Annotated in this window: 56 protein-coding genes, 1 tRNA gene, 1 other RNA gene and 2 pseudogenes (1 of these 60 only partly in view); 41 read left to right on the forward strand and 19 right to left on the reverse strand. The window is 63.4% G+C overall.

Going from position 1 to position 54,759, the window contains the following annotated elements:
* Positions 1-454: 454 nt before the first annotated feature.
* Positions 455-544, reverse strand: a tRNA-Ser gene (locus AC0L2K_RS29825).
* Between the two features lie 321 nt (positions 545-865).
* Between AC0L2K_RS29825 and AC0L2K_RS29830 the strand changes: the two genes are divergently transcribed.
* From AC0L2K_RS29830 to AC0L2K_RS29840, 3 genes are all read left to right on the forward strand, one after another.
* Positions 866-1,561 (forward strand): 50S ribosomal protein L21, encoded by a 696-nt coding sequence (locus AC0L2K_RS29830; protein ID WP_128168569.1) that lies wholly within the window; start codon positions 866-868, stop codon positions 1,559-1,561.
* Between the two features lie 99 nt (positions 1,562-1,660).
* Positions 1,661-1,930, forward strand: a complete 270-nt coding sequence (gene rpmA, locus AC0L2K_RS29835; RefSeq protein WP_023678077.1) for a 50S ribosomal protein L27 — start codon at positions 1,661-1,663, stop codon at positions 1,928-1,930.
* Between the two features lie 116 nt (positions 1,931-2,046).
* Complete coding sequence (locus tag AC0L2K_RS29840; protein ID WP_473533090.1) at positions 2,047-2,634, forward strand: GNAT family N-acetyltransferase; 588 nt, start codon at positions 2,047-2,049, stop codon at positions 2,632-2,634.
* Positions 2,635-2,644: 10 nt separating this feature from the next.
* Here the strand turns inward: AC0L2K_RS29840 and AC0L2K_RS29845 are convergent, their stop codons facing one another.
* Positions 2,645-3,514, reverse strand: coding sequence for an endonuclease/exonuclease/phosphatase family protein (locus AC0L2K_RS29845; protein ID WP_473533091.1), 870 nt, complete (start codon positions 3,512-3,514; stop codon positions 2,645-2,647).
* Positions 3,515-3,661: 147 nt separating this feature from the next.
* Between AC0L2K_RS29845 and obgE the strand changes: the two genes are divergently transcribed.
* The 5 genes from obgE (at position 3,662) to AC0L2K_RS29870 (ending at position 9,491) form a co-directional block, all read left to right on the forward strand.
* Positions 3,662-4,690 carry a GTPase ObgE gene (gene obgE, locus AC0L2K_RS29850; protein ID WP_128168566.1) on the forward strand — a complete coding sequence of 343 codons (1,029 nt, stop codon included), beginning with the start codon at positions 3,662-3,664 and terminating at the stop codon, positions 4,688-4,690.
* 2 nt (positions 4,691-4,692) lie between these two features.
* Positions 4,693-5,889 (forward strand): glutamate 5-kinase, encoded by a 1,197-nt coding sequence (gene proB / locus AC0L2K_RS29855; RefSeq protein ID WP_128245913.1) that lies wholly within the window; start codon positions 4,693-4,695, stop codon positions 5,887-5,889.
* A gap of 3 nt (positions 5,890-5,892) precedes the next feature.
* Complete coding sequence (locus tag AC0L2K_RS29860; protein ID WP_419695103.1) at positions 5,893-7,179, forward strand: glutamate-5-semialdehyde dehydrogenase; 1,287 nt, start codon at positions 5,893-5,895, stop codon at positions 7,177-7,179.
* 265 nt (positions 7,180-7,444) lie between these two features.
* A complete protein-coding gene (locus AC0L2K_RS29865; protein ID WP_027152843.1) occupies positions 7,445-8,032 on the forward strand; it encodes a nicotinate-nucleotide adenylyltransferase in 588 nt (195 codons plus the stop codon).
* A gap of 160 nt (positions 8,033-8,192) precedes the next feature.
* Positions 8,193-9,491 (forward strand): MFS transporter, encoded by a 1,299-nt coding sequence (locus AC0L2K_RS29870; RefSeq protein WP_473533092.1) that lies wholly within the window; start codon positions 8,193-8,195, stop codon positions 9,489-9,491.
* A gap of 164 nt (positions 9,492-9,655) precedes the next feature.
* On the opposite strand, the pseudogene AC0L2K_RS29875 reads toward AC0L2K_RS29870, so the two are convergent.
* Both AC0L2K_RS29875 and AC0L2K_RS29880 read right to left on the reverse strand, forming a co-directional pair.
* Positions 9,656-9,883: pseudogene (locus tag AC0L2K_RS29875) on the reverse strand (sigma factor-like helix-turn-helix DNA-binding protein); the annotation flags it as partial.
* 7 nt (positions 9,884-9,890) lie between these two features.
* Positions 9,891-10,748 carry a mechanosensitive ion channel family protein gene (locus AC0L2K_RS29880; protein WP_473533093.1) on the reverse strand — a complete coding sequence of 286 codons (858 nt, stop codon included), beginning with the start codon at positions 10,746-10,748 and terminating at the stop codon, positions 9,891-9,893.
* A 240-nt stretch (positions 10,749-10,988) separates the two neighbouring features.
* Here AC0L2K_RS29880 and rsfS point away from each other — a divergent pair, with 240 nt between their 5' ends.
* The 8 genes from rsfS (at position 10,989) to AC0L2K_RS29920 (ending at position 19,318) form a co-directional block, all read left to right on the forward strand.
* Positions 10,989-11,366, forward strand: coding sequence for a ribosome silencing factor (gene rsfS / locus AC0L2K_RS29885; protein WP_023800052.1), 378 nt, complete (start codon positions 10,989-10,991; stop codon positions 11,364-11,366).
* A gap of 79 nt (positions 11,367-11,445) precedes the next feature.
* Complete coding sequence (gene rlmH / locus AC0L2K_RS29890; RefSeq protein ID WP_023800051.1) at positions 11,446-11,928, forward strand: 23S rRNA (pseudouridine(1915)-N(3))-methyltransferase RlmH; 483 nt, start codon at positions 11,446-11,448, stop codon at positions 11,926-11,928.
* A gap of 146 nt (positions 11,929-12,074) precedes the next feature.
* The gene (locus AC0L2K_RS29895; RefSeq protein ID WP_287260517.1) at positions 12,075-13,481 is read left to right on the forward strand and encodes a murein hydrolase activator EnvC family protein; all 1,407 of its coding nucleotides are present in this window, start codon (positions 12,075-12,077) and stop codon (positions 13,479-13,481) included.
* 1 nt (position 13,482) lies between these two features.
* Positions 13,483-14,808, forward strand: a complete 1,326-nt coding sequence (locus tag AC0L2K_RS29900) for a S41 family peptidase (RefSeq protein ID WP_023800050.1) — start codon at positions 13,483-13,485, stop codon at positions 14,806-14,808.
* 130 nt (positions 14,809-14,938) lie between these two features.
* Complete coding sequence (locus AC0L2K_RS29905) at positions 14,939-16,150, forward strand: divergent polysaccharide deacetylase family protein (RefSeq protein WP_023800049.1); 1,212 nt, start codon at positions 14,939-14,941, stop codon at positions 16,148-16,150.
* 2 nt (positions 16,151-16,152) lie between these two features.
* Positions 16,153-16,674, forward strand: a complete 522-nt coding sequence (locus tag AC0L2K_RS29910) for an RNA pyrophosphohydrolase (RefSeq protein WP_023800048.1) — start codon at positions 16,153-16,155, stop codon at positions 16,672-16,674.
* Positions 16,675-16,764: 90 nt separating this feature from the next.
* Positions 16,765-17,913 (forward strand): alanine racemase, encoded by a 1,149-nt coding sequence (alr, locus tag AC0L2K_RS29915; protein ID WP_128245921.1) that lies wholly within the window; start codon positions 16,765-16,767, stop codon positions 17,911-17,913.
* A gap of 148 nt (positions 17,914-18,061) precedes the next feature.
* On the forward strand, positions 18,062-19,318 hold the full coding sequence (locus AC0L2K_RS29920) for a D-amino acid dehydrogenase (protein ID WP_023800046.1): 1,257 nt from the start codon (positions 18,062-18,064) through the stop codon (positions 19,316-19,318).
* 95 nt (positions 19,319-19,413) lie between these two features.
* On the opposite strand, the gene AC0L2K_RS29925 is transcribed toward AC0L2K_RS29920, so the two are convergent.
* Positions 19,414-20,295: a LysR family transcriptional regulator gene (locus tag AC0L2K_RS29925; protein ID WP_473533094.1), complete on the reverse strand. Its 882-nt coding sequence runs from the start codon at positions 20,293-20,295 to the stop codon at positions 19,414-19,416.
* Positions 20,296-20,682: 387 nt separating this feature from the next.
* On the opposite strand from AC0L2K_RS29925, the gene AC0L2K_RS29930 reads away from it, so the two are divergent.
* From AC0L2K_RS29930 to AC0L2K_RS29940, 3 genes are all read left to right on the forward strand, one after another.
* Positions 20,683-22,179: a CoA-acylating methylmalonate-semialdehyde dehydrogenase gene (locus tag AC0L2K_RS29930; protein WP_473533095.1), complete on the forward strand. Its 1,497-nt coding sequence runs from the start codon at positions 20,683-20,685 to the stop codon at positions 22,177-22,179.
* A 330-nt stretch (positions 22,180-22,509) separates the two neighbouring features.
* Positions 22,510-22,809, forward strand: coding sequence for a hypothetical protein (locus AC0L2K_RS29935; protein WP_473533096.1), 300 nt, complete (start codon positions 22,510-22,512; stop codon positions 22,807-22,809).
* A gap of 293 nt (positions 22,810-23,102) precedes the next feature.
* Complete coding sequence (locus tag AC0L2K_RS29940) at positions 23,103-23,417, forward strand: hypothetical protein (RefSeq protein WP_287224949.1); 315 nt, start codon at positions 23,103-23,105, stop codon at positions 23,415-23,417.
* A gap of 67 nt (positions 23,418-23,484) precedes the next feature.
* Here the strand turns inward: AC0L2K_RS29940 and AC0L2K_RS29945 are convergent, their stop codons facing one another.
* Positions 23,485-24,177: a GntR family transcriptional regulator gene (locus tag AC0L2K_RS29945; protein ID WP_473533097.1), complete on the reverse strand. Its 693-nt coding sequence runs from the start codon at positions 24,175-24,177 to the stop codon at positions 23,485-23,487.
* Positions 24,178-24,246: 69 nt separating this feature from the next.
* On the opposite strand from AC0L2K_RS29945, the gene AC0L2K_RS29950 reads away from it, so the two are divergent.
* The 12 genes and pseudogenes from AC0L2K_RS29950 to AC0L2K_RS30005 all read left to right on the forward strand — a co-directional run bounded on the left by AC0L2K_RS29950 (position 24,247) and on the right by AC0L2K_RS30005 (position 38,704).
* Positions 24,247-25,140 (forward strand): dihydrodipicolinate synthase family protein, encoded by an 894-nt coding sequence (locus tag AC0L2K_RS29950; RefSeq protein WP_027152859.1) that lies wholly within the window; start codon positions 24,247-24,249, stop codon positions 25,138-25,140.
* Between the two features lie 59 nt (positions 25,141-25,199).
* A complete protein-coding gene (locus AC0L2K_RS29955) occupies positions 25,200-26,519 on the forward strand; it encodes an NAD(P)/FAD-dependent oxidoreductase (protein ID WP_473533098.1) in 1,320 nt (439 codons plus the stop codon).
* A gap of 12 nt (positions 26,520-26,531) precedes the next feature.
* Positions 26,532-27,533, forward strand: coding sequence for a 4-hydroxyproline epimerase (locus AC0L2K_RS29960; protein WP_128170679.1), 1,002 nt, complete (start codon positions 26,532-26,534; stop codon positions 27,531-27,533).
* A 337-nt stretch (positions 27,534-27,870) separates the two neighbouring features.
* On the forward strand, positions 27,871-28,773 hold the full coding sequence (locus AC0L2K_RS29965) for a branched-chain amino acid ABC transporter permease (RefSeq protein ID WP_023800038.1): 903 nt from the start codon (positions 27,871-27,873) through the stop codon (positions 28,771-28,773).
* A gap of 106 nt (positions 28,774-28,879) precedes the next feature.
* A pseudogene (gene livM, locus AC0L2K_RS29970) lies at positions 28,880-30,373 on the forward strand (high-affinity branched-chain amino acid ABC transporter permease LivM); the annotation flags it as partial.
* Positions 30,373-31,521 carry an ABC transporter ATP-binding protein gene (locus AC0L2K_RS29975; protein ID WP_287260525.1) on the forward strand — a complete coding sequence of 383 codons (1,149 nt, stop codon included), beginning with the start codon at positions 30,373-30,375 and terminating at the stop codon, positions 31,519-31,521. The pseudogene livM and the gene AC0L2K_RS29975, both read left to right, overlap by 1 nt.
* Positions 31,521-32,249, forward strand: coding sequence for an ABC transporter ATP-binding protein (locus AC0L2K_RS29980; protein WP_023800035.1), 729 nt, complete (start codon positions 31,521-31,523; stop codon positions 32,247-32,249). The genes AC0L2K_RS29975 and AC0L2K_RS29980 overlap by 1 nt, the downstream gene beginning before the upstream one ends.
* Positions 32,250-32,266: 17 nt before the next feature.
* On the forward strand, positions 32,267-32,614 hold the full coding sequence (locus AC0L2K_RS29985; protein WP_027152865.1) for a DUF6867 family protein: 348 nt from the start codon (positions 32,267-32,269) through the stop codon (positions 32,612-32,614).
* Between the two features lie 139 nt (positions 32,615-32,753).
* Complete coding sequence (locus tag AC0L2K_RS29990) at positions 32,754-33,872, forward strand: branched-chain amino acid ABC transporter substrate-binding protein (protein WP_023800033.1); 1,119 nt, start codon at positions 32,754-32,756, stop codon at positions 33,870-33,872.
* A 239-nt stretch (positions 33,873-34,111) separates the two neighbouring features.
* Entirely contained in the window at positions 34,112-37,570 is a 3,459-nt protein-coding gene (gene pyc / locus AC0L2K_RS29995) for a pyruvate carboxylase (RefSeq protein WP_473533099.1), read from the forward strand.
* Between the two features lie 369 nt (positions 37,571-37,939).
* Positions 37,940-38,200 (forward strand): DUF2312 domain-containing protein, encoded by a 261-nt coding sequence (locus AC0L2K_RS30000; RefSeq protein WP_023800031.1) that lies wholly within the window; start codon positions 37,940-37,942, stop codon positions 38,198-38,200.
* A gap of 48 nt (positions 38,201-38,248) precedes the next feature.
* Complete coding sequence (locus tag AC0L2K_RS30005; protein ID WP_473533100.1) at positions 38,249-38,704, forward strand: hypothetical protein; 456 nt, start codon at positions 38,249-38,251, stop codon at positions 38,702-38,704.
* Between the two features lie 22 nt (positions 38,705-38,726).
* Here the strand turns inward: AC0L2K_RS30005 and AC0L2K_RS30010 are convergent, their stop codons facing one another.
* Positions 38,727-39,236, reverse strand: a complete 510-nt coding sequence (locus AC0L2K_RS30010; RefSeq protein WP_128170683.1) for an arsenate reductase ArsC — start codon at positions 39,234-39,236, stop codon at positions 38,727-38,729.
* Positions 39,237-39,453: 217 nt separating this feature from the next.
* On the opposite strand from AC0L2K_RS30010, the gene AC0L2K_RS30015 reads away from it, so the two are divergent.
* On the forward strand, positions 39,454-39,798 hold the full coding sequence (locus tag AC0L2K_RS30015) for a hypothetical protein (protein WP_027152869.1): 345 nt from the start codon (positions 39,454-39,456) through the stop codon (positions 39,796-39,798).
* A gap of 60 nt (positions 39,799-39,858) precedes the next feature.
* Here AC0L2K_RS30015 and msrB read toward each other — a convergent pair whose 3' ends face one another.
* The 6 genes from msrB to AC0L2K_RS30045 form a co-directional block, all read right to left on the reverse strand.
* Positions 39,859-40,263 carry a peptide-methionine (R)-S-oxide reductase MsrB gene (gene msrB / locus AC0L2K_RS30020; protein WP_027152870.1) on the reverse strand — a complete coding sequence of 135 codons (405 nt, stop codon included), beginning with the start codon at positions 40,261-40,263 and terminating at the stop codon, positions 39,859-39,861.
* Between the two features lie 107 nt (positions 40,264-40,370).
* Entirely contained in the window at positions 40,371-41,192 is an 822-nt protein-coding gene (locus tag AC0L2K_RS30025; RefSeq protein ID WP_473533101.1) for an MBL fold metallo-hydrolase, read from the reverse strand.
* The gene (locus tag AC0L2K_RS30030) at positions 41,193-42,383 is read right to left on the reverse strand and encodes a vWA domain-containing protein (protein ID WP_473533102.1); all 1,191 of its coding nucleotides are present in this window, start codon (positions 42,381-42,383) and stop codon (positions 41,193-41,195) included.
* Positions 42,384-42,393: 10 nt separating this feature from the next.
* Complete coding sequence (locus tag AC0L2K_RS30035) at positions 42,394-42,798, reverse strand: type II toxin-antitoxin system HicB family antitoxin (RefSeq protein ID WP_473533103.1); 405 nt, start codon at positions 42,796-42,798, stop codon at positions 42,394-42,396.
* A gap of 46 nt (positions 42,799-42,844) precedes the next feature.
* Positions 42,845-43,291 carry a GNAT family N-acetyltransferase gene (locus AC0L2K_RS30040; protein WP_023800023.1) on the reverse strand — a complete coding sequence of 149 codons (447 nt, stop codon included), beginning with the start codon at positions 43,289-43,291 and terminating at the stop codon, positions 42,845-42,847.
* A 168-nt stretch (positions 43,292-43,459) separates the two neighbouring features.
* Complete coding sequence (locus AC0L2K_RS30045; RefSeq protein ID WP_023800022.1) at positions 43,460-44,299, reverse strand: AAA family ATPase; 840 nt, start codon at positions 44,297-44,299, stop codon at positions 43,460-43,462.
* Between the two features lie 181 nt (positions 44,300-44,480).
* On the opposite strand from AC0L2K_RS30045, the gene ssrS reads away from it, so the two are divergent.
* From ssrS to AC0L2K_RS30065, 4 genes are all read left to right on the forward strand, one after another.
* Positions 44,481-44,636, forward strand: a non-coding RNA gene (gene ssrS, locus AC0L2K_RS30050) — 6S RNA.
* Between the two features lie 94 nt (positions 44,637-44,730).
* Positions 44,731-45,318: a 5-formyltetrahydrofolate cyclo-ligase gene (locus AC0L2K_RS30055; RefSeq protein WP_023800021.1), complete on the forward strand. Its 588-nt coding sequence runs from the start codon at positions 44,731-44,733 to the stop codon at positions 45,316-45,318.
* A gap of 81 nt (positions 45,319-45,399) precedes the next feature.
* Positions 45,400-46,224 (forward strand): TIGR00282 family metallophosphoesterase, encoded by an 825-nt coding sequence (locus tag AC0L2K_RS30060; protein ID WP_023800020.1) that lies wholly within the window; start codon positions 45,400-45,402, stop codon positions 46,222-46,224.
* 72 nt (positions 46,225-46,296) lie between these two features.
* A complete protein-coding gene (locus tag AC0L2K_RS30065; protein WP_031255296.1) occupies positions 46,297-47,064 on the forward strand; it encodes a TerC family protein in 768 nt (255 codons plus the stop codon).
* Between the two features lie 287 nt (positions 47,065-47,351).
* Here the strand turns inward: AC0L2K_RS30065 and AC0L2K_RS30070 are convergent, their stop codons facing one another.
* Genes AC0L2K_RS30070 through AC0L2K_RS30080 form a run of 3 tightly spaced genes read right to left on the reverse strand, consistent with a single transcriptional unit; the run spans position 47,352 to position 48,699 of the window.
* Positions 47,352-47,810 (reverse strand): SRPBCC family protein, encoded by a 459-nt coding sequence (locus tag AC0L2K_RS30070; RefSeq protein WP_473533104.1) that lies wholly within the window; start codon positions 47,808-47,810, stop codon positions 47,352-47,354.
* A gap of 27 nt (positions 47,811-47,837) precedes the next feature.
* The gene (locus AC0L2K_RS30075; protein WP_473533105.1) at positions 47,838-48,200 is read right to left on the reverse strand and encodes a hypothetical protein; all 363 of its coding nucleotides are present in this window, start codon (positions 48,198-48,200) and stop codon (positions 47,838-47,840) included.
* A gap of 16 nt (positions 48,201-48,216) precedes the next feature.
* Positions 48,217-48,699, reverse strand: a complete 483-nt coding sequence (locus AC0L2K_RS30080; protein ID WP_473533106.1) for an SRPBCC domain-containing protein — start codon at positions 48,697-48,699, stop codon at positions 48,217-48,219.
* Positions 48,700-48,749: 50 nt separating this feature from the next.
* Here AC0L2K_RS30080 and AC0L2K_RS30085 point away from each other — a divergent pair, with 50 nt between their 5' ends.
* The 3 genes from AC0L2K_RS30085 (at position 48,750) to AC0L2K_RS30095 (ending at position 50,435) form a co-directional block, all read left to right on the forward strand.
* The gene (locus tag AC0L2K_RS30085) at positions 48,750-49,073 is read left to right on the forward strand and encodes an ArsR/SmtB family transcription factor (RefSeq protein ID WP_029348930.1); all 324 of its coding nucleotides are present in this window, start codon (positions 48,750-48,752) and stop codon (positions 49,071-49,073) included.
* A 224-nt stretch (positions 49,074-49,297) separates the two neighbouring features.
* A complete protein-coding gene (locus AC0L2K_RS30090; RefSeq protein WP_023800014.1) occupies positions 49,298-50,047 on the forward strand; it encodes a YebC/PmpR family DNA-binding transcriptional regulator in 750 nt (249 codons plus the stop codon).
* A 61-nt stretch (positions 50,048-50,108) separates the two neighbouring features.
* On the forward strand, positions 50,109-50,435 hold the full coding sequence (locus AC0L2K_RS30095; RefSeq protein ID WP_128181528.1) for an Rdx family protein: 327 nt from the start codon (positions 50,109-50,111) through the stop codon (positions 50,433-50,435).
* A 29-nt stretch (positions 50,436-50,464) separates the two neighbouring features.
* Here AC0L2K_RS30095 and AC0L2K_RS30100 read toward each other — a convergent pair whose 3' ends face one another.
* Both AC0L2K_RS30100 and AC0L2K_RS30105 read right to left on the reverse strand, forming a co-directional pair.
* A complete protein-coding gene (locus AC0L2K_RS30100; RefSeq protein ID WP_473533107.1) occupies positions 50,465-50,944 on the reverse strand; it encodes an anthrone oxygenase family protein in 480 nt (159 codons plus the stop codon).
* Position 50,945: 1 nt separating this feature from the next.
* The gene (locus AC0L2K_RS30105; RefSeq protein ID WP_473533108.1) at positions 50,946-51,779 is read right to left on the reverse strand and encodes an NAD(P)H-binding protein; all 834 of its coding nucleotides are present in this window, start codon (positions 51,777-51,779) and stop codon (positions 50,946-50,948) included.
* Between the two features lie 112 nt (positions 51,780-51,891).
* On the opposite strand from AC0L2K_RS30105, the gene AC0L2K_RS30110 reads away from it, so the two are divergent.
* Entirely contained in the window at positions 51,892-52,533 is a 642-nt protein-coding gene (locus tag AC0L2K_RS30110) for a TetR/AcrR family transcriptional regulator (protein WP_473533109.1), read from the forward strand.
* Positions 52,534-52,600: 67 nt separating this feature from the next.
* On the opposite strand, the gene rpmE is transcribed toward AC0L2K_RS30110, so the two are convergent.
* Positions 52,601-52,822 (reverse strand): 50S ribosomal protein L31, encoded by a 222-nt coding sequence (rpmE, locus tag AC0L2K_RS30115; RefSeq protein ID WP_006327661.1) that lies wholly within the window; start codon positions 52,820-52,822, stop codon positions 52,601-52,603.
* A 206-nt stretch (positions 52,823-53,028) separates the two neighbouring features.
* On the opposite strand from rpmE, the gene AC0L2K_RS30120 reads away from it, so the two are divergent.
* Positions 53,029-54,759, forward strand: the 5' portion of a protein-coding gene (locus AC0L2K_RS30120) for an ABC transporter transmembrane domain-containing protein (protein ID WP_473533110.1). The gene runs 72 nt beyond the window's last position; only the first 1,731 of its 1,803 coding nucleotides appear in the window; its start codon is at positions 53,029-53,031; its stop codon lies beyond the right edge, outside the window.

The raw sequence follows: 54,759 nt of genomic DNA on the forward strand, positions 1-54,759 counted from the left end.
GTTCGCCTCAAAGTCATGGTTGCTGGACCTCTGCTACTCGCCGACACTCAACCTGACCACATCTGCTGACACTCGAGAGTGCTCCTCGTCTACACCACCGTCAACCCGGGAGCAGAGGACATGGCGACGGTCGCCGCAGATGCGCAGCGGACGTCAACAATGGGAAGCCTGCTCGGGTGCTGACCGCCACCGCCGGCGTCCGCCGCCGACAAGGGTGAACCCGCCTGGGTCCGCACCGATCGGTACTTCCCGACGGCGAGGTTGACCCGGCACGGGGGCTAGTCGCGTATCCTGATTCCGCTGTCGCTACCCCACGACTTCGCTTAGCGAGGCCGAAGTTGATCTCTGCCATCTACCAGGTCGAAGCATGAACCCCGCATATTTGTGTCGTAAGCTGACGTGCCGCGAATACGGCGTTTTCGGTAGGCGGGCTTTATGGCGGGCGCGCAACCTATGGCGGAGAGGGAGGGATTCGAACCCCCGATGGGCTTGCACCCATGCCGCATTTCGAGTGCGGTGCATTCGACCACTCTGCCACCTCTCCGCGGTCATGGTCCGCCGTTGCCGGCGCGGCGCACTAGATAACGGCTGGACGGACAGGTTACAAGGGCCAATCTGCCTGATATCAGGCTTCTCTCCGGGCCGTATGGCTCGTCCCTCGATACCTCTGCCGCTTGTGCCAACGGCACCGGCTCGCTTTCGGCCGTTTGCCTTGACTCGCGCCGCACCTTCGGCTAGGGACAGCGCGCAATCGGCGTGGAGGGCTCTTCCGCGCCGCTTGCTTTTTGAACCCGCAGACTGACAAAAAGACGGCCGAACCGCTGAAGCGGTTCGTCAAGGCCGACCGAACAGCGAAAGGCAAAAAATGTTCGCAGTCATCAAAACGGGCGGCAAGCAGTATCGCGTCGCCGCCAACGATCTCCTGAAGATCGAAAAAGTCGAAGGCCAGGTTGGCGACATCGTCGAGATCGGCCACGTGCTCGCGCATGGCGAGGGCGAGAATGTCACGTTCGGCGCGCCGTTCGTCGACGGCGCTTTGGTCACCGCCGAAGTCGTCGAGCAGGGCAAGAACCGCACCGTCATCGCTTTCAAGAAGCGCCGCCGGCAGAATTCGCGCCGCAAGATCGGCCATCGCCAGCTGTTGACAACCGTGCGGATTGCCGAGATCCTGCTGGGCGGCGCCAAGCCGACGAAGAAGGCCGCGGCCAAGGCCGAGGCGAAGACCGAGGCGAAGGCCGAGATTGCCGCAAAGGCCGAGATGAAGGCTGAAGCCGCGCCAAAGACCGAGGCAGAGGCTGCGCCGAAGAAGGAAGCCAAGGCAACTGAAACCGCCGCCGCGCCGCTGTTCAAAGCGCCGAAGGGCGAGCCGGACGATCTGACCGTGATCAAGGGCATCGGCCCGGTTGCGGCCGGCCAGTTGAACGAGCAGGGCATCACGACCTTCGCCCAGATCGCCAAGCTGTCGGACAAGGATATCGCCAAGATCGACGAGCATATGCCGTTCAGCGCCGACCAGATCACGGACTGGCGCGAGCAGGCCAAAGATTTGGCGAAGAAGTAAAGCGGGGCGGCGCGATCGTCGCCGGTTCGGACTTGAAACGGAACGCGAACGCGTTCATAAGACCCTTTAAGCGCCTAGCGGCGCATCGGAGTTAGTTAGATGGCACACAAGAAAGCTGGCGGTTCGTCGCGCAATGGTCGCGACTCCCATTCCAAGCGGCTCGGCGTGAAAAAATTCGGCGGCGAAGCCGTGATTCCGGGCAACATCATTATTCGTCAGCGCGGCACGACGTGGCATCCCGGCACCAATGTCGGCATTGGCACGGATCACACGCTGTTTGCGCTCGAAGCTGGCGCAGTCACCTTCAATAAAAAAGCCAATGGCCGAACCTACGTATCGGTGAACCCGATGACCAAGGCCGCGGAGTAGCCGGTTCCGCACGAGAACACCGGCACCCATCTCGGGAACCGGTGTCTGGCCAAGCCAGGAAATGGATCAGGGGAGATGGGTTTCCATCTCCCCTTTTTCTTGCCTGGAGGACTGACATGGTTGCCGAAGCGGATGACACAGACGGTGAAAGTTACGCGATAGATTGTCCGGTCCTGGTGACCGAGCGGCTGGTCCTGCGGGCCCCGCGCGAAAGTGACATCGAGCAACTGGTGGCGCTCGCCGACAATCGCCATGTCGCCGAAATGCTGGCCCGCATGCCGCACCCCTATGGCGAGGCCGAGGCACGCGCCTTCCTCGCGATGACGGCATCGCGCCGGGCCGGCATTGCCTATGCCTTGACCCTGGCCGGCACCGAAACCTTCGTCGGATGCGCCGGCCTCAACACCACCGAACGCGGGCTGGAGCTCGGCTACTGGATCGGCGAGCCATACTGGAAGCGCGGCTATGCGACGGAGGCCGCGCATGCGCTGGTCGACCTCGCCTTCCAGAGGACGTCGATCCAGGTGCTGCATGCCTCGACGCGGGTGATCAATCCGGCCTCGCGCCGGGTCATCCACAAATGCGGCTTCCAATATGCCGGCCAGGGCATGCTGAACTCGATCGTCGCCGGCCAGGTGCCGGTCGAGCGCTACCGTCTCGATCGCAAGACCTGGACGAGCCTGCGCAACTGGGTGCATTTCTGACGGACGCTGGTCAAACCATCTCGACCCAGACCGGCAAGTGGTCCGAACCGACTGCTTGCCGGTCGACCCACAGGCGCTTCAGCGATTTGGCCAGCGAGGCGCTGGTGAAGACATAGTCGATGCGCTTGTGGCGGCTGGCGTCGTCAGGCCGCTTGGGGTCGACCCAGGTGGCGAGATCGGCGCCTGCGGCGGCAAGGCGCAGGGCGGCATCGACGGCAAGATCCGCGGTCACCGCCATGCCGAATTCGTGGTCCAGGCGGCCGGCGAATTCGACATATTCCGGCGATCCGGCCAGCATGTTGAAGTCGCCCATGACGACGAAGCCTTCGGGACAAGGCAGGTCGGGCAGGCCGACCTCGGCGACGCCCGACAGCGCGCCGCCCTCGATCGCATAGTTCAACAAGCGCCGGCGCAGAAACCGGATCTGGCTGGCGCGTTCGACCGGGCTGCGATGGTCGAGATGGGTGGAATAGAAGCGGATGAAACCAATCGGCGTCTCGATCAGCGCCTCCAGCGCGCCGCGCTGGAAATTCATCACTTCGAAACTGCGGCTGCGCGGCAAGAGCAGATTGCGCGACAGATGAATTGGGGTTTTCGACAGCACCATGTTGCCGAGCTGGAAGGTGGTGGTGATGGCGCGGCCGTTTTCCAGGCGCGAGCTGACATTGGCCTCGAAATTACTGCCGTAGACGGCGAAATATTCGGGCAGGGCGTCGCCGAGCTCGGCCACCATGTCGCGGCCGCCATTGTTGGGGTTGTTGCGCGAGACCTCCTGCAGCGCGATCACGTCGGCGCCGCGCACGGCATCGGCGATGCGGCCGACATCGTAGCGGCCGTCAAGACCGACGCCGTAGTGGATGTTGTAGGTTACAAGCTTCATTGCGACTCCGGCGATGTTCAGACTCGGACCATGTTCAGACTCGGGCCATGTTGATAAACAGCCTCGCCCTTCGCCCCGCCTTGGTTTAGAGCAGTGCCAAACGTTAGAGCAATGCCGCAAGGCCGTTAGCAGAAACTCAGCAATACGATGAAATTTCTCGATCAAGCCAAGGTCTATGTCCGCTCCGGCGATGGTGGTGCCGGATCGGTGTCGTTCCGGCGCGAAAAGTTCATCGAATTCGGCGGTCCCGACGGCGGCGACGGCGGCCGCGGCGGCGACGTCTGGGTGGAGGCGGTCGATGGGCTGAACACGCTGATCGATTATCGCTACCAGCAGCATTTCAAGGCCAAGACCGGCACGCACGGCATGGGCCGCAACATGACCGGCGCCAAGGGCGCCGACGTGACGCTGAAAGTGCCGGCGGGAACGCAGGTCTTTGCCGAGGACAACGACACGCTGATCTGCGACCTGACCGTCGTCGGCCAGCGTTTCCTGCTGGCCAAGGGCGGCAATGGCGGCTTCGGCAACCAGCATTTCAAGACCTCGACCAACCAGGCGCCGCGCCGCGCCAATCCGGGCCAGCCGGGCGAAGAGCTCAACATCTGGCTCCGGCTCAAGCTGATCGCCGATGCCGGCCTGGTCGGCCTGCCCAATGCCGGCAAGTCGACTTTCCTCGCCGCCGTCACCGCAGCGAAGCCGAAGATCGCCGATTATCCCTTCACGACGCTGCATCCGGGCCTCGGTGTGGCCCGTATCGACGGGCGCGAGTTCGTCATCGCCGACGTTCCCGGCCTGATCGAAGGCGCGCATGAAGGCGTCGGCATCGGCGACCGATTCCTCGGACATGTCGAACGCACGCGGGTCCTCCTGCACCTCGTCTCGGCGCAGGAAGAAAATCCGGGGAAGGCCTACAAGACCGTGCGCGCCGAACTCGACGCCTATGGCCATGGGCTGGTCGAGAAGGTCGAGATCGTCGCACTTTCCCAGGTCGACACGCTCGATGCCGACGCGCGCAAGAAGAAGGTCGCTTCGCTGAAACGCGCCGCCGGCCGCGCGCCGATGCTTTTGTCCGCCGTCACCGGCGAAGGCGTCGAGGCGGTTCTGCGCGCACTGATGACGGTCGTCGCCGAGGCGCGCGAAGCTGTCGCCGCTCCGGTCGAGACGCGCTGGAGATAGCGATGGCCGCGCAGTCGCTGAAAAAATACCGGCGCATCACCGTCAAGATCGGCTCGGCGCTGCTTGTCGACCGCACGGCGGGGCTGAAGCGCGACTGGCTGGCCTCGCTTGCCGACGACATTTCAGTGCTGGCCGAGAATGGCGCCGAGATCCTCGTCGTGTCGTCCGGCGCCATCGCGCTTGGCCGCACCATTTTGGGCCTCGGCAAGCGGGCGCTGAAGCTCGAGGAAAGCCAGGCGGCGGCGGCCGTCGGGCAGATTGCGCTGGCCGGCGCCTGGTCGGATGCGCTCGGCAAGGGCGGCCTGAAATCGGGCCAGATCCTGCTGACGCTCGGCGACACCGAAGAGCGCCGCCGTTATCTCAATGCGCGCGCGACGATCTCGACGCTGCTCAAGATGAAGGCGGTGCCGGTCATCAACGAGAACGATACGGTGGCGACCTCCGAAATCCGCTATGGCGACAATGACCGGCTGGCGGCGCGGGTGGCGACGATGATGGGCGCGGACCTTTTGGTGCTGCTCTCCGACATTGACGGGCTCTACACGGCGCCGCCGGCGCGCGACCAGCATGCCAGGTTCGTCGCTGTCGTCGACCGCATAACGCCTGACATCGAGGCGATGGCGGGTGCGGCCGCTTCGGAGTTTTCACGCGGCGGCATGCGCACCAAGCTCGACGCCGGCAAGATCGCCACCGCCGCCGGCACTGCCATGATCATCACATCAGGCACGCGGCTGTCGCCGCTGCTGGCGATCGAGCGTGGCGAGCGGGCGACGTTCTTCCGGCCGAGCGCCAATCCGGTCAAGGGCTACAAGACATGGATCGCCGGGCAGCTCGAACCGGCAGGCCGGCTGACAGTCGATGCCGGCGCCATCGGCGCGCTGTTGTCGGGCAAGTCGCTGCTGCCGGCCGGCGTCAAGCTGGTCAGCGGCAATTTCTCGCGCGGCGACACGGTGGCGATCCTGTCGCCCGAAGGCCGCGAGATCGCGCGCGGATTGGTTGCCTACGATGCCGCCGATGCCGTAAGGATCGCTGGCTTGAAAACAGCCGAGATCGAAACGGTGCTCGGCTATGAAGCGCGATCGGCGATGATCCACCGCGACGACCTTGTGGTGAGCCATTCTAGTGACCAAGTACAGGCCGGCGACCAAGTGCAGGCCGCTGACCAAGCGGTTGGTGACGAGGTGAATAGCGGAGGATGAGCCATGCTGAAGCTGCATGAAAAATCCCGGGACGATACGGTGGCGCTGATGGCCGATATCGGCCGCCGCGCCCGCGCTGCCGCCCGACCGCTGGCCGTCGCCACAGCCGAGCGCAAGCACGCCGCGTTGATCGGTATGGCGCAGGCGATCCTTCGCCACGAGCAGGATATTCTCGACGCCAACGCCATCGACATCAAAAATGGCGAGCAGTCGGGGCTTTCGGCTTCTTTCATGGACCGGCTGAAGCTTGATCCCGGCCGCATCCGTGCCATGGCCGACGGCATCAGTGAAATCGCCGGGCTGCGCGATCCGGTCGGCGATGTCATTGCCGCATGGGACCGGCCGAACGGCCTGCATATCGAGCGCGTGCGCACGCCGCTCGGCGTTGTCGGCGTCATCTACGAAAGCCGGCCGAACGTGACCGCCGATGCCGGCGCGCTGTGCCTCAAGGCCGGCAATCCGGTGATCCTGCGCGGCGGCTCGGATTCGCTCAACTCCTCGGCGGCGATCCATGCCTGCCTGGTCGAAGGGCTGAAAGCGGCCAAGCTGCCGCAGGATGCCATCCAGTTGGTGCCGACCGCCGACCGCGCCGCCGTCGGCGAGATGCTGAAAGGACTTTCCGGCAATATCGACGTCATCATTCCGCGCGGCGGCAAGAACCTGGTCGAACGCGTCCAGAACGAGGCGCGGGTGCCGGTCTTCGCGCATCTCGAAGGCATCTGCCATCTCTACATCGACCGCTCGGCCGATCTCGACATGGCGGCCAGGATCGCGGTCAACGCCAAGATGCGGCGCACGGGCGTCTGCGGCGCGGCCGAGACGCTGCTGGTCGACCGCGCTGTTGCCGCCACTCATCTGGTGCCGATCCTCGGGGCGTTGCGCGCGGCAGGGTGCGAAATCCACGCCGACGCCGAGGTGCTGAAAGTGTTTGCCGACGCCCAGCCTGCGACCGACGCCGACTGGGTGAGCGAATATCTCGATGCCATCATCGCAGTAAAACTGGTCGATGGCGTTGCCGGTGCGATCGAGCACATCGAGAATTTCTCCTCGCACCACACCGAGGCGATCGTCGCCGAGAATACGAACGCCGTCGAACGGTTCTTCAACGAGATCGATTCGGCGATCCTTCTGCACAATGCCTCGACGCAATTTGCCGATGGCGGCGAATTCGGCATGGGCGCCGAGATCGGCATCGCCACCGGCAAGATGCATGCGCGCGGGCCGGTCGGTGTCGAGCAACTGACCTCGTTCAAGTACCGCGTGCGCGGGACGGGACAGGTGAGGCCTTGAGCTCATTCGCGGTTAGAGCCTGAGAGGCGTGCGCCCAGCCACCCCCCTCTGTCCTGCCGGACATCTCCCCCTCAAGGGGGGAGATTGGCTGTCGCATGGACTTTCGCCAACCTCCGGCGTCGCAGTAAGGGCGCCAGGGATGAAGCCGCCAATCTCCCCCCTAGAGGGGGAGATGCCAAGTCTTGGCAAACAGGGCAGGGCAGAGGGGGGTGCCTGACACATGCTATCCCCGTCCGAACAACCCGTCCCCTCTCGCTACCTTCATATGCCGCATGCCGAAAAGGGCCTGGCCGTCGGACTGTTCGGCGGCTCGTTCAATCCTGCCCATGCCGGCCATGCGCTGGTCGCCGAGATCGCGCTCAGGCGCCTGGCGCTCGATCAGTTGTGGTGGATGGTGACGCCGGGCAATCCGCTCAAGAGCGCGCGGGAACTGGCGCCGCTGGCCGAGCGGCTACGCCTGTCCGAGCAGATTGCCCGGAACCCGAAGGTCAAGGTCACCGCCTTCGAGGCGAGCCATTATGTCCGCTTCACCGCCGACACGCTGGCCCTGGTCAAGGCGCGCAACCCGGGCGTCGACTTCGTCTGGATCATGGGCGCCGATTCGCTGCGCGATTTTCATCGCTGGCAGCGCTGGCGCCAGATCGTGATGACGTTTCCGATCGCGGTGATCGATCGCCCTGGCGCGACGCTGTCGTTCCTGTCGTCGGTTGTCGCCAAGACCTTCGACTACGCGCGTGTCGACGAGGGCGACGCGCCGCGGCTCGCCCGCATGAAGGCGCCGGCCTGGACCTTCATTCACGGCCCGCGCTCGTCGCTGTCGTCGACCGCGATCCGCAAGATGGCGCAGGGATAGGAGTCTCTTTCTCCTTCTCCCCTTGTGGGAGAAGGTGGCCGAGCGAAGCTCGGTCGGATGAGGGGTGCTGGAAGGATCGCTACCTTGAAGACCTAAGCACTTACGGCGATGTCGCATTTGCGGCTGCCTTTCCTCGGTCCGTGAGCGATCCTGCGCGGGCATGGCGATTCTCGAGCGAAACCAGACCAGACGCGACCCGGCACAGGGCAGCCCGCCGGCCCCGGCGATCGCCATCGCCAGCGTCGTCCTGTCGATGGCGCTGGTAGCGGTCGGCAACGGACTGATGTTCGCCTATATCCCGGTCCGGCTCGGCGCCGAAGGCTTCGATCCGACCTGGGCCGGGCTGATCGTCACCGGCCTCTCGGCCGGCGGCCTGGCAGGCTGCATCCTGACCGGTCCGCTGGTACGACGCGTCGGCCATGCGCGCGCATTCATGGTGCTGTCGGCGTTGATCGTGCTGTCGAACGCCGCCGTCGGGGCCGGACCGCACCCGCTGTCGTGGATCGCGGCACGCGCGCTCTACGGCTTTGCCATATGCGGCCTGTTCATCGTTGCGCAAAGCTGGCTGAACGACGTCATCGCCAACGCCATACGCGGCAGGGTCATGGCCTTCTTCTACGTCGCCTATGTCGCCGGGCTCGGTGTCGGCTACTCCACACTGGCGCTGATCGACATACGGGCTGCGGACGCGCCGCTGGTCGGCATCGCCTTCACCGCGCTGTCGATCCTCCCCGTCGGGTTGACGCGGCTTGCCCAGCCGCCGCCGCCGCAGGCGGCGTCGGTGGCGCTTGGCCGGGCCTGGCGGATTTCGCCGGTCGGCGTCGCCGGCATGCTTGCCGTCGGCGGCCTGTCGATGACGATTTCAGGCTTTGCGCCGATCCATGCCACGGCCAAGGGCTACAGCCAGGCCGATGTGGCACTGCTGCTGTCGGCGATGCCGATCGGCACATTGATCCTGCAGATCCCGCTCGGCTGGATTTCCGACCGCACCGACCGCCGCTTTGTGCTGGTCGCCGCTTCGGCGCTTGCCATGGTGGCGGGCCTGTTCGCGCTGGGCTTCGATGGTGGTGCGCTGGTGGCGCTGGTCGTCATCTATGTGGTCTGGGCCGGCGCGTCGGAATCGATCTATTCGCTGGCCAGCGCACATGCCGCCGACCGCGCCGGCAAGGACGACATGGTGGCGCTGTCCAGTTCACTGCTGTTCGCGTGGTCGCTGTCCGGCTTCATCGTGCCCGGCATCGTGACCGGGCTTTCCGCCGTCTACGGAACCCAGGCCTTCATCCATGTGGCCATCGTCATTGCCACCGTTTTTTGCCTGTTCGTGCTGTGGCGCGTGGTGGCGATGTCGCCTGTTCCCGCCGCCGAGACCGGCAATTTCGCGCCGATGAGCGCGCAAGCGCCGCTGCCGGTGGAGCTGGCCTTCGCCCCTGAGGAACAGCACGGTCGCTCCGACGATTGAGGTCCGTACTCAATCGGGTACAGGTTGAGGCTCTAGAGCGCGTCGCGCCTTGGCTTCTTTTTATGCATGTCGTTATCGCAAAACCGCCGCGCTTGCGCGACATGCATTAGTGCAGATGCCTGAGCTTGTCAGGGTTCCGCACGACATAGATCGCCGCAATCTTGCATCGCACCAAGCGCCTTCATATTGCCGCTGCGCGAGGCGGCATAAAAAGCTTCGGCAAGCTCAAGGCCATGTTGTTTTTCCACCCGGAAGCGAGGGCGCGCCTCGCGCACGTGGCTGCGCGCACGGGCAGCGAGCTGGCGACAAGCCGCGGGGTCGCGCTGGATAGCGGCTGCGACCTCCCCAAACTCCAGCCCGAACACATCGTGCAGCAGAAAAGCCGCGCGCTCGTTCCGGCTATTGCCTTGTGGCCGAGGCTTCCTGCCGCGGTGCTTCCGGTGGTGGCGCGGGTATAGAAATGCCTTCGCTGTCGAAGGCCTGCTTGGCGCGTTTGGTGAGATCGATCTGGGTCGCGAAGAAATCCGCAGCCGAGGTCCAGTAGCGCAAGGTGATGGCGACGTTGCTGTCGCCGACGATCGCCACAAAGGCAATCGGCGCCGGCTCCCGCCTGACGCGTCGCTCGGTGGCGGCGACGCCCAGCATGGTCTTTTGAGCGAGATCGATGTCGTTCCACGAGCCGATGGTCAGGGTGATATCGGCGCGGCGGACGCCGTTGCGTGTAAAATTGCGGACGGGCTGGTTCCACAGCGTCGAATTGGGAGCGAGCACGTAAACGCCTTCGACCGTTCTCAGTGTGGTGGCGAACAGCCCGATTTCCTCGATGGTCCCGGAAATGACCCCGACCTCGACATATTCGCCGATACGGAATGGTCGCAGCGCCAGCAGCATGATGCCGGCGGCAATGTTCTGCAGCGTGCCCTGCAGCGCCAGGCCGATGGCCAGGCCGATGGCGCCAATCGCGGCAATGATCGAGGTCGTCTGGACGCCGAACTGGCCGAGCACCATGACGACGACGAGGATCAGTATGGCGTAGCGGACGATCCGCGAGAAGAAGTGGCGCAGCGTCGTGTCGAAGCCATGGATATGGCCGAGGCCGGCGTAGATCGAGCGCTGGGCAAGGCCGGCGACGATATAGCCGAGAACCAGCAGGATGACGGCGCCAATGGCCGAGAACGAGTACGAGACGATCAGAGCGCTGAGCTGCGCAAGGCCGGACTGCACGGTGAGGAGAGCGTTCTGAGGGTCGACAGGCATGAGGGGGATCCGATTGGTCAATGCGCCGATAACCCTCGCCGGGCGGCAAGAGTTCCGATTTTTCTTCAACAGCGGAACCGGAAGAACGGTTCTTCGTTGGCTACGGTAGGGCTGCCGTCTTGAAACTGCAACGCAACTCTGCCTATCTAAGGGGTGTCACCTGCTTTGAAGGGTGATTTGGTTGTTCTTGCTGCGAAAGGAAATACACTGAGAACAGCACTTTGGAAGAAGGCCGACATCGTGCCTTCGCCGGCCGGGATCAGCGTAAACGACGCCGTGTCTCGCGCCATCAAGACAGTCCTTGCCAGTCTGGAAGACTCCAAGGCCGAAAACATCGTCTCAATCGACATTCAGGGAAAATCGAGCCTCGGTGACTATATGGTCATCGCGTCCGGCCGATCGCACCGTCATGTCTCGGCTGTCGCCGATCATCTCCTCAAGGCGCTCAAGGATGCCGGGCTCGGCACGGCGCGCGTCGAGGGATTGGCCGGCGCCGACTGGGTCCTGATCGATTCGGGCGACATCATCGTCCATGTCTTCCGCCCCGAAGTCCGCGACTTCTACAATCTTGAAAAGATGTGGCAGGCGCCGGACCTCGAGGAAGAGACCCTCCACTGAGCCGTATTGGTTGATGCATGTCGTTCCCAAACCGGTGACCACTTTTGGTGACATGCATTAGCGGCTCTTCGAGGCAGGGATGAAAATCACCGTTCATGCCGTGGGCCGGATGAAAGCCGGCCCCGAGAAGCTGCTCGCCGAGCGGTATTTCGAGCGCTTCGCCAGGAGCGGGCAGGCCGTGGGCCTCGAATTCTCAGGGGTCGTCGAGATCCCGGAGGGCCGCGCCCAGACCGCCAACGAGCGTCGCCGCGAAGAGGGCCAGAAACTGCAGGCGCAGTTGCAGCCTGGTGCCGCGCTGATGCTGCTCGACGAACGCGGCAAGAGTTTTTCTTCCGAGGATTTCGCCGGGCGCATCGGGCTGCTGCGTGATAGCGGCCGCAAGGCGCTGGTCATCGCCATCGGCGGCGCCGACGGTCACGACCAGTCGCTGCGCGACCAGGCCGACCTGATGGTGTCGTTCGGCGCGCCGACATGGCCGCACCAACTGGTCCGTGTCATGTTGGGCGAGCAGCTTTACCGGGCGGCCACAATCCTGTCCGGCCATCCCTATCATCGCTCGTGAGCCGTTGCAGATTCGACCGAAACCGGTGGATTGGCGTGAGCCGCCCGGATTTTCGCCTCAATGCGTCACGACGCTGTTTTCGGTCGGCGGGCTCTCGAACATGGTTGATTGTTCGTTAACGAAGCCACGCATAGAGTCGGGCTTCAATGGCTGAAGGTTGGAAATCGCGAACGGGCTTTTGGCGCGCAGGCTGCGGCTTGGCAGCGGCGGTGCTTATGCTGTCGCTCGGTGCCGCGCGGGCGCAGAGCAGGCTCGACATGGCGCCCGACCCGGACCAGAGCCGCGCCGAATACGAACGGATATCGCAGGAGATCACACTGTCGTCGGAGCGGCTGGCCAAGCTCGCCGCCGACATGGCGACGGTCAAGAAGGACCATGCCTCGATCACCGCGGCGCTGATCCAGTCGGCGATGACCGAGCAGAAACTCGGCCAGGACATCGAGGACATCGGTGCCAAGCTGGAAGGGCTGAAGGGCGACGAGCAGAAAATCCGTGCCTCACTGGCCGCCAGACGCGACGTTCTGGCCGAGGTGCTGGCCGCGCTGCAGCGCATGGGGCTCAATCCGCCGCCGGCCATCCTGGTCAAGCCGGAGGACGCGCTGTCGTCGGTGCGCAGCGCCATTCTGCTCGGCGCCGTAGTGCCGGAACTGCGCCAGCAGACCGAGATATTGCTGGCGGAACTCAAGGAGCAGTCACGGGTGACGGCCTCGATCGAGGCGGAGCGGGCGCGGCTGACGGCGGCAGTCGCCGAGCAGACGGCGGAAAAGAAGCGGCTCGGCATGCTGCTCGAAGCCAAGCAGAAGCTCGAGGCCGAGACGCAAACGGCCCTGGCGGCGGAAAAGCAGCGATCCGCAGCACTGGCGGCCAAGGCCGGCAGCCTGAAGGAACTGATCGCCTCGCTCGAGGCCGACAAGGCCCGCAAGGCTGCGGACGCGGCGAAGGCAGCCGAGCAGAAGGCCGCCGAACAGAAAGCCGCGGAGCAGAAGGCAGCGGGTGCCGACAAGGCCCCGGCACTGGGGGCTCCGGCGCAGACGGCTCCGGCACAGAAGGCCCCGGAACAGACGGAACTGGCGGCCCTGCCGGTGCCGGAAGCCAACCGGCTCACCGCCGCTGCGCCGTTTTCGGCGCTTCAGGGGCAGATCGCGTTGCCGGTCACCGGCAAGATCAAGCGGCGGTTCGGGGCCAGCGACGGTAACGGCGCAGTGATGCTCGGTGACATGGTTGCGACACAATCGGGAGCCATCGTCACCGCGCCGGCGGACGGAAATGTACTTTATGCGGGACCTTTTCGCTCTTATGGTCAACTCTTGATCCTGAACGCAGGTGACGGCTATCATGTCGTTCTCGCGGGGATGAGCAGAATCAGCGTCGCGTCTGGCCAGTCGGTGCTCGCAGGAGAGCCGATCGGCGCGATGGGAGAGGCCCGGGTGGCGAGCACCTCGGCATCGAAGAATGGAAATGCCACGCCGGAACTCTATGTTGAGTTCCGCAAGGATGGAAAACCCGTCGATCCGACCCCATGGTGGGCGGACCGTTTGTCTGGAAGGACGTGAGATGATGCGGAAACTGTCGCTTCTGTTTGCCGGTGCGCTGATGGGCGCATCCGCGATGAGCCTGGTCTATGGCGCGCCCGGCTCGACGGCGAACGCTGCGGGCTCCGAGACCTATAAGCAACTGGCGATCTTCGGTGATATTTTCGAGCGGGTGCGGGCGCAATATGTGACGCCGCCCGACGACAAGTCGCTGGTCGAAAACGCCATCAACGGCATGCTTACCTCGCTCGACCCGCACTCCTCCTATATGAACGCCGAAGAGGCGCAGGACATGCGCGTGCAGACCAAGGGCGAGTTCGGCGGCCTCGGCATCGAGGTCACCATGGAGAACGACCTGGTCAAGGTGATCACGCCGATCGACGATACGCCGGCTGCCAAGGCGGGCGTGCTTGCCGGCGACTATATTGCCAAGATCGACGGCGAGGAGGTTCGCGGCCTGAGCCTCAACGATGCGGTCGAGAAGATGCGCGGGCTGGTCAACACGCCGATCAAGCTCACCATCCTGCGTCAGGGCGCCGACAAGCCGATTGAACTGACGGTGGTGCGCGACATCATCAAGGTCAAGGCGGTCAAGTTCCGGGTCGAGAACGACATCGGCTACATCAAGATCACCTCCTTCACCGAAAAGACCCATGATGATCTCGAGAGCGCCATCGAAACCATCGAGAAGCAGGTGCCGAAGGAAAAGCTCAAGGGCTACGTGCTCGATCTGCGCCTCAATCCGGGCGGGCTGCTCGATCAGGCGGTGAGCGTGTCCGACGCCTTCCTCAACCGTGGCGAGATCGTCTCGACGCGCGGCCGCGATCCGAAGGACGTCACCCGCTTCGACGCGCGGCCGGGCGATGATATCGACGGCAAGCCGCTGGTCGTGCTCGTCAATGGCGGCTCGGCCAGTGCGTCCGAAATCGTCGCCGGCGCGCTGCAGGATTTGCGCCGCGCCACGGTCGTCGGCACGCAGTCGTTCGGCAAGGGTTCGGTGCAGACCATCGTCCCGCTCGGCGAGAACGGCGCGCTGCGCCTGACAACGGCGCTCTATTACACGCCGTCCGGCAAGTCGATCCAGGGCAAGGGCATCACGCCCGACATCAAAGTCGACCAGCCGTTGCCGCCGGACCTGCAGGGCAGGGACCTGACGCGCGGCGAGTCGGACCTGAAGGGCCACATCAAGGGCAGCGAGGAGGGCGATGCCGGTTCAGGCTCGGCAGCCTACGTGCCGCCGGAGCCGAAGGACGATCTGCAGCTCATCTTCGCCCAGCAGTTGCTGCGCGGCGAGAAGACCGATCCGGCGTTCCCGCCGAATCCGGACAAGGCTGTGCTGAACCAGTAGGTGCCGTGCTGAACCAGTAAAAGTCGATCAGCCGGACAACAGGTCTGGCTGCCTGATCGAAGCGATGTAATGCTGCCGGGGCTGCAAGGCCTCGGCAGTTTGATTCGGGGACCGCGGCTGGGGATGCGGCTTGGCTGACATCGGTAGTGACATCGAACGCCCACTCGGGCAGGCCGTCCGGCCGCCGCGCGCGGCCCGCAGGATCAGCGCTGGCGTGGTCGCGGCCACTGTCGTGGCGCTGGCCGTGATCGGCGTCTCCGGGGCGATTGCGCTGCGTGAAAGGCCGTTTCGAAAGCCGGAAGAAGTCGCCGTTTCGACGCCGAAGGCGACAGCCGTGGTCGAACCCGCAGCGCCGGTCACTGAACCGGCGCCGAAGGCCGAAGCAGCGTCCAAGGCGAGCATACCCAAGACGGGCGGGTCCAAGGCAAGCGGATCCAAGACGGGCGGGCCGCAGATCATCCACATGCAGACCGAAGCGGGCGACGGTCCGCCCGGGGCCATCGTCATCCACGACCCTTCGACGACCGGCCAGAACCTGAGGATCGCGCATATTCCCGACAGGGCACTGGTCGAGTCTGGCGAAACCGGTCCATTGCCGGTTCGTGCTGCCGACGGCAGGCGGCCGTTCGATGTCTATGCGCGACCATGGTCCGGCGCGCGCGGTGCGCGCGTGGCGATCGTCATCGGCGGGCTTGCCGTGTCACAGACCGGCACGCAGGCTGCCATCGCCAAGCTGCCGGCCGAAGTGACGCTGGGCTTCGCGCCGCAGGGCAACAGCATCGGCCGCTGGATGCAGGCGGCGCGGCAGAGCGGCCATGAGATCGTCATGCAGGTGCCGCTCGAACCGTTCGATTATCCGAATGTCAATCCCGGCCGCAACACGCTGACGGTCGTGGCGACACCCGACGAGAATTTGGAGAATTTGCGCTGGGCGCTGTCGCGGACGACCAATTACACCGGCGTCATGAACTATATGGGCGCTCGTTTTTCGGCCGATGCGGCGGCGATGGGGCCACTGATGGCCGAGCTTGGCAGGCGCGGCCTGGCCTATGTCGACGACGGTTCGTCGGCACGCAGCCTGGCGCCCGAACTGGCGTTGAAGAACGGTGTGCCGTTCGCCGCCGGCGACACGTCGATCGACGCCGTGCGTGACCGCGGCGCCATATTGAAGAAGCTGGACGAACTGGAAGCAACCGCGCGGGCGAAAGGCTTTGCCGTCGGCATCGGCTCGGCCTTCGACCTGACGGTCGACACCGTGTCGTCCTGGGTGATCGAGGCCAAGAAGCGCGGCATCGAGATCGTGCCGATTTCGGCAGTGGCGGTGGATCCGGAAAAAGGTTGAGCATGGCGAAGAAAAAACCGGTCGACCCCGAGACGCTGCCCTATCGTCGCTGCGTCGGAGCGATGGTCCTCAACGGAGACCGGCTGGTCTGGGTCGGGCATCGCATTGCCGAGCCGGACAGCGAATTCGCCGGCACGACGCAGCTCTGGCAGATGCCGCAGGGCGGCATCGACAAGGGCGAAGAGCCGCTGCAGGCGGCACAGCGGGAACTCTACGAAGAAACCGGCATGCGCAGCGTCTCGTTGCTGGATGAGGCGCCGAACTGGATATTTTACGACCTGCCGGCCCATCTGGTCGGCGTCGCCTTCAAGGGAAAGTATCGTGGCCAGACGCAAAAATGGTTCGCCTTCCGCTTTCACGGCGATTTGAGCGAGATTGAAATCAATCCCCCGCCGGGCGGCCACACCGCCGAGTTCGACAGATGGGCCTGGCGGCCAATGGAGGAATTGCCCGACCTGATCGTTCCGTTCAAGCGTCAGGTCTATGAGGACGTGGTTGCGGCATTCCGGCATCTGGTTGCATAGGCCTGGCGCAAGCCGCGCTCGCGCCGACCACGGTTGCCGCGTCGGCGCGGTGGCCTTATTGATGGCCGATCCGCTGCAGACGGGATTGGCATGAACGGCACTTCCAAAAAATCTCTTTCTGAAAGGGCCGTCAAAGCCGCGCCGATCAGCGAAGCGGCGGCCGGCGCCATATTGACCGTCGATCTCAGCGCCATCCGCGAAAATTACCGGCGGCTCAAGGCGCGGTTGGGCGGTGTCGGCTGCGCCGGTGTCGTCAAGGCCGACGGCTATGGGCTCGGCGGGCCGCAGGTGGCCGCGGCGCTGGCGGCCGAAGGCTGCGCCGTTTTTTTTGTCGCGCATCTGGCCGAGGGTGCCTTGCTGCGCCAGGCGCTCGGCGCACGGGCGGCGATCTATGTGCTGAACGGCATTCAGCCGGGCGCCGAAAGCGAAGCCGTCGCAGCGGAGCTGGGCGTGGTCATCAACAGCGCCGGCCAGCTCGCCGCCTGGCGCGCGGCGGCGCAGCGGGCCGGCCACAAGCTCAAGGCTGCAATCCAGGTCGACAGCGGCATGTCGCGGCTCGGCATGGCGGCAGCCGAGGTGGAGGCCGTCGCTGCCGACCCGCAGGCTTTCGATGGTATCGACGTCACCATCGTGATGAGCCATCTCGCTCGCGCCGACGAGCCCGAACATCCGGCCAACGAGCAGCAGCGGCTGGAATTCGAGCGGTTGCGCAAGGTGCTGCCAAAGGCGCCGGCCTCGCTCGCCAATTCCTCCGGCATCTTTCTTGGGCAGTCCTTTCACTACGACCTCGCCCGGTCCGGTGCGGCGCTCTACGGCATCAATCCGACGCCAGCGGTGGAAAATCCGATGCTGCCAGTGGTGCGGCTTCAAGCAAAAATCATCCAGACGCGCAGCCTCGAGAGGGGAGCCGGCGTCGGCTATGGCCATATTTTTCACGTCACCGATTCGCTGATCGCCGCAACGATCTCGCTTGGCTATGCCGATGGCTGGCATCGACGTGCGACCTCGGCCGCCTGGTTCGAAAATGTGCGCTTGCCGTTCCTGGGCCGTGTGTCGATGGATTCGATCGTCCTCGACATTTCGGCCCTGCCGCCCGGCAGGCTGAAGGCGGGCGACCTCGTCGAACTGATTGGCCCGTCGCAGACGGTCGACCAGGCGGCCGGCCATGCTGGCACCATCGGCTATGAAATCCTGACCAGCCTCGGACACCGCTTTCACCGGCGCTATGTGAATGGATAGCGCGCGGGCTTTTTTTAGGCATGTCGTCGTCCCAAAACCTTCTGCGTAGGGGCGACATGCTTGGGCACTTGGCGGACGCGGTAAAATCCGGCAGACAGAAAGCCACGATGCCGCCCGCTGACAAGACATCGTTCTGGAGAGCTATGCGATGAAGATCTTCGTGCTGGGCGGCGGCGTCATCGGGGTCACCACTGCTTATTACCTGGCCGAGGCCGGTCATGAAGTGACGGTGATCGACCGCCAGAAGGGCCCGGCGCTGGAAACCAGCTTTGCCAATGCCGGCGAGATCTCGCCAGGCTACGCCTCGCCCTGGGCCGGTCCCGGCGTCCCGCTGAAGGCGATCAAATGGCTGCTGATGAAGCATGGTCCTCTGGTGGTGCGGCCGACTCTCGATCCACATATGTGGATTTGGCTGGTCAGGATGCTGCGCAACTGCACCGCCGAGCGCTATGCGGTCAACAAGGCGCGCATGGTGCCTTTGGCCGAATACAGCCGCGACACGCTGAAAGCGCTGCGCGAGGCGACCGGCATCGCCTATGACGAGCGGAGCAAGGGAACGCTGCAGCTTTTTCGCACGCAACAGCAGCTCGATGGCACAGCCGGCGATGTCGAGGTGCTGAAGACATATGGCGTTCCCTACGAGATCCTCGGTCCCGACGGCTGCATCGCGGCCGAGCCGGGCTTGGCAGGGATCCGTGAAAAGTTCGTCGGCGGCCTGCGGCTGCCGGGCGACGAGACCGGTGACTGCAAGATGTTCACTGACCGTGTGGCAGAGCTCTGCGCAGCGCGCGGCGTCACCTTTGAATACGACACGTCGATCAGGCGCATCGTGCGCAAGCGCAACCAGATCGCCAACATCAATACGAGCAAGGGATGGAAGGCCGCCGACGCCTATGTGATGGCGATGGGCAGCTATTCGGCAAAGTTCATGCGCTATCTGAAACGACCTATCCCGGTCTATCCGGTCAAGGGTTATTCGATCACCGTGCCGATCAAGGATGCTGCCGCAGCACCGGTCTCGACGGTGATGGACGAGACTTACAAGGTGGCGATCACCAGGCTCGGCGATCGCATCCGCGTCGGTGGCACCGCGGAGATTTCCGGCTTCGACCTGACGCTGCATGAATCGCGGCGGCGCACGCTCGAACATTCGCTCGGCGACCTTTTTCCAGGCAGCGGTGACATGCGGTCGGCGACCTTCTGGTGCGGGTTGCGGCCGATGACGCCGGACGGGCCGCCGCTGATCGGCCGCACCGAGTTTTCCAACCTCTATCTCAACACCGGCCACGGCACGCTCGGCTGGACCATGGCCTGCGGCTCGGCCAAGGTCCTGGCCGACATCATTTCCAGCCGGGTGCCGGACATCGATGTCCGCGATCTCGGACCGGAGCGATACCAGCGGTAGGATCGGAAGGATTCTTCACGCATTTGAGCGGAGGAACTTGCCGCGTGACTCGGCATCAGTCTCCAGCACACCTCGCCGCGTCAGAGAAAATATCGTCAGACGAACAGGCTCCGCTCCCGTTCCACCGCCCTGGTGATGAAGCTCGCGACGATCTGGACGCGGCGCAGCGGCCTGACCGATTCGTGATAGACCAGCCAGTAGGCGCGGCGAATGGGCGCGACGATGTCGACGGCCACCAGTTCCGGCATCGAGTAGGCGACAAAAGTGTGCAGGATGCCTATGCCGGCGCCGGAGCGCACCGCTTCGGCTTGGCCGAGCGCCGAGGAGATGGCGAAGCTCGTGCGCCAGTCGGCACTGAACTCGGCCGCATAGTCGAGCGAGGGGCTGACGATGAGGTCCGGCACATAGCCGATCAGCGTGTGTCGGCCAAGCTCGGCCGGCGTCTGCGGCAGGCCATGCGCGTCGGCATAGGCTCGGGACGCGAACAGGCCGAGCGTGTAATCGACCAGCTTTCCCGCCACCAGCCTGCCTTCGGTCGGTCGCTCCACGGTGATGGCGATGTCGGCCTCGCGCCTGGACAATGAGAAGGAACGCGGCACCGGCACCAACTGGATGGTGAGCTCGCGGTGAAGCGCCGTCAGTGCGCCGAGTCGTTTGGCCAGGAAGGCAACGCCGAAACCATCAGGCGCGCCGATGCGCACGGTGCCGGAGACGTCGTCGCCTTCGCCCGCCACGGTCGCGCGCGCGGCGATCATGTCGCCTTCCATGCGCTCGGCGATGTCGAGGAAACGCTCGCCCGCCGGCGTCAACTCGCTGCCGGTGGTCAGCCGGCGAAAGAGTTTTGTGCGCAGCGCATCCTCGAGCGCGGCGACGCGGCGCGAGACAGTGGCGTGGTTCAGCTCCAGCCGCTTGGCCGCGCCAAGTATCTGGCCGGCACGCGCCACCGCAAGAAAGATGCGGACGTCATCCCAGTTCATGAGGAGGGTCCGGATGACAATCGTCGACGTTGCGTTCCGTGGCACCCCCCTCTGTCCTGCCCTCCTTGCCAAAACTTGGCATCTCCCCCTCAAGGGGGGAGATTGGCAGCTCCGCTGACAGCTCTTCCTTAACAGCGTCGATGTTTGGCGAAGGCAAAGATGACAGCGCAATCTCCCCCCTAGAGGGGGAGATGTCCGGTAGGACAGAGGGGGGCGCGAAGGAACTCAACCTGTCATTCCCTGAGGTGGCACTATCATTTTGCGGGAATTGATGCTCCTCAGTCAAGCGCACTCTATTTGCCGCACAACGGTTGCGTTTCCGCTCACGTTGCCATCGGCGGCGCAAAGGCGGACAATGCCGCATCACAAATACAGGGAGAGAAAACCATGATCGACTACGGTCATTTCATCGGCGGCAAGCGTGTCGCCGGGACCAGCGGCCGCAAGCAGGACCTCATGCAGCCGATGGACGGCACGGTGCGCGGCACCGTGGCGCTGGCTTCGCAGGCGGAGCTGCGCGCAGCCGTGGAGAACGCCAAGGCGGCGCAGCCCGGCTGGGCGGCGACCAATCCGCAGCGGCGCGTGCGCGTCCTGATGAAATTCCTCGAATTGGTCGCCCGGGAATATGATGCGCTGGCCGACATTCTGGCGCGCGAGCACGGCAAGACCATCGCTGACGCCAAGGGCGACATCCAGCGCGGCCTGGAAGTGGTCGAGGTCTGCATCGGCGCGCCGCACATGATGAAGGGCGAGTTCACCGACGGCGCCGGCCCCGGCATCGACGTCTATTCGATGCGCCAGCCGCTCGGCGTCGTTGCCGGCATCACGCCGTTCAATTTTCCGGCGATGATCCCGTTGTGGAAGATCGCGCCGGCTATCGCTTGCGGCAACGCCTTCATCCTGAAGCCTTCGGAGCGCGACCCGGGCGTGCCGATGCGCATCGCCGAACTGTTCATCGAGGCCGGCCTGCCAGCGGGCATTCTCAACGTCGTCAACGGCGACAAGGAGGCGGTCGACGCCATCCTCGACGATCCCGATATCAAGGCCATCGGCTTCGTCGGCTCGACGCCGATCGCCCAGTACATCTATTCGCGCGGCTGCGCGGCCGGCAAGCGCGTGCAGTGCTTCGGCGGCGCCAAGAACCACATGATCATCATGCCCGACGCCGACATGGACCAGACCGTCGACGCGCTGATCGGCGCCGGGTACGGCTCTGCCGGCGAGCGCTGCATGGCGATCTCGGTGGCTGTCCCGGTCGGCAACGATACCGCCAATCGGCTGATGGAAAAGCTGGTGCCGCGCGTCGAAAGCCTGAAGGTCGGCCCATCGACGGATTCGTCCGCCGATTTCGGCCCGCTGGTGACGGCGCAGGCGCTGGAGCGGGTCAAGGGCTATGTCGATACCGGCGTCAGGGAAGGCGCCAGTCTGGTCGTCGACGGGCGCGGCTTTTCCATGCAGGGCTATGAGAACGGCTACTATATGGGCGGCTGCCTGTTCGACAACGTGACCGCCGATATGCGCATCTACAAGGAAGAGATTTTTGGGCCGGTGCTCTCGGTAGTGCGTGCGCCGACCTACGAGAACGCGATCAAGCTCGCCAACGATCACGAAATGGGCAACGGCGTCGCCATCTTCACCCGCGACGGCGATGCCGCCCGCGATTTCGCCTCGAGGGTCCAGGTCGGCATGGTCGGTATCAACGTGCCGATCCCGGTGCCGATCGCCTACTATACGTTCGGCGGCTGGAAAGCGTCTTCCTTCGGCGACCTCAACCAGCACGGACCGGACGCATTCCGGTTCTACACCAAGACCAAGACGGTGACCTCGCGCTGGCCGTCCGGCGTGAAGGACGGCGCCGAATTCGTCATCCCGACGATGAATTAGCCGGACGGTTGCTTGTCTGCGCGTCCTCGCCTTCGGCTGCGGGCGCGCGGGCAGGCGTGAAGGACGGCGCCGAATTCGTCATCCCGACGATGAATTAGCCAGTCGACAAAAGCTCCAGATTTTATGATTGAAGACGAAAAAGGCCCGGCCAGAAACCGGGCCTTTTTGCTGACCTGTCGCGGCCGCGTGTATGCCTGAACGCTAATGTGATGGAACCAGGCGGACAGCAGAAGCCTTAACTTGCAATCCTGCCGCAAAGGAGACGCGGCAGATCGACCAACGGCGCTGGCGACAGCTTCGGGGGCTACGGCCGGCACAAGGAGGTGTGAGATGACACGTCTCATGGTGTCGATACTTGGCGCGGCGGCTGCCGCGTTTTCCGCGGCCCCGGCACCAGCGGCCGAACAATGCGCGCCACGAGCCGACATGATCAAGGCGCTCGGCGAGAAGTTCCGGGAAAATCCAACCGCGCTCGGCGTCGTCAATCCGAATGTGATTGTTGAAGTCTTCGTTTCCGACCAAGGCACCTGGACCATCCTCGCCAGCGACACACGCGGTCAAAGCTGCGTGGTTTCGGTGGGTGAAGGCTGGGAGAGCGCGGTGAAGACAGCGGCGCTGCCAGGGACCTGAGCCGCCTAGCGGGTGGCAGCCGCCTTAGCATAGCCGCGCGCGCGCAGGCCTCGGTTCTCGGCGACGACCATGAAACGGATCCACAGGCGCCCCCAGCGGGCGCCTGCTTGCGCTTTTTTGTTGCCGACACCATATATGGAACATAGTGGGAACATTTTGAATCGTCCCCGCTGATGACAGACCGGAACACGGAAAGGAACGACGCGATGATGATGACGTCGGGACCGGCCTGGATCGTTCCGGCAAAATGAGGGCTCTTCCTTTGCCGGACGTGATGGCAAAGGAGATGCCCTATGGCGCGCAAATCGCTGTTGGTTGGGTTGAAAACCCTCATTCTTGCTGGCGCATTGGCGGTGGGTACGAACGCCGCAAGCGCCCAATATCAATACTGCGTTGAACATCGCGATCTCGTCGCCCACCTGAGCGAGCAGTTCCAGGAAAAACAGTTTGCTTTCGGGCTGATCGGTCAGATGGCGATTATAGAAGTCTATGTCGCCGACAGCGGAAGCTGGACGATCATCGTCACCGACGTCGCCGGCAGAAGCTGCATCGTCGCGGCCGGCGAACATTGGGAAAACGTGGTGATCCCGACCGATCAGGACGCATGACGAATTGAGCGATGCTCAGCGCCTGTGGGCGGAACTCAAAGAGCCTGCCGAAGCTTGCTGCCGATCTCTATCGCGTAGCGGCCGCCGCGGCATGACCGCGCAGCAGCGCCATCAGGCGCTTGGCATCCTTGGCGGCGGCGTCTTCATCGCCGTCGAGGATCGAGCGGATCAGCGCGACATGGTGCTCGGCCGATTCGGCAAGCCCGGTATCGGCCTTGTAGCGGAACCAGAAGCGGCGGCTGTGGGTCTGCAACGGGGCCGCCAGCCGCGCGGCGAAGGGATTGTTCGCCGCCAGCGCCAGCGCCTCGTCGAGCGCCTTGTCGGCCTGAATGAAGGCCAGCACATTGCCCGATATCACCGCCCTCTGCATGGCCAGTGCCGCGTCGTGAAACAAGTCGGCGGCCTCGCGGGTGACGAAGCGGGCGGCCGAGCGGGCAAGAACCACCTCGACGCCACGCCGCGCATCGAGAACGCGCAACCAGTCGCCGGGATGCAGCGGGGCAATGGCGATGCCGGCACGCGGCCGGACATCCAGCAGTCCCTCCCATGCCAGCCGCTGGATCGCCTCGCGCACCGGCGTGCGGCCGAGCCCCAGCCTGTCGATCAGCGCGCCTTCGGTGATGAAGCTTGCAGGCACCAGTTCGAGCGTCACGATCATGTGCTCGAGCACGCGGTAGGCTTTCGCCGCCACTGGCTCGAACGCCGGGCTTGTTTCATTGAATATCAAAGGCGGGCTCCTGATATATTTTTGGTATATCATAGCAAAATCCGTGTTGACAGTCCGTTTTCTAATAAATATACGACTGATATATCAGATGGAGCGACCGCTATGTGGACCGGAGTTTTCCCCGCCGTCACGACCAAATTCACTGAGGACGACAGCCTCGACCACGCCGAGATGGAGCGCTGCTTTGCGCTGCAGATGGAGGCTGGCTGCGACGGCATCATCGTCTGCGGCTCGCTCGGCGAGGGGCCGATGCTCTCGCATGACGAGAAGATCGACGTGCTGAAGACCGCGCAGAAGATCGCCGGCAACAAGCCGGTTCTGCTGACTGTCAACGAAGCCGGCACCCGCGAGGCGGTGGCGATCGCGCGCCGCGCCGCCAGAGAGGGCGCAAACGGGCTGATGGTGGTGCCGAGCCCGATCTACCACACCAATGCGGAGGAGACGGTCGCCGCGCTGCGCGCCGTCGCCGAGGCCGGCGACCTGCCGGTGATGATCTATTCCAACCGGCTTGCCTATCGCGTCGACGTCACCGTCGATCAGATGGAGGAACTGGCGAAGGACAAGCGCTTCGTCGCCATCAAGGAATCCTCCGACGACATCCGCCGTTCGACCGAAATCATCAACCGCTTCGGCGACCGCTACGATTTGTTCACCGGCGTCGACAATCTGGCGTTCGAGGCGCTGTCGGTCGGCGCCATCGGCTGGGTGGCGGGGCTGGTCACCGCGTTCCCGCGCGAGACGGTCGCGATCTACCAATTGATGAAGCAGGGCCGCCGCGAGGAGGCGCTGACAATCTACCGCTGGTTCCGGCCGCTGCTCGACCTCGACGTGTCGACCTATCTGGTGCAGAACATCAAGCTCGCCGAAGTCCTGGCGATCAACACCAACGACCGCGTGCGCATGCCGCGCCAGCCGCTGTCGGGCGAGCGCCGCAAGATGGTCGAGAAGATCGTCCGGGATGCGCTGGCGGCGCGGCCGGAGCTGCCGAGGTTTTGAGGCAGGCTCTCTTCTCCCCGTTTACGGGGAGAAGATGGCGGCAGCCAGATGAGGGGCAGGTGCAAGGAATTTCCAAGTCGGCAAAAGCGGGGCGCCGCCCCTCATCCGCCCTTCGGGCACCTTCTTCCCGTGAACGGGGAGAAGGTGAGGACATCGCCATTATCGGCGCCGGCATCATCGGCATCTGTGTCGCCGCCTATCTGGCCGAGGCGGGGCGAAACGTCACGATCTTCGATCGGACGGGGATCTGCGAGGAAACGAGTTCCGGCAATGCCGCCGCCCTGGCCTTTTCCGATGTGCTGCCGCTGGCCCACAAGGGCATGATCAGGCACTTGCCGAAATGGCTTGCCGATCCGCTCGGCCCGCTCAGCATCCCGCCGGCCTATCTGCCGAAGCTGCTGCCCTGGCTTATCCGCTTCTGGCGCGCCGGACGAAGCGACCGCTCCGCGGGCAGCCTCGCGGCGCAGGCCGGGATGATGCGGCTCGCCGAGGCCGAATGGGCCGGGCTGATGGCGCGCTCGGGCACCGGAAATATGCTGCGCGAGGACGGCTCGCTCGAACTTTACGAGAGCGAGGCCGAGTTCAAGGCGTCGCTGCCCGGCTGGGCGGCGAGGCAACGGTTCGGCATCGGCTTCAGCCATGTCGAGGGCGATGCGCTCGCCGCCTTGCAGCCGGGCCTGTCGCCGCGTTTCGTCAAGGGCACTTTCGTGCCGGGATGGAAGACCGTTACGGATCCGAAATTATTGGGCAAAGCGATCTGGGCCTATGCCGAGACCAAGGGCGCGCGTTTCGAAAAGGCTCGGATCGACCACGTCGGGGCGGGACAGGACGGCGCGACATTGACGCTGGCCGACGGCACGGTACGGCAGGCAAAACGCCTCGTCATCGCCGCCGGCGCCTGGTCGCATCTCCTGGCGAAACATATCGGCGACCGCATCCCGCTCGAAACCGAGCGCGGCTACAACACGACGCTGCCGAAGACCGCATTCGACGTGAAGCGGCAACTTATTTTCTCCGGCCACGGCTTCGTCGTCACGCCGCTTAAAACCGGCGTGCGCGTCGGCGGCGCGGTCGAGCTCGGCGGCATCGAGCGGCCGCCCAACTACGCCCGCTCGAAAGCGCTGCTCGACAAGGCGCAGAAATTCCTGCCGGGGCTTGACCCGGCCGGCGGCCGCGAATGGATGGGATTCCGGCCGTCGCTGCCGGATTCGCTGCCGGTGATCGGTGGCGCCAGGCAGGCCGGCACGATAGTCTATGCCTTCGGCCACGGCCATCTCGGCCTCACCCAGGCGGCTGCCACCGGACGCCTGGTTCGCGATCTCATTCTCGGCCAAAATCCGGTGTTTGATCTGTCTCCGTTTTCTCCGAACCGCTTCTGACGGGATCTAGAAATGGCGCGCCACTCCTTCTTCTGCATCGACGGTCACACTTGCGGCAATCCGGTGCGGCTGGTCGCCGGCGGCGGACCGCTGCTCAACGGCGCGACGATGATGGAGCGGCGCGCGCATTTCCTGGCCGAGTATGACTGGATCCGCACCGGGCTGATGTTCGAGCCGCGCGGCCATGATTTGATGTCCGGCTCGATCCTCTATCCGCCGACGCGGCCCGATTGCGACATCGCCATCCTGTTCATCGAAACCTCGGGTTGCCTGCCAATGTGCGGTCACGGCACCATTGGCACGGTGACGATGGCAATCGAGCACGGGCTGGTCAAGCCGAAGACACCGGGCTTGCTCAGGCTGGACACGCCGGCCGGCCTGGTCACCGCCGAGTACAGGCAGGTCGGCGACTATGTCGAGGAGGTGCGCATCACCAACGTGCCGTCCTTCCTCCATGCCGAGGGTCTGACTGTCGAATGCCCACAGCTCGGCGAGATCAGCGTCGATGTCGCCTATGGCGGCAATTTCTACGCCATCGTCGAGCCTCAGAAGACCTATCGCGACATGGCCGACCACTCTGCCGGCGACCTCATCGCCTGGAGCCCGGTGGTGCGGCAGCGGCTCAACGAAAAATACGCCTTCGTGCATCCCGAGAATCCCGGCATCGAACGGCTGTCGCACATACTGTGGACGGGCGCGCCGACCGACAGCCAGGCTGATGCGCGCAACGCCGTCTTCTACGGCGACAAGGCGATCGACCGCTCGCCTTGCGGCACCGGCACCTCGGCGCGGATGGCGCAGCTTCACGCCAAGGGCAAGCTTGGGACCGGCGACGAATTCGTCCACGAATCGATCATCGGTTCGCTGTTCAAGGGCAGGGTCGAGAAGGAAGTCACGGTGGCGGGCAAGCCGGCGATCATACCCTCGATCGGCGGCTGGGCGCGCATGACCGGATTGAACACGATCTTCATCGACGATCGCGATCCGTTCGCGCACGGATTCGTCGTCAAATAAAGAGAGAATCCTGACGCAGGGGAATCGAACAGAATGCAAGGATCGATTGCCCAGACGGCGCAACGATCCCGCTCATCAACTTATTTTTTCGGCGATTCCTTCGAAGCATCGTGCATTTTGACGACGAATCGCCAAAGACATTGCGTTAGGCCAATGATAGGGTCGGTGATAGTCCAGAGGCCGGGAAGGGAAAAACGGGCAATCCGATTGCGTGCTTCAAAATCACGCATGCCGATTAAAGAATGACGTTGCAATCCGGGCTCGAAACTTTACGACTAGGGGAAATACGAAAAGGAATGCGTCTGCATGGGCGACATTCCAGGGGAGCCACGACAGCATGCAGTATTTTGTCCAGCAGCTTATCAATGGGCTGACGCTGGGATCGATCTATGGACTGATCGCGATCGGCTACACGATGGTCTACGGTATCATCGGCATGATCAATTTCGCCCATGGCGACATCTTCATGGTCGGCGCCTTCGCCGCCCTCATCGTTTTCCTCATCCTCGGCGCGATGTTCTATTCGGTGCCGGTGGTGATCGCGCTGCTGGTCATGATGATCGTCGCGATGCTGCTGACCAGCCTGTACAACTGGACGATCGAAAAGGTCGCCTACCGGCCGTTGCGCGGGTCGTTCCGGCTGGCGCCGCTGATCACCGCGATCGGCATGTCGATCGCGCTGTCGAACTTCGTCCAGGTGACGCAGGGGCCGCGCAACAAGCCGATCCCGCCGATGGTGTCCAAGGTCTATAATATCGAGGGCGTCAGCGTGTCGCTGAAGCAAATCGTCATCGTCATCGTCACCGCGCTGCTGTTGGCGCTGTTCTGGTACCTGGTCAACAAGACCTCGCTGGGTCGAGCCCAAAGGGCTTGCGAGCAGGACCGCAAGATGGCGGCGTTGCTCGGCATCGACGTCGACCGCACCATCTCGATCACCTTCGTCATGGGTGCGGCCCTCGCCGCCGTCGCCGGCACGCTGTTCCTGATGTATTATGGCGTTATCGCCTTCTCCGACGGTTTCACGCCGGGCGTGAAGGCGTTCACCGCGGCCGTGCTCGGCGGCATCGGCTCGTTGCCCGGCGCCGTGCTCGGCGGGCTCATGATCGGCTTCATCGAAAGCATGTGGTCGGCTTATTTCTCGATCGACTACAAGGACGTCGCGGCCTTTTCCATCCTGGCGATCGTGCTGATCTTCCTGCCTTCCGGCATTCTCGGCCGGCCAGAAGTCGAAAAGGTCTGAGTTCATGGCGGTCACCACGTCTCCGGAGCGCGACATCGTCGCCACTCCCATGCAGCGCGCTACCCGCGAAGCGCTTTATGCCGGCGCCATCGCGCTCGGCCTGTTCGTGCTGTTCATCGGCCTGAGGACCGATCAGAACATCTCCAACGAGCTGATCCTTGTACAGCGCTGGTGGCTTCTTGCAGTCGTGGTCGTGCTGACCATGGCCGGCCGTTTTCTCTATGTCGCCTACGGACAGCCTTTCCTGGCAAATCAGAAGATCGTCGACGTCGCCACCGGCCTGCTGCCGCAGAGCATGGCGGCGCGGTTCTTCCGCCTGCCATATTTCATCGCTGCCATCGTCACAGTGGCCGTGCTGGTTTTCCTTGCCGGCTCCCTTGACGGATTGCTGGGGCCCGGCCTGGCCGGTTATGCACGGTTCCTGAGAGCGCTGGCGACCATCTACGCCCTCGCCTCGGTGATGTTTTATTTCCGAACCTTCATTCATGCCCATTTCTCGGCGTTGGGCATAACCGCACTGGCGCTCTACCCGATCATCGTTGTGCTGGTGCTTGCTGTGTATGGAGGATCGGTGGCCGCCGGGTTCCAGGGTTCTCTGAAATGGGTCGACAATTACGGCATTCAGATCCTGATCTATGTCATGCTGGCCTGGGGGCTGAACATCGTCGTTGGCCTCGCCGGCCTGCTCGACCTTGGTTATGTCGCCTTCTATGCAGTCGGCGCCTATGCCTATGCGCTGCTCGGCACGCAATACGGCCTGTCGTTCTGGATCCTGCTGCCTGCCGCCGGCGCCATGGCCGCCTTCTGGGGGGTGCTGCTCGGCTTTCCGGTGCTGCGCCTGCGCGGCGACTACCTGGCGATCGTGACGCTGGCCTTCGGCGAGATCATTCGTCTCGTGCTGATCAATTGGCGTGAGGTTACCAACGGCTCGGCCGGTATCTCCGGCATTCCCAAGGTCACGTTTTTCGGACTGATGTCGTTCAACGTCTCGGATCCGAACTATATCGCCAAGGTCTTGGACATCGCCACGTCGAGCGCCTATTACAAAATCTTCCTCTACTACCTGATCCTCGGGCTCTGCCTGCTCACCGCCTTCGTCACCATAAGGCTCAGGCGCATGCCCGTCGGCCGCGCCTGGGAAGCGCTGCGCGAGGACGAGATCGCCTGCCGCTCGCTCGGCATCAACACCACCACCACCAAGCTCACCGCCTTTGCCACCGGCGCCATGTTCGGCGGCTTCGCCGGCTCGTTCTTCGCCGCGCGGCAAGGTTTCGTCAGCCCCGAATCCTTCATCTTCCTGGAATCGGCCATCATCCTCGCCATCGTCGTGCTCGGCGGGATGGGTTCGCTGGTCGGCATCGCCGTCGCCGCCATGGTGATGATCGGTGGCACCGAGGTGCTGCGCGAACTCGATTTCCTGAAGCAGGTCTTCGGTCCCGACTTCACGCCGGAACTCTACCGCATGCTGCTGTTCGGCATGGCCATGGTCATCGTCATGCTGTGGAAGCCGCGCGGCTTCGTCGGCAGTCGTGAACCGACAGCCTTTCTCAAGGAGAGCAGGGCTGTATCCGGCTCCTTCACCAAGGAGGGCCACGGCTGATGAGCGATGCGAACCCATCCGTGAACGATGCCATCCTGCAGGTCGAACATCTGTCGATGAAGTTCGGCGGTCTGGTCGCCATCGGCGACCTGTCCTTCCAGGCCAGGCGCGGCGAGATCACCGCGCTGATCGGGCCGAACGGCGCCGGCAAGACAACCGTGTTCAACTGCATAACCGGCTTCTACAAGCCGTCTGAGGGCATGCTCACGCTCAACCGGCGCGACGGCTCGAGCTATCTGCTCGAACGGCTGCCGAACCATGAGATTCCGGCGCGAGCCAAGGTGGCGCGCACCTTCCAGAACATCCGCCTGTTTTCCGGCATGACGCTGCTGGAGAACCTGCTGGTGGCGCAGCACAACAAGCTGATGAAGGCGTCCGGCTACACTGTCCTCGGCCTGTTTGGCTTCAGCGGCTACCGGACGGCGTCGGCCGAGTCGATCGATCTCGCCAGGCACTGGCTGGAAAAGGCCGACCTCGTCGATCGAGCCGACGATCCGGCCGGCGACTTGCCCTACGGCGCGCAGCGGCGCCTGGAGATCGCGCGGGCGATGTGCACGGGTCCGGAACTGCTCTGCCTCGACGAACCGGCGGCAGGGCTCAATCCGAAGGAATCAATGGCGCTCAACGCGCTCCTTATGGACATCAAGGACAACACCGGCACCTCGATCCTGCTGATCGAGCACGACATGGCGGTGGTCATGCAGATTTCCGACCATGTCGTGGTGCTCGAATACGGGCGCAAGATCTCGGACGGCAGTCCGCATGCGGTGCGCACCGACCCGCGTGTCATCGCCGCCTATCTCGGCGTTGAAGACGAGGACGTCGAGACGGTGCTGATCGAGGTCGGCGACGAAGACGTCATCGAGCAACTCGACACCGGCCCGGATTCGACGCACGGTCCGGGCTCGTCGTCCTCGTATTTCGCCGGACCGGTGACCGACACGGTCGGACACAGTGAGGGCGAACGCGTCACGGTGTCGAAGCGCGCGTCGAAAGCCGGGCAGGTCGATGCAAGGTCGGGCGCGGCGGCAAGGCCCGCATCGCCGGCCGAAGCCGACGCGAAATCCTCCGCGGCAAAGCCGGACGCCAAGGCTCCGGCAAAGCCCAAGACACCGGGCGACTCCAACCGGGGCGGAGGGAATGAATGATGGCCGGCACAACGCTGCTCGACATCAAGGGTGTCCAGACCTATTACGGCAACATCAGGGCGCTGAACGGCGTCGATGTCACCGTCAAGCAGGGCGAGATCGTGGCGCTGATCGGCGCCAATGGCGCCGGAAAGTCGACGCTGATGATGACCATTTTTGGTGCACCACGGGCGCGGGCGGGCACTATCACCTTCGCCGGCACCGACATCACCCAGTTGCCGACCCATGAGATCGCGCGCATGCGCATCGCCCAGTCGCCGGAGGGCCGGCGCATCTTTCCGCGCATGACGGTGATGGAAAACCTGCAGATGGGCGCCAGCCTCGACGACCTCAAGCACTACGACGAGGACGTCGAGAAGGTGTTCTCGCTGTTTCCACGCCTGAAGGAACGCATTGCCCAGCGTGGCGGCACGCTGTCGGGCGGCGAGCAGCAGATGCTTTCGATCGGACGTGCGCTGATGGCGCGGCCGAAACTGCTCTTGCTCGACGAGCCGTCGCTGGGCCTGGCGCCGCTGATCGTCAAGCAGATCTTCGACGCCATCCGCGAGTTGAACCGCACGCAGGGGCTGACCGTGTTCCTGGTCGAGCAGAACGCCTTCGGCGCGCTGAAGCTCGCCACGCGCGGCTATGTCATGGTCAACGGCAACGTGACGATGAGTGGCACCGGCAAGGAACTGCTCGCCGATCCGGACGTGCGCGCCGCCTATCTCGAAGGCGGCCATCACTGAGTTCAGGAGTCTTCATCATGCAGGGCATTCTCTATGAGGAACCCTCGGTCTGGCAGTTCTTCTTCGTCACCTGCCTGCTTGGCGGCTGGGCGGCGTGGATGACGGGCAAGGCCTGCGCCCAGACATGGCGCAGCGTCGTCCAATTGTTCGCCTATTTGCTCGGCCTCGGTATAGCCGTAAGGTTCATCCATCACGCGCTGTTCGGCGGCACGATGTTTTCGCTGCACTACTACATCGTCGACACCATCGTCCTGATGATATTGGGCTTCATCGGCTATCAATACACGCGCACCAACCAGATGGTGACACAGTATAGCTGGCTCTACGAAAGAGCATCGCTTTTGAGTTGGAAACCAAAAGGTTGACGTTCATCATTAACGCCTTTTCGCGGATGAATCGGCGTGACAAGTGCCTGAAAATCGGCAAAGTACGCTTTCTGCGAGTAAAGGTGGGCATCGCATGAAAGCATCATCCACGCCCACTCTGTAAATGGGAGCGTTTTACATGAGAAAATCACTTTTGTCCGCCGTCGCCCTGACCGCGCTCGTCGCGTTCAGCGGAAGCGCGTGGGCTGACGTCCTGATCGGAGTTGCCGGTCCGATCACCGGCCCGAATGCCGCATTCGGCGCGCAGCTGCAGAAGGGCGCCGAACAGGCTGTCGCCGACATCAATGCGGCCGGCGGCATCAATGGCGAGCAGGTCAAGCTCACGGTCGGCGACGACGTCTCCGATCCGAAGCAGGGGATTTCGGTCGCCAACAAGTTCGTCGGCGACGGCGTCAAGTTCGTGGTCGGCCACTTCAACTCGGGCGTTTCGATCCCGGCATCGGAAGTCTACGCGGAGAACGGCATCCTCGAGATCACGCCGGCCGCGACCAACCCGCAGTTCACCGAGCGCGGCCTGTGGAACACGTTCCGTACCTGCGGACGCGACGACCAGCAGGGCAGCATCGCCGGCGCCTATCTCGCGGAGAACTTCAAGGATGCCAAGATCGCGGTCGTCCACGACAAGACGACCTATGGTCAGGGCCTTGCCGACGAGACCAAGAAGGCGATGAACGCTGCCGGCGTGACGGAAGTCATGTATGAAGGCGTAAATATCGGCGACAAGGACTTCTCGGCGTTGATCGCCAAGATGAAACAAGCCGGCGTTTCCATCATCTATTGGGGTGGTCTGCACACCGAAGCCGGACTGATCATCCGCCAGGTGGCTGACCAGGGCCTCGAGGCCACGCTGGTTTCCGGCGACGGCATCGTGTCGAACGAACTGGCGTCAATCGCCGGTGACGCGGTTGCGGGCACGCTGAACACGTTCGGCCCGGATCCGCGTCTGATCCCGGCGAACAAGGAACTGGTCGAGAAGTTCCGCGCGCAGGGCTTCGAGCCGGAGGCCTACACGCTTTATTCCTACGCCGCCATGCAGGCGATCGTGGGAGCCGCCACAGCCGCCAAGTCGAACGATCCGATGGAAGTTGCCAAGGCTCTCAAGGCCAACGGCCCGTTCAAGACCGTGCTGGGCGATCTTTCCTACGACGAGAAGGGCGATCCGACGCTGCCTGGCTACGTCATGTACGAATGGAAGAAGGGCGACGACGGCAAATACACCTACGTCCAGAAGATGTAAGCCTGTCGACGACGACGACAATTCCGGAATGCCCGGCGCCTCGCGCCGGGCATTTTTCGTGTGTGCCGTTTTACCTTTCGTCGGAGCACCCTTTGCGCATTCGAGGGAACGCGCGGCGCTCTACCCAATGAGTGGATTTAAATCGGTTTAATCGTCGCCGCCCGATTTTGTTTGCGCTGCAGCATTTTCGCGTTAATCATGGCGCAGTCCCCCTTCCGTCAGTGTCCGGAGCCTTGTCCTTGGCAATCACGAAGATCCTTGTCGCCAACCGGTCCGAAATCGCCATCCGCGTCTTCCGCGCGGCCAACGAACTCGGCCTCAAAACCGTGGCGATCTGGGCCGAGGAGGACAAGTACTCGCTGCACCGCTTCAAGGCGGATGAAAGCTATCAGGTCGGGCGCGGGCCGCATCTGACCAGGGATATGGGGCCGATCGAAAGCTATCTGTCGATCGAGGAAGTGATCCGCGTCGCCAGGCTTTCCGGCGCCGATGCCATCCATCCGGGCTATGGGCTGTTGTCGGAAAGCCCTGAATTCGCCGAAGCCTGTGTCAAGGCCGGCATTATTTTCATTGGACCCAAGCCGGATACGATGCGCAGGCTCGGCAACAAGGTCGCCGCACGCAACCTGGCGATCGAGGTCGGCGTGCCGGTAATTCCCGCCACCGATCCCTTGCCGGACGACATCGAGACGGTGAAGGCGCTCGCCAGGACGATCGGCTATCCGGTGATGCTGAAGGCGTCGTGGGGCGGCGGCGGCCGCGGCATGCGCGCCATCCGCTCGGAAGCCGATCTCGCCCGCGAGGTGACGGAGGGCAAGCGCGAAGCGAAAGCTGCCTTCGGCAAGGACGAGGTCTATCTCGAAAAGCTGATCGAGCGCGCCCGCCATGTCGAGGTGCAGGTGCTGGGCGACACACACGGCAACGCCGTGCACCTGTTCGAGCGCGATTGCTCGATCCAGCGCCGCAACCAGAAGGTGGTCGAGCGCGCGCCGGCGCCCTATCTCGAAATGTCGCAGCGCGAAGAGCTTTGCGGCTACGCGCTCAAGATCGCGCGCGAGACGAGCTATATCGGCGCCGGCACGGTCGAATTCCTGCAGGATGCCGACAGTGGCAAATTCTACTTCATCGAGGTGAATCCGCGCATCCAGGTCGAGCACACGGTCACCGAACAGGTGACCGGCATCGACATCGTCAAGGCGCAGATCCACATCCTCGATGGCTTTGCCATCGGCACGCCGGAATCGGGCGTGCCGGCGCAGAAGGATATCAGGCTCAACGGCCACGCGCTGCAGTGCCGCATCACCACGGAAGATCCCGAACATAATTTCATCCCCGACTATGGCCGCATCACCGCCTATCGCGGCGCCACCGGTTTCGGCATCCGCCTCGATGGCGGCACCGCTTATTCGGGCGCGGTCATCACCCGCTTCTACGATCCGCTGCTGGAGAAGGTGACGGCCTGGGCGCCGACGCCGGCCGAGACCATCGCCCGCATGAACCGGGCGCTGCGCGAGTTCCGTATTCGTGGGGTGGCGACCAACCTCACCTTCCTCGAGGCGATCATCAATCACCCAAGTTTCGCCGAAAATTCCTATACGACTAAGTTCATCGATACGACACCGGAACTGTTCGCGAGCGTGAAGCGGCAGGATCGCGCGACCAAGCTGCTCAACTACCTGGCCGATGTCAGCGTCAACGGCCATCCCGAAACCCGTGGCCGGCCGCAGCCTAAGGCCGATGCGGCGGCACCCATGGTGCCCTACCTCAACGGCAATGTGCCCGATGGCAGCAAGCAGAAGCTCGACGAGCTTGGGCCGGAGAAATTCGCGGCCTGGATGCGCGCACGCAAAGAAGTGCTGGTCACCGACACGACGATGCGCGACGGACACCAATCCCTGCTGGCGACGCGCGTGCGCACCTATGACATCGCCGGCATTGCCGGCACCTATGCACGCGCATTGCCGCAGCTTTTGTCGCTCGAATGCTGGGGCGGGGCGACCTTCGACGTCGCCATGCGCTTTCTCACCGAAGACCCGTGGGAGCGGCTGTCGCTGGTGCGCGAGGCAGCGCCCAATCTGTTGCTGCAGATGCTTTTGCGCGGCGCCAACGGCGTCGGCTACACCAATTATCCGGACAATGTCGTCCAGCATTTCGTCAAACAGGCAGCAAGCGGCGGCGTCGACCTGTTCCGCGTCTTCGACTGTTTGAACTGGGTCGACAACATGCGCGTCGCCATGGACGCGGTCGGCGCCGAAGGCAAGCTGATCGAAGCAGCGATCTGCTACACCGGCGACATACTCGACCCGGCCCGAGCCAAGTACGACCTCAAATACTACGTCGCGCTGGCCAGGGAGTTGCAGACGGCCGGCGCCCATATCGTCGCGGTCAAGGACATGGCCGGGCTCTTGAAGCCGAATGCCGCCCGCGCACTGTTCAAGGCGCTGCGCGAGGCGACCGACCTGCCGATCCACTTTCACACGCACGACACGTCAGGCCTGTCGGCGGCGACGGTGCTGGCGGCGGTGGACAGCGGTGTCGACGCCATCGATGCGGCGATGGATGCCCTGTCCGGCAACACCTCGCAGCCTTGCCTGGGCTCGGTCGTTGAGGCGCTGAAGGGCACCGAGCGGGATCCGGGCCTCGACCCGCAATGGATCAGGAACATCTCGTTCTACTGGGAGGCGGTGCGCAACCAGTATGCTGCCTTCGAAAGCGACCTGAAGGGGCCGGCCTCGGAAGTCTACCTGCACGAAATGCCGGGTGGGCAGTTCACCAACCTCAAGGAGCAGGCGCGCTCGCTCGGGCTGGAGACGCGCTGGCACGAAGTGGCGCAGACCTATCACGACGTCAATCTGATGTTCGGTGACATCGTCAAGGTGACGCCGTCGTCCAAGGTCGTCGGCGACATGGCGCTGATGATGGTGAGCCAGGACCTGACGGTTGCCGATGTCGAAAATCCGGCCAGGGATATCGCCTTCCCCGACTCAGTCGTGTCGATGCTGCGCGGCGACCTCGGCCAGTCGCCCGGCGGCTGGCCGGAGGCACTACAGAAGAAGGTGCTGAAAGGCGACAAACCGATCACCGTGCGGCCCGGTTCGCTGCTGAAAGCAGCCAATCTCAAGGCCAACCGCAAGGAGATCGAGGACAAGCTCGAGCGCAAGCTCAGCGAGTTCGAATTCGCCTCGTGGCTGATGTACCCGAAGGTCTTCTCCGACTTTACCGCAGCGCAGGAAACTTATGGGCCGGTCAGCGTGCTGCCGACGCCGACCTATTTCTACGGCATGAAGCCGGAGGACGAGATCTTTGTCGACATCGAGAAGGGCAAGACGCTGGTGGTGCGCTGCCTGGCCATAGGCGATGTCGACGAGAAGGGCATGGTCACCGTGTTCTTCGAGCTCAACGGCCAGCCGCGCCGGGTCAAAGTGCCGGATCGGGCGCATGGCGCTTCCGCCGCCAAGGCGCGGCGCAAGGCTGAGCCGGGCAACGAGGCGCATGTCGGCGCACCGATGCCGGGCGTCGTCTCGGCGCTCGCGGTTGCCGCCGGCCAGGCGGTCAAGGCCGGCGACGTGCTTTTGTCCATCGAGGCGATGAAGATGGAGACGGCATTGCATGCCGAGCGCGACGGCACAATCGCCGAAGTGCTGGTCAAGGCCGGCGATCAGATCGACGCCAAGGATTTGCTGATCGCCTTCGGATAAGGTGCGTTGATATTCAGGTGATGCCGGCCTGCAAACGCCAGCTTCCTGCGCTTGCTTTCAGCGCCGCGCGCCCCCGGGCGCGCAAAGGACGCTGTAGTATTTGATTTGCGCATGATCCTTTCCGCAACTCGATTCCGATTTCGGGGATCATGCGCGGGCTCACGTACTTTAAGTACGCTCCGCTCCGGTTCTCGGAAGCCGGCGTTCTCGACTCGGCCTGACCTGAATCTCAACACACCTTAGGTCCTGTCCACCCTTCATGCCGCATCGATAACAGCTTGACCGGTCGCCTCCGGTCGGGCATCGAACCGCTGCAAATTCGCCGCGACGGTTCGTGAGTCGCGGCATGGAAAACGACGCGGAGAAAAAATGGCCGACGACATCACCGAGACCAGCCAGACTGTTGCCGCCGGCCAGCTGCGAGCCTTCATCGAGCGCATCGAGCGGCTCGAGGAAGAGAAGAAGACGATCGCCGACGACATCAAGGAAGTGTTCGCCGAGGCCAAGGGCACCGGCTTCGACACCAAGGCGATGCGGTCGATCATCCGGCTGCGCAAGAAGGACCAGGCTGAGCGGCAAGAGGAGGAAACCATCCTCGATCTCTACAAAGCCGCACTCGGCATGGTGTAAGGCTGGTAACAGCCCTGGGCGCCGGTTGCGCCCGCAACGGGTCGAACCATGAGCGAATTCGACTATGGCGGCCGCCGCGCCTCTGAGTTCCGCCAACGCGGCTTCTGGACGCTGTTCGCGGAACGGCATCCGGAAGAAAGGCCTCTGATGGCGCGGCGCGGACCCTGGTTCTGGCAGCGCGGGCTGCCCGACTTCGCATTGGTCCTTTCCATGTATGTCGCGCCGGCGCAGAACCATGTCGGCGTCTTCTTCGGCCGCAACGAGAAGTTCGGTGCCACGCAAGCCTGGTCGCGGTTGAAGCCGTTCCAGCCGGCGATCGAAGACAGGTTGAAGCTCAGGCCGGAACAGAGCTGCGAGGGCCTCGGCATCAATTCGCTGTGGCGCGTGAACTGTTTTGCCGAGGACAATTGGCCGGCCATGGCCGACTGGCTGGTGACGGAAGCATCGCGCTTCGAGCGCGCTGTTTCCGAGGTGCTGGGCGGGGGTGGCGAAGCCGGACCGTGAATTCGCGTCGCAGTGGCTTTAGTTAGTTCGGCTTCGCCGTGTCGCGGCCAATCCGATCGAGATGCTGTTGCAGCGCCAGATGGTCGAGCGCATCCATCCGCAGATTGGTGAACAGCGAGATGCGGTTGTTGAGCATGCGATAGGCATCGGCAAAGGCAAGATGCAGTTCTGCTTCGGTGCCGTCTGCCTTGCCTGGGTCCGGTATCGACCAGAGCGCGGTCATCGGATGACCCGGCCAGATCGGACAGGATTCATTCGCGGTGCTGTCGCAAAGCGTGAAGATGAAATTCATTTCCGGCGCGTCGGGCTCGGCAAACTCGTCCCAGCCTTTCGAACGGGCGAAGTTCGTATCGTAGCCGAGGCTTTCGAGCAGCTGCAGTGCGTAGGGATTGACCTCGCCCTTCGGTTGCGAACCGGCGGAAAACGCCTTGAACCTGCCGCCACCGATCCGGCTGAGAATGGCTTCCGCCATGATCGATCGCGCCGAATTGGCGTTGCAAAGAAACAGCACGTTGTAGACATTATCGCTCATCTCAAGACCTCCCTTGGCAGGCGACTGGATGATGGGGGCGGCAGAGTCCGGCAAGGTGTCTTTGCCGAGACGCCGACAAGGGCGACGTAGAAAGGTTTCACGACCGTTTGATGACAATTTGTCAAATCATACGCTTGCGTGCCGATGATCGATTTGCGTTGACAGGCTTGCTGCTTTGGAAATCTCTGCGGCTGTCGAATGAGAGAAAGCCGTATCGATGAGTGCGCCGGAGACTTTCGAAGGCGAAGACGGCAAGGCAGGCCGTGCGGCGGGTTTCTTCCGCTCGCGCTGGCAAGGCACGGCCCCGCTAGACCGGCTGTTCTGGCGCGATCTTGTCCTTGTCGGCACGGCGATCAACATCGCCGTGTCGGTGCTGGCGCTGATCCTGCTCGGGCTGAAGCTGCCGCTCGCTCTCGTTCTAGCGGTGCATTTCGCGCCGGTGCCGTACAATTTCTTTCTGACTTTTGCGGTGTGGCGGACCGCCGAGAAAACCGGTGGCGTCAAGGCTTCGCTGATGACGCTGGGGGCTGTGCTGTGGCTGATACTGGTGGTGGTGATCTGACGGACAGTGCTGCCGGCAAAGGCCGGCGGAAGCCGTCCTTTGACAACGTCTGGATTCCAGTCAAGCAGCCGGCTCGAATTTCAGCGCGACGCCGTTGATGCAATAGCGCAGGCCAGTCGGCGGCGGGCCGTCCTCGAAGACGTGGCCGAGATGGCTGCCGCAGCGGGCGCAGTGGCATTCAGTGCGGACCATGCCGTAGCTGCGGTCGACGGTCGTCTCGACCGAACCGGGCACCGGATCGTTGAAGCTTGGCCAGCCGGTGCCGCTCTCGAACTTCAGCTTGGATTCGAACAAGGGCTGGTCGCAGCCGACGCAGGAAAAAGTGCCGGCGCGCTTCTCGTGGAGCAGCGCGCAACTGCCCGGCCGCTCGGTGCCGTGATTGCGCATCACCGCGTATTGCTCCGGCGTCAGCCGCGCGCGCCATTCGGCATCTGTTCGGGTAACAGGGTAGGTGTGACTATCCATCTTTGCCTCTTAGCTCATGCTGCTATTGGGCTGCTTTCCCAAGTTCGCCTAAAATAGGCATTTGTTACGGCGTTTGCCCGATTTCCAATCCTGCCGCGAAGAATTCCTCAGGCGATCGCTGCCAAATACCGCGCAACAGATCTTGCAAATGCCGTCTTTGCATCGCCGATGACGTTCTGGTTCCACCATGCGCCATAGATATGGTCGAACGCGAAAGGCTCCAGTGCCGACGCGATGCGGAGTACCTTCGGCGCATTGAGCGGGATGTAGTTCGGGTAGCTGTACATGAAGCTGACATGGCGGCGGGTTGGCGTCACCTGCAAGATGTCGCCGGCCAGGATGGCGTCGTCGCCGTCGCGCTTCCAGTGCAGCACCTGGCCACCGGCAAAGTGACCGCCGCAACGGATAAGTGTCAGCGAGGGGTTCAGGGCGCGCGTCTCGCCCTGCCAACTGACAACAGCCGGATGCGGCCGCATGATCCACTTGCGGTCATCGGCATGCAGATAGATCGGCACGCCGCCAAACGCCTCGCTCCACTCGACCATCGCCGAATAATAATGGCAGTGCGAAATGGCGATCGCGGCCAGGCCGCCTCGTCGGTTAATTTCGGCCACCGCCTCGTCGCTGACCATCGAGATGCAGTCCCACAGCACATTGCCGTGCGGCGACTGTGCCAGCAGCGCCCGCTGACCGATGGCGAAGCGCGGCTCGATGCCGAAGGCGAGCACGCCGGCGTCGTCCTTCATCACGATCCGATGCCCGGCGGCGAGCTCTTGCGGCGTGATCCAGGCCTGGCCCTCCCAGCGCACATATTGCCGCTCGTCCTCGCAGATCGGGCAATGTTGCGGCGGCGTCGCTGCCGCCGCGAACTGGACGCCACATTGCAGGCAGAGGAAACAGGTCGGACGTCCTGTTTTGCGTAAATCCATTCAGTGCTTCCTTGAAAGCTGCTTCGTCGCGGCCTCGAGTCCGGCGAGCGTCAGCGGAAACATGCGGCCGCCGAAGATGTCACGGATCATGGCGATCGAATGGGTAAAACCCCAGTGCTTTTCGCTTTCGGGGTTGAGCCATACCGCGTTCGGCCATTGCTGCAGCAGACGGCTGAGCCAGACGACGCCGGCCTCCGGATTCCAGTGCTCGACCGAGCCGCCGGGATGCGCGATCTCATAGGGGCTCATCGAGGCATCGCCGACGACGATCATCTTGTAGTCCGGACCGTATTTGTGGAGGAGATCGAAGGTCGGAATCACCTCCGCATGGCGGCGGCGATTGTCCTTCCACACACCTTCGTAGAGGCAGTTGTGGAAGTAAAAATATTCGAGCTGGCGGAATTCGGCGCGGGCGGCCGAAAACAGCTCCTCGACGCTTCTGATGTGATCGTCCATCGAGCCGCCGACATCGAAGAACATCAGCAGCTTCACGGCGTTGCGCCGCTCGGGCCGTGTCTGCACGTCGAGATAGCCGTGCTCGGCCGTGGCGTGGATGGTGCCGGGCAGGTCGAACTCTTCCTCGGCGCCTTCGCGCACCCAGCGACGCAAGCGCTTCAGCGCGATCTTGATGTTGCGGGTGCCGAGCTCGACGGCATCGTCGAAATTCCTGAACTCACGCTTGTCCCAGACTTTCACCGCACGGTGGTTGCGGCTCTCATGCTGGCCGATGCGAACGCCTTCGGGATTGTAGCCATAGGCGCCGAAGGGTGAGGTGCCGCCGGTGCCGATCCATTTCGACCCGCCCTGGTGGCGGCCCTTCTGTTCCTCCAGCCGCTTTTTAAGCGTTTCCATCAGCTTTTCGAAACCGCCCAGCGCCTCGACCAGCTTTTTCTCCTCATCGGTCAGGTGCTTTTCGGCAAGCCGCCGCAGCCATTCCTCCGGAATGTTCTCGACGTCGACCGGGTTTTCGCCAGCCAGCGCTTCGACACCCCTAAAGATGTGCGAAAAGACCTGGTCAAAACGGTCGATGTGGCGCTCGTCCTTCACCAGTGCCGAGCGGGCGAGATAGTAAAAACCCTCGACGTCATAGTCGACCAGCCCCGCCTCCAGCCCTTCCAGCAGCGACAGATATTCCCGGAGCGAGACGGGAACCCGCGCAGCCTTCAGTTCGAGGAAGAAGGGGATGAACATCGTCCGACTTCTATCTGTGCCCTTCGATCTTCTCGCGAGCGGCGCTGGCGATGAAGGCGGAACGCGTGAGGCCGCGTCGGCTCGCTTCGGCATCGATTGCCGCCAAGAGACCTGCGTCGAGCGACAGATTGGCTCGGACAGGCCGTCCGGAATCGATCAGCACGGGGATCATCACGGCAGATTCTCCGGCGGCGCTATCGATTTCGCCCAGTCGGAGCAGATCTGCCACCGTGCGCGCGTCGGGCAAGGGCAAGTGCTTCGCCATTCGTGCCTCGGCCCATTCGCGAACGGCGGAGGTCGCATCGGCTATCGCCTCCTCGGGACTTGCGCCACCGCCATGAGATCCGGGAAGATCGGGCACCCGCACTCCCCAGACATCATCTGCGCCGCCAAGAATTCCGACATAGTGCGTCATCATTCCTCCTTAAATCCATCCGGCAAGCCGGGCGATCGACCGTTCATCACATCAAATCATACTCGATGAAGCCGGTCCGCCGTGCCACGTGGTCGTAGAGCTTGCGCGCGGTGGTGTTGGTCTCGTGCGTCATCCAGTAGACGTTCTTGACGCCGATCTTGCCGGCTTCCTGCTTGACTGCTTCGATCAGGGCGGCGCCGACGCCTTTGCCGCGCACGTCCGGGTCGGCGAACAGGTCCTGCAGATAGCAGTTGTTTTTTTCGGACCAGCAGGAGCGATGGTAGAGATAGTGCGTCAGGCCGACCGCCTTACCGCCGAGCGTGGCGATGAACCCTTTTGGTTCAAACTCACCCGCCGTGAACAGCCGCTTCCAGGTGACGGCGTAGACGTCTTCCGGCAGCTCGGTTTTGTAGAAGGTGAGGTAGGCAGTCCACAGACGCTGCCAGTCGGCGTGGTCGGATTGTGCCAGTGGGCGGACGGTGATCTCGGTCATTTTATTTCCTTCTGAAGCTTCGGGCCCAGGCTGCCCCGGTGCCCGGACGGCGGCAACGGTCCAGCAACGGGAAAGCGCTGTCCGCCGCATGCCCGGCCATCCGCTATGGCTTCGGGCGTTCGTCGCTCGAAAAGCCAAATCGTCGGCTTTTCGTCGGCCGACCGCTCCTCACCCCTGCCTTCTCGCCATGAAGGCCAGCCGCTCGAACAGATGCACGTCCTGTTCGTTCTTCAACAGCGCGCCGTGCAGCTTGGGCAGTGCGTTTTTCGGGTCGGCGCGCAAATCCTCGGGCGCGATATCGTCGGTCACGAGCAGGCGGATCCAGTCCAGTGCCTCGGAGGTCGACGGCTTCTTCTTCAGGCCCGGCACGTCGCGGATCTCGTAGAACTGGGTGAGCGCGGCGCGCACCAGGTTCTGCTTGATGCCGGGATAGTGCACGTCGACGATCCGATGCAGCGTCTCGAAGTCGGGAAAGCGGATATAGTGGAAGAAGCAGCGGCGCAGGAAGGCGTCCGGCAGTTCCTTCTCGTTGTTGGAGGTGATGATGACGATCGGGCGCACAGCGGCGCGGATCGTCTCGCCGGTCTCGTAGACGAAGAACTCCATTCGATCGAGTTCCTGCAGCAAATCGTTGGGGAACTCGATGTCAGCCTTGTCGATCTCATCGATCAGAAGCACGACCTTCTTGGCCGTCGCGAAGGCATCCCACAGCTTGCCACGCTTGATATAATTGCTGATGTCGTTGAAGCGCTCGTCGCCGAGTTGGCTGTCGCGCAGCCGCGACACGGCGTCATACTCGTAGAGGCCCTGCTGCGCCCTTGTCGTCGACTTGACATGCCATTCGATCAGCTCGAGGCCGAGCGCGGCCGCCACTTGCCTGGCCAGTTCGGTCTTGCCGGTGCCGGGCTCGCCCTTGACCAGCAATGGCCGCTCCAGCGCGATCGCCGCATTGACCGCCACCATCAGATCCTTGTCGGCGACATAGGCCGCCGTGCCTTCGAAACGCATTGTTGCTCCTCGGTTTTCATGGCAACCGTAAGGAGACAGCCCAGCCCATGCAAGGCGCAGCGGCGAGGGCGCGGTGAACCCATGTGCCGCGCAGCTCCCAGGCAGGACCTTGCGACGAATAAAGCCACCGAACATGGCCGTCTCTCTGGCGCTTGGCCTGCCATCGGCCTATATTGGGCGTGACGGTCTGCGCTTCCCGGCAGGAGAACATTTTCCCCGGGGCCTTAATGATCCCTAGGGAGCTGTCCCTGGGAAGACCCGTGGGTTTTCTCATACGGCGCCCACCTACTTTGTAGGTTCCCGGGATCGCTCTCTCCACCGGTTGTGTGGATCGTCACTTGACGCAAAGGATCCACGCTTCGGTGGATCATGCGGTGGAAAACGTCGCTCCTAAAACTCCATCCAAATCTGACCTTTTCTATCGTCGGCGCATGACATCCTCGAAAGACCTGAAAAGACAGTTGCGACGCGAAGCACTCGGGCGCCGCGACGCGCTCGATCCGTTCTGGCGGGTGGAGGCAGCGCTCGAAATGGCCGAGACGGCGCGGGACAGCATTGCGATGGAGCCGGGCCAGATCGTCTCCGGCTTCTGGCCGATGCGCTCGGAAGTCGACGTCCGGCCGCTGATGTTCGCCTTGCGCGAAAAAGGGGCACGGCTTTGCCTGCCGGCGATTCTCGACAAGACCACCATCGTCTTTCGCGAACTGGTGCGCGGCGCGCCGATGATTGACATGGGGTTCGGCACCGTCGGGCCGCATGAGGAGGCCGAGGTGCTCGATCCCCAGGTGATGCTGGTACCGCTCGCGGCTTTCGACGCGCGCGGCCACCGCATTGGCTATGGCGCCGGCTATTACGACCGTGCCATCGCGCGGCTGGTCGACAAGGGGCAGCCGCCGCGGCTGATCGGCATTGCTTTCGACTGCCAGCAGGTGGCGCTGGTGCCGGACGAGCCGCATGACGTGACCATTCCGGAAATACTCACCGAGAGCGGGTTGCGCCGGTTCGCGCCGAAATTGTAGATAAGTTCCTGGACGCATGGTCTTTTCCGGAAGTCATGCAGCTTTTTGCTTCGCTGACCTTCGGTTCGGGATCATGTTTAGATGAGACTTCTCTTCCTCGGCGATATGGTCGGCAAGACGGGACGCACGGCGGTGTGGGAACAACTGCCCGGCCTGATCTCGGATTTCAAACTCGACTTCGTCATCGTCAATGGCGAGAACGCCGCCGGCGGCTTCGGCATTACCGAAGAGATCTTTCGCGAGACGATCTCGGCGGGCGCCGACGTCGTCACAACCGGCAATCATGTCTGGGACCAGCGCGATGCGCTGGCTTTCGCGCCGCGCGAGGAACGCTTTCTGCGTCCGTCCAATTTCCCCAAGGGCACGCCGGGGCGGGGCTCGGGCGTCTACATCGCCAGGAACGGCGCGCGCGTTCTGGTCGCCAACATCATGGGCCGGGTGTTCATGCATCCTGAACTCGACGATCCGTTTCAGGCCGGCGAGCGCGAGCTTGCCGCCTGCCCGCTTGGCGAACAGGCCGATGCGGTGGTCATCGATTTCCATGCCGAGGCGACCTCTGAAAAAATGTGCTTTGCGCACTTCGTCGACGGCCGCGCCAGCCTGGTTGTCGGCACTCACACGCATCAGCCGACCGGCGACCACCATATCCTCAACGGCGGCACCGGCTATATCTCAGACGCCGGCATGTGCGGCGACTATGATTCTTCGCTCGGCATGGACAAGGAGGAGCCGCTCAACCGCTTTCTGTCGAAGGTGCCGAAAGGGCGCTTCGAGGCGGCGAGCGGCCCGGCGACATTGTGCGGCGTCGGCGTCGACATTTCGGATCGCAGCGGCCTGACCGAGCGGATTGCGCCGTTTCGCCGCGGGCCGCGGCTCGAAGAAACCGCGCCCTCGTTCTGGTCATGACATTGATGTAAGCGATTGTAGTACCTAATTGCCGGCCACGCCTGCTTCAGATCGTAAGAGGGGACGACCTCCATGCAGCTCATCGAATTCCTGGCGCCACATTTCGCCTTTGTCTCCGATCCGACTGCATGGGTCGCGTTGCTGACGCTGATCGTGCTGGAGGTCGTGCTCGGCATCGACAATCTGATCTTCATCTCGATCCTGACCAACAAATTGCCGGAGGCGCAGAGGGCCCGCGCCCGGCGAATTGGTATTTCGGCGGCGCTGATCATGCGGCTGGTGCTGCTTGCCACCATCTCGATCATCGTCCAGTTGACGGCGCCGGTATTCACCGCGTTCGGCCACGGGTTTTCCTGGCGCGATCTGATCCTGATCGCCGGCGGCCTGTTCCTCGTCTGGAAGGCGACCAAGGAGATCCACCACACGGTCGATCTCGAGGATCACCAGGACACGATGATGGGTGAGACGCTGCAGCTTTCGCTGGCCGGCGCCATCTTCCAGATCCTGCTGCTCGACCTCGTCTTTTCGATCGATTCGATCATCACCGCGGTCGGCATGACCGACGAGATCGCCATCATGTATATCGCCGTGATCGTGGCAGTCAGCGTGATGATGCTGGCGGCTGGACCGCTCGCCAATTTCATCGCCAAGAACCCCAGCATCGTCATGCTGGCGCTGAGCTTCCTGCTGATGATCGGCATGACGCTGATCGCCGACGGCATGGGCTTCCATGTGCCGAAGGGCTACATCTACGCCGCCATGGGCTTTTCCGCTCTTGTCGAGGGCCTCAACATGCTGGCGCGACGTCGGAGGAAGGCAAAGGCGGGCGCGGGGCACTGAGGTTGGCGGGGCGAAGCGACGGCGCGAAGGCCTGAGCTCTGCCTCAATTGTCGCGGCCATGCAGAACCTTTGAGACGGACAGCACCCCCCTCTGTCCTGCCGGACATCTCCCCCTCAAGGAGGGAGATTGGCAGCTTTAGCGCTCCGCTCGTCCTGCAGCGTTGGAGATTGGCGAAAGCCTCAGCGACATCCGATCTCCCCCCTTGCGGGCCCTTGCGGGGGAGATGTCCGGCAGGACAGAGGGGGTGGGAAGAATCGCTGCAGAACGGCTTTTTGCACCCAGCGACTTAAGCGGTCGGCGTGCCCTTCGGATGACGGTCGCCGATCAGGCCAAGCGTCAAGCCTTGCTCCAACCAGGCCTTGGCGCCGGCGAGCACCAGCGCGAAGCCATCGGTCGAGCCGATCGCCTGCTTGACCTGTTCATCGGTGCTGCCGGCAAAACCGAAATTGCGAACCTCGACAAAGGTGCCGCCCTGCATCTCGGTAAAAGTCCAGACCACGGTGGTCGGCGGATCGCTCCATTGCATGACGATCTTTTCCTTCGTGACGAACTCGCTGACCGTGACCGGCGTCGAAACGCCATACATCCGCCACTCCCAGCGAACTTCCTTGTCCAACCTGCCGCTGCCGTGGGTGAACCAGAATTTCGTCGTGATCGTCGGATCGACGATGGCTTCGAATACTTCTGCGACCGGCCGCCGGATCAGCATGCCGGCTTCGGCGGTCGGTGTCTCACCGATGTCCATTTCGTCCTCCTTCCGAACCGGTCTCCGTCACCAGGCGTCGGGTTCGCGCACCAGGTGAATGATGTTGGCCGGATTGGTGATCCAGCCGCCACGAAAACCTTCGCCGAGCGCCTCGATGGCGTCGCAGCGCACAACACCGGCTTTGGCGAGATGATCGGCGGCGGCCGGAAAATCGTCGGTGAACAGTTCCAGCCAGATCTCGGCCTGGCTCAGCATCGGCGCTTCGTCGATCCACAGGCGATTGGGGCCGAGCTCGAAACCGGTGGCAGGCGCCTTGGCCGTGAACGGTTTTAGGCCGACGACATCGCGGTAGAAGGCGATCGTCTCCTGGTGTTGGTGGGGCGGCACTTTCATGGCGATGTTGATGCCGCCGGTGATTTTCGCAGCCATTCTTTCCTCCGTCTTCTCAGATATTGTCTTCATTGGCGGGCTCGCCCTTCACCTCGCTGCGATAGTAGCCGTCGCGCAAATTGATGCCGTATTCGACATAGGCCTTCATGCAGGCCAGCATCTGCGACCAGCCCTCGCAATTGAGGTAGGACTTCTTCAGGCCGACCGCGTCCTCGTGCCAGCCGGCCTCGGCGATGGTGACGAAGGTGCCGCCGTCGTCCAGCGGCTCGAAATTCATCTCGATGCGCGTCTTGTAGGCCGGCTTGCCGTCGGCGTCGGTGGCGTCCCAGCGCAGCACGATGCGGTTGTCTTTCTCCACCTCGTCGACCTCGACCGGGACCTTGCCCCACCAGATGACCCTGGCGCCGGCCACCAGCGGGGCACTGGCGCCGCCGATGGTGGTGAAATAGCCGCTGAGCTTGTTCGGATTGACGACCGCATCGAAGACTTCGGCAACCGGTTTGCCGATGCGGCCCGAAACTCTGAATCCAAGAGACATATCCACAGCTCCTTCCTTGATCGATCGATATTATGTTATAAAAATATAACATGTCAAGCAAGGCGCAGGATGACAATGTTTTCAAGGCGCTGGCGCATCCGCGCCGGCGCGCGCTGCTCGACGAGCTAAAGGACGCGCCGCGGACCACCGGCATGCTGTGCGATGCCTTTCCCGACATGGACCGCTGCACCGTCATGCTGCATCTGAAAGTGCTGGAGGAAGCCGACCTGGTGGTGGCGCGGCGCGAGGGGCGCGAACGCTGGAACCATCTCAACGCGCTGCCGATCAAGCAGATCCACGACCGCTGGATCAGCCAGTACGCCACGCATGCGATCAGCATTCTCGACCGGCTGAAATCCGATCTGGAGGGGTGAGCGTTCGCAGGAAAGCAGCTGGCGGTAACGTTGCCGCACCGCCCTTACGGCGCGGCTGGACGAATTGAGCCGATTTATCTATAAGCCGGCCATTCCGAGATAGAGCGCCGCACGTCCATCCGGACGCAGCAGGGACGTTCTGAAATTTAAGTTCGAGCATTTTGGCAAAGGCGAGGTGACTACCTCGCTGCAGGATGCTCTGCCAAGAAAACGACAGGGGTGCCATGGCTGGCCATTCACAGTTCAAGAACATCATGCACCGCAAGGGCCGCCAGGATGCGGTGCGGTCGAAAATGTTTTCCAAGCTGGCGCGCGAAATAACCGTCGCCGCCAAGAGCGGCACGCCGGACCCGTCGATGAACCCGCGCCTGCGTCTTGCCGTGCAGAACGCCAAGGCGGTGTCGATGCCGAAAGACAACATCCAGCGCGCCATCAACAAGGCGTCGATGGGCGACGCCGAGACTTACGAAGCTGTGCGTTACGAAGGCTACGGGCCAGGCGGCGTTGCGCTCATCGTCGAGGCGCTGACCGACAACCGCAACCGCTCGGCGTCGAATGTGCGGGCCGCCTTCACCAAGGCCGGCGGGGCGATGGGGGAAACCGGCTCGGTGTCGTTCATGTGGGACCGTGTCGGCGAAATCTTCTATCCGGCATCGGTAGGCAGCGCGGAGAAGGTCATGGACGCGGCGATCGAGGCCGGGGCCGACGACGTCCAGTCGGACGAGGAAGGCCACACGATCTATTGCGCCTTCGAGAATCTTGGTGAGGTGTCGAAGGCGCTGGAAGGCGCGCTCGGCGAGGCTGAATCAGTGAAACCGATCTGGAAGCCGCAGACCAACATTGCGGTCGATGAGGAGCGGGCACAGTCGCTGATGAAGCTAGTCGCGACGCTCGAGGACGATGACGACGTGCAGAGCGTCTACGCCAATTTCGAGGTCGACGACGAGACCATGGCGAAACTCAGCGCTGCATGAGCACAGCTCAGCCAGACATGAGAGGAACTCAATCTGAGATATGAGCGGAGCTCAACCTGACATGACCGAAAAGCCGTTGCCCCAGGTCCGCATCACCTATTGCGCGCAGTGCCACTGGCTGCTGCGGGCCGGCTGGATGGCGCAGGAGCTGCTGTCGACCTTCGCAACGGATCTGGGCGAGGTCACACTGGTGCCCGGCACCGGCGGCATCTTCACCATTTCCTGCAACGACACTCTGGTCTGGGACCGCAAGCGCGACGGCGGCTTTCCCGATGCCGCAAGGCTCAAGCAACTGGTTCGCGACGTGATCGATCCGGACCGCGATCTCGGCCATGCCGACCGCAAGAGCGACAAGTCAAAAGATACCCCGTCAAAAGACCCTGCCTGACGCAAGGTCTTTTAGATTTCTGCCCTCGTTCACCGCCACGCCACGATGAAGCAGGCCAGCGCGACGATGGCGGTGATGGTACGGACGTGGTTCCACATCACCCAGTCCCTGAGATAGGTGGCCCAAACGGCGGCGCCGTTGGCGCTTGCCGGATCGACGGCCGCCAGCGCGTTGTTGAGCGGCACGTTGAAAATCATCGTCACGATCAGGTTGCCGACGACATAGATCAGGGCGCCGGCGAGAAGCCACAACGAACCCGGTTGGCCCCAGCCGATGACAGCGCCGGCGGCGAGGACAAGGCAGATCAGCCCGGTGCCGAAAAGCGCGGTCATGAACATCGGCGTCACCGCAGTGATGTTGATCGAATTCATGGCGGCGATGCCGCCCGCGGCAGGCATGCGGGCGAGGCCCGGCATGACGAAGCTGGAGAAGGCGAAGAACACACCAGCGACGACGCCCGAGCCGAGCGCGGCGATGAAGGTGAGGCTGGGAAGCAGTTTCATGATCATGTCAGTCACTCCATATTCCCGTACCAGCGGTTTCGGTTGCATAGGCGGAAAAGTCCTTTGGGGCGCGGCCGAGCACGCGCTCGACGCCGTCGGTCAGCGTCTCGTTGCGGCCGTCGAGCACCTCGGTGAACAGCTCGTTGAGCAGCCAAGCGAACTCGGCCGGCAACTCGTACCCGGCTACTGCGGCTGTGAACTCGGCATGCGAAATCCGTTTGAACCGAATGTCGCGGCCGGCCGCCTGGCCGATCTCGGCGACCGCGTCGGCGAAGCTCAGCAGACGCGGCCCGGTCAGCTCGTAAAGCTGGCCGACATGGCCTTGCCGGGTAAGCACCGTAACGGCGGCGTCGGCAATGTCGTCGGCATCGACGAACGGTTCTCCGACAGTGCCGACCGGCAAGGCCACCTCACCGGCGAGCAGCGGATCGAGCAAAAAACTCTCGCTGAAATTCTGGGAGAACCAGGCGCAGCGCAGGATCGTCCAGTCGGCGCCTGAGGCTTTCAGCATCTCTTCGGCTCGTTGCGCTTCGGTTTCGCCGCGCCCCGACAGCAGCACCAATCGGTTGACGCCACGTTCCACGGCAAGACGCGAGAATGCGCCGACCGCTTCGGCCGCACCGGGCACCGCAAGATCGGGATAGTAGCTGATGTAAACGGCACCGACACCATCGAGCGCGGGTTCCCGGGTCGTATCGTCTTCCCAGTCGAAGGGCGGGGTGCCCGAGCGCGAGCCGATCCGTACTGGCAGGCCCTGCGCCGTCAGCCGGTCCGCGAGACGACGGCCGGTTTTGCCGGTGCCGCCGAGGATCAAAATCGGTTTTGCTGCTGTGTCGATCATGGCGATTTTCCTTTGCTCACAAACATGAGTAATCCTCACATTTGCAAAACGTGATAAACCCTCGTATTTTGTGAGTCAAGCCAGTTTGTTGATCATTCGCCAGGAGACAGTGATGGAAGGCTCGACCGTAGCGGGTTCACCGGATGGCCAGATCGCATCGCCGCGCCGGGCGCCCAGCCAGCAGCGCAGCCGCGAGCGGGTCGAGCGGATGCTGGCCGCCGCCTCTGCGCTGATCGCCGAGCAAGGCAGCGATGTCATGCGCATGGGCGAAGTTGCGGAACGGGCCGGCGTGTCGATCGGCTCGCTCTACCAGTTCTTCCCGGACAAGCGGGCGATCATCTGGACGCTGGCCGAGCGCCACACCGCCGAAAGCCAGGCCTGCATCGCGGCAGCGCTTGCACAGGTCAGCGACGCCGAAGGGCTGCGGCGGGCATTTTCCGAGCTGGTGGATATCTATTACGGGCTGTTCCTGGCCGAGCCGGTGATGCGCGACATCTGGTCGGGCACACAGGCCGACAAGGCGCTGCGCGAACTCGAGCTCGCCGACAGCCGGGCCAACGCCGAATTCCTCACCGCGGTGCTGAAGCGGCTGCGGCCCACCGCCGATCCGGCGGCGCTGGAAACGACGGCGCTTCTCATCTGGCAGATGGGCGAGGCCACCATGCGGCTGGCGATCTCGGTCGGTCGAAAGGAAGGCGACGACCTGGTCGCCGCCTACAAGCGGATGGCGCTGCGCGAACTGGTCGACCAATAGAGCCGCATTTCCAACAAAAAACCCGCCACGAGGGCGGGTTTCTTCGATCCGAAAAATAGCTTGCGGCCTACAGCCCAAAACCTTCGAAACGCTTCTTGAACTTCGACAGGCGGCCGCCGCGGTCGAGCAGGGTCTGCTGGCCGCCGGTCCAGGCCGGATGGGTGGTCGGGTCGATGTCGAGGTTCATCGTATCGCCTTCCTTGCCCCAGGTCGAACGGGTCATGTATTCGGTGCCGTCGGTCATGACGACCTTGATGGTGTGGTAGTCGGGATGGATATCGGTCTTCATTGTGCTATTCCTGGTTCGCCGGCGCCGCTGACGGGCATAAAGCCTGCGTCGATGCGCCCCTTTTTAAAACTCGAAGCCGCAGCTATTGAGGAGCCACGGCTTTTAAAAACGGTCGGCGAGCCTATACATCAGCCGGAATTGAATCACAAGGCCGCGGTAAGCGCATATTGAGGCGCATGCCCAGAAGGCGGCCAGAGGAAACGGTCATGGCGCATACAAGCGGCGATGCAGACGAGCGTAGGCGCTCGCTCAAGCCGCTGCGGCGCCTGTTCCCCTACATCACGCGCTACCGGAAAATGGTCATTGGCGCGGTCGTCTCGCTGACCGTTGCTGCGGCGACGACGCTGGCGCTGCCGCTGGCCGTGCGGCGCATGATCGACCATGGCTTTTCCGCTTCCGATTCCATTTTCATCGCCGAGTATTTCGCCATGCTCGTGGTGATGGCTGCCTTGCTCGCCGCGGCGTCGGCCAGCCGCTATTATTTCGTCATCACGCTGGGCGAGCGCGTCGTCGCCGACATCCGCAGCGACGTGTTCCGCCATGTTACGACGCTGTCGCCATCCTTCTTCGACACTGCACAGTCGGGCGAGATCGTCTCGCGGCTAGCCGCCGACACGACGCAGGTCAAGTCAGCAGTCGGAGCCACCGCATCGGTGGCGCTGCGCAATGTCATCCTGGGCCTCGGCGCAGTGGCGATGATGATCTTCACAAGCCCGAAACTGTCGGGCCTCGTCATCGCCGCCATTCCGGTGATCGTGCTGCCGCTGGTCGCCTTCGGCCGCTCGGTGCGGCGCAAATCGCGGCTGGCGCAGGACACGCTGGCCGACGCCACGGCCTATGCCAGCGAGCAGATCGGCGCGGTGCGTACACTGCAGGCCTTCACCAATGAGAAGCTGGTCACCGGGCATTTTTCAGCTGCCGTGGAAGCCGCTTTCGCGGCGGCGCGGTCCTCGATCTTTGCCCGCTCCTTCCTCACCTTCTTCGCCATCTTCATGATCTTTTCCTCGGTGGTGGCGGTGCTGTGGTTCGGCTCGCGCGATGTGCTCGACGGCACGCTGTCGCCGGGCACGCTCGGCCAATTCCTGCTCTATTCGGTGTTCGCCGCCGGCGCGCTCGGCGCGCTGTCGGAAGTGTGGGGCGAGCTTTCTCAAGCCGCCGGTGCTGCCGAACGGCTGACCGAGATCCTGGCCGAGAAGCCCGCGATCCAGGCCCCCGCGCATCCGAAACTGCTGCCGGCGACGGCCAGAGGCGCAATCAGTTTCGACGAGGTGTCCTTCTCCTACCCGGCCGGGCCCGACCGCGCTGCCGTCCACGGCCTGAGTTTCCAGGTCAAGCCCGGCGAGACGGTGGCGATCGTCGGCCCGTCCGGCGCCGGCAAAAGCACCGTCTTTTCGCTGCTTTTGCGCTTCTACGACCCCGAGACCGGCAAGATCATGATCGACGGCGTCAATGTGCGCGAGGCCGACCCCGTCGCCATCCGAGAGCGAATCGCCATCGTGCCGCAGGACGTCACCATCTTCGCGGCCAGCGCGCGCGACAATATCGGCTTCGGCCGTCCGGACGCCAGCCAGGCCGAGATCGAGGCGGCGGCCAGGGATGCGCTTGCCGACGAGTTCATCCTGAAACTCGAGAAAGGCTATGACAGCCAGGTCGGCGAGCGCGGCGTGACCTTGTCCGGCGGCCAGCGCCAGCGCGTGGCGATTGCCCGCGCGATACTGCGCGATGCGCCGATCCTGCTGCTCGACGAGGCAACCTCGGCACTGGACGCCGAAAGCGAGACGCTGGTGCAGACGGCGCTGGAGCGGCTGATGCAGGACCGCACCACGATCGTCATCGCCCACCGGCTGGCGACGGTGCTGAAGGCGGACCGGATCCTGGTCATGGATGGCGGCTGCATCGTCGAGGACGGCACCCACCAGAGCCTCGTCGCCAAGGGC

The sequence above is a fragment of the Mesorhizobium sp. WSM4817 genome (assembly GCF_055811135.1).

Bases quoted from the DNA above. Each gene is read 5' to 3' on its own strand.
- AC0L2K_RS29830 (WP_128168569.1), top strand. From the start codon at position 866: ATGTTCGCAGTCATCAAAACGGGCGGCAAGCAGTATCGCGTCGCCGCC.
- rpmA (WP_023678077.1), top strand. From the start codon at position 1,661: ATGGCACACAAGAAAGCTGGCGGTTCGTCGCGCAATGGTCGCGACTCC.
- AC0L2K_RS29840 (WP_473533090.1), top strand. From the start codon at position 2,047: ATGGTTGCCGAAGCGGATGACACAGACGGTGAAAGTTACGCGATAGAT.
- AC0L2K_RS29845 (WP_473533091.1), bottom strand. From the start codon at position 3,514: ATGAAGCTTGTAACCTACAACATCCACTACGGCGTCGGTCTTGACGGC.
- obgE (WP_128168566.1), top strand. From the start codon at position 3,662: ATGAAATTTCTCGATCAAGCCAAGGTCTATGTCCGCTCCGGCGATGGT.
- proB (WP_128245913.1), top strand. From the start codon at position 4,693: ATGGCCGCGCAGTCGCTGAAAAAATACCGGCGCATCACCGTCAAGATC.
- AC0L2K_RS29860 (WP_419695103.1), top strand. From the start codon at position 5,893: ATGCTGAAGCTGCATGAAAAATCCCGGGACGATACGGTGGCGCTGATG.
- AC0L2K_RS29865 (WP_027152843.1), top strand. From the start codon at position 7,445: ATGCCGCATGCCGAAAAGGGCCTGGCCGTCGGACTGTTCGGCGGCTCG.
- AC0L2K_RS29870 (WP_473533092.1), top strand. From the start codon at position 8,193: ATGGCGATTCTCGAGCGAAACCAGACCAGACGCGACCCGGCACAGGGC.
- AC0L2K_RS29880 (WP_473533093.1), bottom strand. From the start codon at position 10,748: ATGCCTGTCGACCCTCAGAACGCTCTCCTCACCGTGCAGTCCGGCCTT.
- rlmH (WP_023800051.1), top strand. From the start codon at position 11,446: ATGAAAATCACCGTTCATGCCGTGGGCCGGATGAAAGCCGGCCCCGAG.
- AC0L2K_RS29895 (WP_287260517.1), top strand. From the start codon at position 12,075: ATGGCTGAAGGTTGGAAATCGCGAACGGGCTTTTGGCGCGCAGGCTGC.
- AC0L2K_RS29900 (WP_023800050.1), top strand. From the start codon at position 13,483: ATGATGCGGAAACTGTCGCTTCTGTTTGCCGGTGCGCTGATGGGCGCA.
- AC0L2K_RS29910 (WP_023800048.1), top strand. From the start codon at position 16,153: ATGGCGAAGAAAAAACCGGTCGACCCCGAGACGCTGCCCTATCGTCGC.
- alr (WP_128245921.1), top strand. From the start codon at position 16,765: ATGAACGGCACTTCCAAAAAATCTCTTTCTGAAAGGGCCGTCAAAGCC.
- AC0L2K_RS29920 (WP_023800046.1), top strand. From the start codon at position 18,062: ATGAAGATCTTCGTGCTGGGCGGCGGCGTCATCGGGGTCACCACTGCT.
- AC0L2K_RS29925 (WP_473533094.1), bottom strand. From the start codon at position 20,295: ATGAACTGGGATGACGTCCGCATCTTTCTTGCGGTGGCGCGTGCCGGC.
- AC0L2K_RS29930 (WP_473533095.1), top strand. From the start codon at position 20,683: ATGATCGACTACGGTCATTTCATCGGCGGCAAGCGTGTCGCCGGGACC.
- AC0L2K_RS29935 (WP_473533096.1), top strand. From the start codon at position 22,510: ATGACACGTCTCATGGTGTCGATACTTGGCGCGGCGGCTGCCGCGTTT.
- AC0L2K_RS29940 (WP_287224949.1), top strand. From the start codon at position 23,103: ATGGCGCGCAAATCGCTGTTGGTTGGGTTGAAAACCCTCATTCTTGCT.
- AC0L2K_RS29945 (WP_473533097.1), bottom strand. From the start codon at position 24,177: ATGATATACCAAAAATATATCAGGAGCCCGCCTTTGATATTCAATGAA.
- AC0L2K_RS29950 (WP_027152859.1), top strand. From the start codon at position 24,247: ATGTGGACCGGAGTTTTCCCCGCCGTCACGACCAAATTCACTGAGGAC.
- AC0L2K_RS29960 (WP_128170679.1), top strand. From the start codon at position 26,532: ATGGCGCGCCACTCCTTCTTCTGCATCGACGGTCACACTTGCGGCAAT.
- AC0L2K_RS29965 (WP_023800038.1), top strand. From the start codon at position 27,871: ATGCAGTATTTTGTCCAGCAGCTTATCAATGGGCTGACGCTGGGATCG.
- AC0L2K_RS29975 (WP_287260525.1), top strand. From the start codon at position 30,373: ATGAGCGATGCGAACCCATCCGTGAACGATGCCATCCTGCAGGTCGAA.
- AC0L2K_RS29980 (WP_023800035.1), top strand. From the start codon at position 31,521: ATGGCCGGCACAACGCTGCTCGACATCAAGGGTGTCCAGACCTATTAC.
- AC0L2K_RS29985 (WP_027152865.1), top strand. From the start codon at position 32,267: ATGCAGGGCATTCTCTATGAGGAACCCTCGGTCTGGCAGTTCTTCTTC.
- AC0L2K_RS29990 (WP_023800033.1), top strand. From the start codon at position 32,754: ATGAGAAAATCACTTTTGTCCGCCGTCGCCCTGACCGCGCTCGTCGCG.
- AC0L2K_RS30000 (WP_023800031.1), top strand. From the start codon at position 37,940: ATGGCCGACGACATCACCGAGACCAGCCAGACTGTTGCCGCCGGCCAG.
- AC0L2K_RS30005 (WP_473533100.1), top strand. From the start codon at position 38,249: ATGAGCGAATTCGACTATGGCGGCCGCCGCGCCTCTGAGTTCCGCCAA.
- AC0L2K_RS30010 (WP_128170683.1), bottom strand. From the start codon at position 39,236: ATGAGCGATAATGTCTACAACGTGCTGTTTCTTTGCAACGCCAATTCG.
- AC0L2K_RS30015 (WP_027152869.1), top strand. From the start codon at position 39,454: ATGAGTGCGCCGGAGACTTTCGAAGGCGAAGACGGCAAGGCAGGCCGT.
- msrB (WP_027152870.1), bottom strand. From the start codon at position 40,263: ATGGATAGTCACACCTACCCTGTTACCCGAACAGATGCCGAATGGCGC.
- AC0L2K_RS30025 (WP_473533101.1), bottom strand. From the start codon at position 41,192: ATGGATTTACGCAAAACAGGACGTCCGACCTGTTTCCTCTGCCTGCAA.
- AC0L2K_RS30030 (WP_473533102.1), bottom strand. From the start codon at position 42,383: ATGTTCATCCCCTTCTTCCTCGAACTGAAGGCTGCGCGGGTTCCCGTC.
- AC0L2K_RS30035 (WP_473533103.1), bottom strand. From the start codon at position 42,798: ATGACGCACTATGTCGGAATTCTTGGCGGCGCAGATGATGTCTGGGGA.
- AC0L2K_RS30040 (WP_023800023.1), bottom strand. From the start codon at position 43,291: ATGACCGAGATCACCGTCCGCCCACTGGCACAATCCGACCACGCCGAC.
- AC0L2K_RS30045 (WP_023800022.1), bottom strand. From the start codon at position 44,299: ATGCGTTTCGAAGGCACGGCGGCCTATGTCGCCGACAAGGATCTGATG.
- AC0L2K_RS30055 (WP_023800021.1), top strand. From the start codon at position 44,731: ATGACATCCTCGAAAGACCTGAAAAGACAGTTGCGACGCGAAGCACTC.
- AC0L2K_RS30060 (WP_023800020.1), top strand. From the start codon at position 45,400: ATGAGACTTCTCTTCCTCGGCGATATGGTCGGCAAGACGGGACGCACG.
- AC0L2K_RS30065 (WP_031255296.1), top strand. From the start codon at position 46,297: ATGCAGCTCATCGAATTCCTGGCGCCACATTTCGCCTTTGTCTCCGAT.
- AC0L2K_RS30070 (WP_473533104.1), bottom strand. From the start codon at position 47,810: ATGGACATCGGTGAGACACCGACCGCCGAAGCCGGCATGCTGATCCGG.
- AC0L2K_RS30075 (WP_473533105.1), bottom strand. From the start codon at position 48,200: ATGGCTGCGAAAATCACCGGCGGCATCAACATCGCCATGAAAGTGCCG.
- AC0L2K_RS30080 (WP_473533106.1), bottom strand. From the start codon at position 48,699: ATGTCTCTTGGATTCAGAGTTTCGGGCCGCATCGGCAAACCGGTTGCC.
- AC0L2K_RS30085 (WP_029348930.1), top strand. From the start codon at position 48,750: ATGTCAAGCAAGGCGCAGGATGACAATGTTTTCAAGGCGCTGGCGCAT.
- AC0L2K_RS30090 (WP_023800014.1), top strand. From the start codon at position 49,298: ATGGCTGGCCATTCACAGTTCAAGAACATCATGCACCGCAAGGGCCGC.
- AC0L2K_RS30095 (WP_128181528.1), top strand. From the start codon at position 50,109: ATGACCGAAAAGCCGTTGCCCCAGGTCCGCATCACCTATTGCGCGCAG.
- AC0L2K_RS30100 (WP_473533107.1), bottom strand. From the start codon at position 50,944: ATGATCATGAAACTGCTTCCCAGCCTCACCTTCATCGCCGCGCTCGGC.
- AC0L2K_RS30105 (WP_473533108.1), bottom strand. From the start codon at position 51,779: ATGATCGACACAGCAGCAAAACCGATTTTGATCCTCGGCGGCACCGGC.
- AC0L2K_RS30110 (WP_473533109.1), top strand. From the start codon at position 51,892: ATGGAAGGCTCGACCGTAGCGGGTTCACCGGATGGCCAGATCGCATCG.
- rpmE (WP_006327661.1), bottom strand. From the start codon at position 52,822: ATGAAGACCGATATCCATCCCGACTACCACACCATCAAGGTCGTCATG.